Annotated in this window: 67 protein-coding genes and 3 pseudogenes (1 of these 70 only partly in view); 39 read left to right on the top strand and 31 right to left on the bottom strand. The window is 65.5% G+C overall.

Going from position 1 to position 52,146, the window contains the following annotated elements; all coding sequences use genetic code 11:
• The 4 genes in view from KUG39_RS16670 to KUG39_RS16655 are tightly spaced (at most 38 nt apart) and all read left to right on the top strand, a layout consistent with a single transcriptional unit that may run on beyond the window.
• Nucleotides 1-225 carry the end of a hypothetical protein gene (locus KUG39_RS16670; protein WP_094585170.1) on the top strand. Its footprint begins 915 nt before the window's first position, so only the last 225 of its 1,140 coding nucleotides appear in the window; its start codon lies off the left edge, out of view; the stop codon is at nt 223-225.
• Nucleotides 226-263: 38 nt separating this feature from the next.
• Nucleotides 264-914, top strand: coding sequence for an ABC transporter ATP-binding protein (locus tag KUG39_RS16665; protein WP_216914297.1), 651 nt, complete (start codon nt 264-266; stop codon nt 912-914).
• Nucleotides 911-1,729: an ABC transporter permease gene (locus KUG39_RS16660; RefSeq protein WP_216914299.1), complete on the top strand. Its 819-nt coding sequence runs from the start codon at nt 911-913 to the stop codon at nt 1,727-1,729. The genes KUG39_RS16665 and KUG39_RS16660 overlap by 4 nt, the downstream gene beginning before the upstream one ends.
• A 37-nt stretch (nt 1,730-1,766) precedes the next feature.
• Nucleotides 1,767-1,946, top strand: a complete 180-nt coding sequence (locus KUG39_RS16655) for a hypothetical protein (RefSeq protein ID WP_216914301.1) — start codon at nt 1,767-1,769, stop codon at nt 1,944-1,946.
• Between the two features lie 5 nt (nt 1,947-1,951).
• On the opposite strand, the gene KUG39_RS16650 is transcribed toward KUG39_RS16655, so the two are convergent.
• From KUG39_RS16650 to KUG39_RS16640, 3 genes and pseudogenes are all read right to left on the bottom strand, one after another.
• Complete coding sequence (locus KUG39_RS16650) at nt 1,952-3,301, bottom strand: cytochrome P450 (RefSeq protein WP_286193040.1); 1,350 nt, start codon at nt 3,299-3,301, stop codon at nt 1,952-1,954.
• 202 nt (nt 3,302-3,503) lie between these two features.
• Nucleotides 3,504-4,304: a hypothetical protein gene (locus KUG39_RS16645; protein WP_216914303.1), complete on the bottom strand. Its 801-nt coding sequence runs from the start codon at nt 4,302-4,304 to the stop codon at nt 3,504-3,506.
• A 439-nt stretch (nt 4,305-4,743) separates the two neighbouring features.
• Nucleotides 4,744-5,885: pseudogene (locus KUG39_RS16640) on the bottom strand (IS3 family transposase).
• 299 nt (nt 5,886-6,184) lie between these two features.
• Here KUG39_RS16640 and cynS point away from each other — a divergent pair.
• Together cynS and KUG39_RS16625 are read left to right on the top strand one after the other, a co-directional pair.
• Entirely contained in the window at nt 6,185-6,631 is a 447-nt protein-coding gene (cynS, locus tag KUG39_RS16630; protein WP_216914309.1) for a cyanase, read from the top strand.
• A 723-nt stretch (nt 6,632-7,354) separates the two neighbouring features.
• Nucleotides 7,355-8,182 (top strand): site-specific integrase, encoded by an 828-nt coding sequence (locus KUG39_RS16625; RefSeq protein WP_286194022.1) that lies wholly within the window; start codon nt 7,355-7,357, stop codon nt 8,180-8,182.
• A 79-nt stretch (nt 8,183-8,261) separates the two neighbouring features.
• On the opposite strand, the gene KUG39_RS16620 is transcribed toward KUG39_RS16625, so the two are convergent.
• The 3 genes from KUG39_RS16620 to KUG39_RS16610 all read right to left on the bottom strand — a co-directional run bounded on the left by KUG39_RS16620 (nt 8,262) and on the right by KUG39_RS16610 (nt 10,790).
• Nucleotides 8,262-8,972, bottom strand: coding sequence for a hypothetical protein (locus KUG39_RS16620; RefSeq protein WP_216914313.1), 711 nt, complete (start codon nt 8,970-8,972; stop codon nt 8,262-8,264).
• A gap of 329 nt (nt 8,973-9,301) precedes the next feature.
• The gene (locus tag KUG39_RS16615; RefSeq protein ID WP_216914315.1) at nt 9,302-9,847 is read right to left on the bottom strand and encodes a hypothetical protein; all 546 of its coding nucleotides are present in this window, start codon (nt 9,845-9,847) and stop codon (nt 9,302-9,304) included.
• Between the two features lie 397 nt (nt 9,848-10,244).
• A complete protein-coding gene (locus tag KUG39_RS16610; protein ID WP_216914317.1) occupies nt 10,245-10,790 on the bottom strand; it encodes an ankyrin repeat domain-containing protein in 546 nt (181 codons plus the stop codon).
• Nucleotides 10,791-11,177: 387 nt separating this feature from the next.
• On the opposite strand from KUG39_RS16610, the gene KUG39_RS16605 reads away from it, so the two are divergent.
• Nucleotides 11,178-11,477, top strand: coding sequence for a galactose oxidase (locus tag KUG39_RS16605; protein WP_353617357.1), 300 nt, complete (start codon nt 11,178-11,180; stop codon nt 11,475-11,477).
• Complete coding sequence (locus KUG39_RS16600; RefSeq protein WP_216914319.1) at nt 11,474-11,911, top strand: SLOG cluster 4 domain-containing protein; 438 nt, start codon at nt 11,474-11,476, stop codon at nt 11,909-11,911. The genes KUG39_RS16605 and KUG39_RS16600 overlap by 4 nt, the downstream gene beginning before the upstream one ends.
• On the opposite strand, the gene rppB is transcribed toward KUG39_RS16600, so the two are convergent.
• Together rppB and rppA are read right to left on the bottom strand one after the other, a co-directional pair.
• Entirely contained in the window at nt 11,844-13,214 is a 1,371-nt protein-coding gene (gene rppB / locus KUG39_RS16595) for a two-component system sensor histidine kinase RppB (protein WP_216918381.1), read from the bottom strand. The two genes, KUG39_RS16600 and rppB, sit on opposite strands and share 68 nt — an antisense overlap.
• Nucleotides 13,215-13,258: 44 nt before the next feature.
• Nucleotides 13,259-13,969 (bottom strand): two-component system response regulator RppA, encoded by a 711-nt coding sequence (gene rppA / locus KUG39_RS16590; protein WP_216914323.1) that lies wholly within the window; start codon nt 13,967-13,969, stop codon nt 13,259-13,261.
• Between the two features lie 123 nt (nt 13,970-14,092).
• Here rppA and KUG39_RS16585 point away from each other — a divergent pair, with 123 nt between their 5' ends.
• From KUG39_RS16585 to KUG39_RS16575, 3 genes are read left to right on the top strand one after another with little or no spacing between them, the layout of a single operon-like run.
• Nucleotides 14,093-14,686: an efflux RND transporter periplasmic adaptor subunit gene (locus tag KUG39_RS16585; RefSeq protein ID WP_216914325.1), complete on the top strand. Its 594-nt coding sequence runs from the start codon at nt 14,093-14,095 to the stop codon at nt 14,684-14,686.
• A gap of 42 nt (nt 14,687-14,728) precedes the next feature.
• Complete coding sequence (locus KUG39_RS16580) at nt 14,729-17,869, top strand: efflux RND transporter permease subunit (RefSeq protein ID WP_216914327.1); 3,141 nt, start codon at nt 14,729-14,731, stop codon at nt 17,867-17,869.
• On the top strand, nt 17,866-18,969 hold the full coding sequence (locus KUG39_RS16575) for a DMT family transporter (RefSeq protein ID WP_353617646.1): 1,104 nt from the start codon (nt 17,866-17,868) through the stop codon (nt 18,967-18,969). Before KUG39_RS16580 ends, KUG39_RS16575 begins: the two co-directional genes overlap by 4 nt.
• Before the next feature lie 363 nt (nt 18,970-19,332).
• Here the strand turns inward: KUG39_RS16575 and KUG39_RS16570 are convergent, their stop codons facing one another.
• Nucleotides 19,333-20,268, bottom strand: coding sequence for a cation diffusion facilitator family transporter (locus KUG39_RS16570; protein ID WP_353617358.1), 936 nt, complete (start codon nt 20,266-20,268; stop codon nt 19,333-19,335).
• A 251-nt stretch (nt 20,269-20,519) separates the two neighbouring features.
• Here KUG39_RS16570 and KUG39_RS16560 point away from each other — a divergent pair, with 251 nt between their 5' ends.
• On the top strand, nt 20,520-21,440 hold the full coding sequence (locus KUG39_RS16560) for an alpha/beta fold hydrolase (protein WP_216914331.1): 921 nt from the start codon (nt 20,520-20,522) through the stop codon (nt 21,438-21,440).
• A gap of 263 nt (nt 21,441-21,703) precedes the next feature.
• Here the strand turns inward: KUG39_RS16560 and KUG39_RS16555 are convergent, their stop codons facing one another.
• Together KUG39_RS16555 and KUG39_RS16550 are read right to left on the bottom strand one after the other, a co-directional pair.
• The gene (locus KUG39_RS16555; protein WP_216914333.1) at nt 21,704-23,014 is read right to left on the bottom strand and encodes an Nramp family divalent metal transporter; all 1,311 of its coding nucleotides are present in this window, start codon (nt 23,012-23,014) and stop codon (nt 21,704-21,706) included.
• An 89-nt stretch (nt 23,015-23,103) separates the two neighbouring features.
• Nucleotides 23,104-23,946: a vitamin K epoxide reductase family protein gene (locus KUG39_RS16550; RefSeq protein WP_502988658.1), complete on the bottom strand. Its 843-nt coding sequence runs from the start codon at nt 23,944-23,946 to the stop codon at nt 23,104-23,106.
• 202 nt (nt 23,947-24,148) lie between these two features.
• Here KUG39_RS16550 and cadR point away from each other — a divergent pair, with 202 nt between their 5' ends.
• On the top strand, nt 24,149-24,565 hold the full coding sequence (cadR, locus tag KUG39_RS16545; RefSeq protein WP_216914337.1) for a Cd(II)/Pb(II)-responsive transcriptional regulator: 417 nt from the start codon (nt 24,149-24,151) through the stop codon (nt 24,563-24,565).
• A 16-nt stretch (nt 24,566-24,581) separates the two neighbouring features.
• Here cadR and KUG39_RS16540 read toward each other — a convergent pair whose 3' ends face one another.
• The 4 genes from KUG39_RS16540 to KUG39_RS16530 form a co-directional block, all read right to left on the bottom strand.
• The gene (locus KUG39_RS16540) at nt 24,582-26,684 is read right to left on the bottom strand and encodes a heavy metal translocating P-type ATPase (RefSeq protein WP_216914339.1); all 2,103 of its coding nucleotides are present in this window, start codon (nt 26,682-26,684) and stop codon (nt 24,582-24,584) included.
• 198 nt (nt 26,685-26,882) lie between these two features.
• Entirely contained in the window at nt 26,883-27,362 is a 480-nt protein-coding gene (locus tag KUG39_RS16535; protein WP_216918379.1) for a hypothetical protein, read from the bottom strand.
• Nucleotides 27,363-27,407: 45 nt separating this feature from the next.
• Nucleotides 27,408-27,536 (bottom strand): hypothetical protein, encoded by a 129-nt coding sequence (locus KUG39_RS17430; protein ID WP_286193042.1) that lies wholly within the window; start codon nt 27,534-27,536, stop codon nt 27,408-27,410.
• A gap of 35 nt (nt 27,537-27,571) precedes the next feature.
• Complete coding sequence (locus tag KUG39_RS16530; protein ID WP_286193043.1) at nt 27,572-28,069, bottom strand: DUF411 domain-containing protein; 498 nt, start codon at nt 28,067-28,069, stop codon at nt 27,572-27,574.
• A 160-nt stretch (nt 28,070-28,229) separates the two neighbouring features.
• Here KUG39_RS16530 and KUG39_RS16525 point away from each other — a divergent pair, with 160 nt between their 5' ends.
• Nucleotides 28,230-28,967 (top strand): DUF305 domain-containing protein, encoded by a 738-nt coding sequence (locus KUG39_RS16525; RefSeq protein WP_216914344.1) that lies wholly within the window; start codon nt 28,230-28,232, stop codon nt 28,965-28,967.
• Here KUG39_RS16525 and KUG39_RS16520 read toward each other — a convergent pair.
• The 5 genes from KUG39_RS16520 to KUG39_RS16500 all read right to left on the bottom strand — a co-directional run bounded on the left by KUG39_RS16520 (nt 28,943) and on the right by KUG39_RS16500 (nt 32,415).
• Nucleotides 28,943-29,407, bottom strand: coding sequence for a cupredoxin domain-containing protein (locus KUG39_RS16520; protein ID WP_216914346.1), 465 nt, complete (start codon nt 29,405-29,407; stop codon nt 28,943-28,945). The genes KUG39_RS16525 and KUG39_RS16520 overlap by 25 nt on opposite strands.
• On the bottom strand, nt 29,407-31,443 hold the full coding sequence (locus tag KUG39_RS16515) for a copper-translocating P-type ATPase (RefSeq protein WP_286193044.1): 2,037 nt from the start codon (nt 31,441-31,443) through the stop codon (nt 29,407-29,409). The genes KUG39_RS16520 and KUG39_RS16515 overlap by 1 nt, the downstream gene beginning before the upstream one ends.
• A gap of 98 nt (nt 31,444-31,541) precedes the next feature.
• Nucleotides 31,542-31,868 (bottom strand): hypothetical protein, encoded by a 327-nt coding sequence (locus KUG39_RS16510; protein ID WP_216914350.1) that lies wholly within the window; start codon nt 31,866-31,868, stop codon nt 31,542-31,544.
• Between the two features lie 19 nt (nt 31,869-31,887).
• Nucleotides 31,888-32,094: a DUF3721 domain-containing protein gene (locus KUG39_RS16505; protein ID WP_286193045.1), complete on the bottom strand. Its 207-nt coding sequence runs from the start codon at nt 32,092-32,094 to the stop codon at nt 31,888-31,890.
• 105 nt (nt 32,095-32,199) lie between these two features.
• On the bottom strand, nt 32,200-32,415 hold the full coding sequence (locus tag KUG39_RS16500) for a DUF3721 domain-containing protein (RefSeq protein WP_216914354.1): 216 nt from the start codon (nt 32,413-32,415) through the stop codon (nt 32,200-32,202).
• Between the two features lie 64 nt (nt 32,416-32,479).
• Between KUG39_RS16500 and KUG39_RS16495 the strand changes: the two genes are divergently transcribed.
• The 4 genes from KUG39_RS16495 to KUG39_RS16480 all read left to right on the top strand — a co-directional run bounded on the left by KUG39_RS16495 (nt 32,480) and on the right by KUG39_RS16480 (nt 34,535).
• Entirely contained in the window at nt 32,480-32,896 is a 417-nt protein-coding gene (locus tag KUG39_RS16495) for a heavy metal-responsive transcriptional regulator (protein WP_216914356.1), read from the top strand.
• Nucleotides 32,897-33,004: 108 nt separating this feature from the next.
• Nucleotides 33,005-33,730: a DUF305 domain-containing protein gene (locus tag KUG39_RS16490; RefSeq protein ID WP_216914358.1), complete on the top strand. Its 726-nt coding sequence runs from the start codon at nt 33,005-33,007 to the stop codon at nt 33,728-33,730.
• An 8-nt stretch (nt 33,731-33,738) separates the two neighbouring features.
• Nucleotides 33,739-34,131 (top strand): DUF302 domain-containing protein, encoded by a 393-nt coding sequence (locus KUG39_RS16485; protein ID WP_216914360.1) that lies wholly within the window; start codon nt 33,739-33,741, stop codon nt 34,129-34,131.
• Nucleotides 34,132-34,283: 152 nt separating this feature from the next.
• Nucleotides 34,284-34,535: a hypothetical protein gene (locus tag KUG39_RS16480; protein WP_216914362.1), complete on the top strand. Its 252-nt coding sequence runs from the start codon at nt 34,284-34,286 to the stop codon at nt 34,533-34,535.
• 135 nt (nt 34,536-34,670) lie between these two features.
• On the opposite strand, the gene KUG39_RS16475 is transcribed toward KUG39_RS16480, so the two are convergent.
• Both KUG39_RS16475 and KUG39_RS16470 read right to left on the bottom strand, forming a co-directional pair.
• Nucleotides 34,671-34,940, bottom strand: coding sequence for a CDGSH iron-sulfur domain-containing protein (locus tag KUG39_RS16475; protein ID WP_216914364.1), 270 nt, complete (start codon nt 34,938-34,940; stop codon nt 34,671-34,673).
• A complete protein-coding gene (locus tag KUG39_RS16470; protein ID WP_216909476.1) occupies nt 34,933-35,115 on the bottom strand; it encodes a metallothionein in 183 nt (60 codons plus the stop codon). The genes KUG39_RS16475 and KUG39_RS16470 overlap by 8 nt, the downstream gene beginning before the upstream one ends.
• A gap of 326 nt (nt 35,116-35,441) precedes the next feature.
• Between KUG39_RS16470 and KUG39_RS16465 the strand changes: the two genes are divergently transcribed.
• From KUG39_RS16465 to KUG39_RS16450, 5 genes and pseudogenes are all read left to right on the top strand, one after another.
• Entirely contained in the window at nt 35,442-35,834 is a 393-nt protein-coding gene (locus KUG39_RS16465; RefSeq protein WP_216914366.1) for a hypothetical protein, read from the top strand.
• 89 nt (nt 35,835-35,923) lie between these two features.
• The gene (locus KUG39_RS16460; RefSeq protein ID WP_216918377.1) at nt 35,924-36,751 is read left to right on the top strand and encodes a class I SAM-dependent methyltransferase; all 828 of its coding nucleotides are present in this window, start codon (nt 35,924-35,926) and stop codon (nt 36,749-36,751) included.
• 23 nt (nt 36,752-36,774) lie between these two features.
• Nucleotides 36,775-37,101 (top strand): annotated as a pseudogene (locus KUG39_RS17655) (thermonuclease family protein); the annotation flags it as partial.
• 275 nt (nt 37,102-37,376) lie between these two features.
• Complete coding sequence (locus KUG39_RS17420; RefSeq protein ID WP_286193048.1) at nt 37,377-37,490, top strand: excalibur calcium-binding domain-containing protein; 114 nt, start codon at nt 37,377-37,379, stop codon at nt 37,488-37,490.
• 80 nt (nt 37,491-37,570) lie between these two features.
• Nucleotides 37,571-37,942 carry an AbrB family transcriptional regulator gene (locus tag KUG39_RS16450; RefSeq protein ID WP_216914370.1) on the top strand — a complete coding sequence of 124 codons (372 nt, stop codon included), beginning with the start codon at nt 37,571-37,573 and terminating at the stop codon, nt 37,940-37,942.
• 162 nt (nt 37,943-38,104) lie between these two features.
• Here KUG39_RS16450 and KUG39_RS17415 read toward each other — a convergent pair whose 3' ends face one another.
• The 7 genes from KUG39_RS17415 to KUG39_RS16420 form a co-directional block, all read right to left on the bottom strand.
• Complete coding sequence (locus KUG39_RS17415) at nt 38,105-38,230, bottom strand: PIN domain-containing protein (RefSeq protein WP_286193049.1); 126 nt, start codon at nt 38,228-38,230, stop codon at nt 38,105-38,107.
• Between the two features lie 45 nt (nt 38,231-38,275).
• Nucleotides 38,276-38,500 carry a PIN domain-containing protein gene (locus KUG39_RS17410; protein ID WP_286193050.1) on the bottom strand — a complete coding sequence of 75 codons (225 nt, stop codon included), beginning with the start codon at nt 38,498-38,500 and terminating at the stop codon, nt 38,276-38,278.
• The gene (locus KUG39_RS16440; RefSeq protein WP_216914372.1) at nt 38,497-38,706 is read right to left on the bottom strand and encodes a type II toxin-antitoxin system VapB family antitoxin; all 210 of its coding nucleotides are present in this window, start codon (nt 38,704-38,706) and stop codon (nt 38,497-38,499) included. Before KUG39_RS16440 ends, KUG39_RS17410 begins: the two co-directional genes overlap by 4 nt.
• Before the next feature lie 103 nt (nt 38,707-38,809).
• A complete protein-coding gene (locus tag KUG39_RS16435; protein WP_216914374.1) occupies nt 38,810-39,040 on the bottom strand; it encodes a helix-turn-helix domain-containing protein in 231 nt (76 codons plus the stop codon).
• A 4-nt stretch (nt 39,041-39,044) separates the two neighbouring features.
• Nucleotides 39,045-39,239: a hypothetical protein gene (locus KUG39_RS16430; RefSeq protein WP_216914376.1), complete on the bottom strand. Its 195-nt coding sequence runs from the start codon at nt 39,237-39,239 to the stop codon at nt 39,045-39,047.
• Nucleotides 39,236-39,679 carry a hypothetical protein gene (locus tag KUG39_RS16425; protein WP_216914378.1) on the bottom strand — a complete coding sequence of 148 codons (444 nt, stop codon included), beginning with the start codon at nt 39,677-39,679 and terminating at the stop codon, nt 39,236-39,238. Before KUG39_RS16425 ends, KUG39_RS16430 begins: the two co-directional genes overlap by 4 nt.
• Before the next feature lie 119 nt (nt 39,680-39,798).
• A complete protein-coding gene (locus tag KUG39_RS16420) occupies nt 39,799-40,566 on the bottom strand; it encodes a PD-(D/E)XK nuclease family protein (protein WP_216914380.1) in 768 nt (255 codons plus the stop codon).
• A gap of 69 nt (nt 40,567-40,635) precedes the next feature.
• Between KUG39_RS16420 and KUG39_RS16415 the strand changes: the two genes are divergently transcribed.
• The 16 genes and pseudogenes from KUG39_RS16415 (at nt 40,636) to KUG39_RS16345 (ending at nt 50,699) form a co-directional block, all read left to right on the top strand.
• The gene (locus KUG39_RS16415; RefSeq protein ID WP_216914382.1) at nt 40,636-40,848 is read left to right on the top strand and encodes a hypothetical protein; all 213 of its coding nucleotides are present in this window, start codon (nt 40,636-40,638) and stop codon (nt 40,846-40,848) included.
• A pseudogene (locus KUG39_RS17650) lies at nt 40,848-41,069 on the top strand (hypothetical protein); the annotation flags it as partial. The gene KUG39_RS16415 and the pseudogene KUG39_RS17650, both read left to right, overlap by 1 nt.
• A gap of 360 nt (nt 41,070-41,429) precedes the next feature.
• Nucleotides 41,430-41,819, top strand: a complete 390-nt coding sequence (locus tag KUG39_RS17405) for a hypothetical protein (RefSeq protein WP_286193051.1) — start codon at nt 41,430-41,432, stop codon at nt 41,817-41,819.
• A gap of 96 nt (nt 41,820-41,915) precedes the next feature.
• On the top strand, nt 41,916-42,524 hold the full coding sequence (locus KUG39_RS16405) for a hypothetical protein (RefSeq protein ID WP_216914386.1): 609 nt from the start codon (nt 41,916-41,918) through the stop codon (nt 42,522-42,524).
• 246 nt (nt 42,525-42,770) lie between these two features.
• A complete protein-coding gene (locus tag KUG39_RS16400; RefSeq protein ID WP_216914388.1) occupies nt 42,771-43,169 on the top strand; it encodes a hypothetical protein in 399 nt (132 codons plus the stop codon).
• Between the two features lie 34 nt (nt 43,170-43,203).
• Nucleotides 43,204-43,908 carry a DUF8644 domain-containing protein gene (locus KUG39_RS16395; protein ID WP_216914390.1) on the top strand — a complete coding sequence of 235 codons (705 nt, stop codon included), beginning with the start codon at nt 43,204-43,206 and terminating at the stop codon, nt 43,906-43,908.
• A 61-nt stretch (nt 43,909-43,969) separates the two neighbouring features.
• On the top strand, nt 43,970-45,091 hold the full coding sequence (locus KUG39_RS16390; RefSeq protein ID WP_216914392.1) for an ERF family protein: 1,122 nt from the start codon (nt 43,970-43,972) through the stop codon (nt 45,089-45,091).
• A gap of 23 nt (nt 45,092-45,114) precedes the next feature.
• Complete coding sequence (locus KUG39_RS16385; protein ID WP_216914394.1) at nt 45,115-45,504, top strand: YfdP family phage-associated protein; 390 nt, start codon at nt 45,115-45,117, stop codon at nt 45,502-45,504.
• A gap of 2 nt (nt 45,505-45,506) precedes the next feature.
• Nucleotides 45,507-45,845 carry a hypothetical protein gene (locus tag KUG39_RS16380; protein WP_216914396.1) on the top strand — a complete coding sequence of 113 codons (339 nt, stop codon included), beginning with the start codon at nt 45,507-45,509 and terminating at the stop codon, nt 45,843-45,845.
• Between the two features lie 8 nt (nt 45,846-45,853).
• Nucleotides 45,854-46,078, top strand: coding sequence for a hypothetical protein (locus tag KUG39_RS16375; RefSeq protein ID WP_216914398.1), 225 nt, complete (start codon nt 45,854-45,856; stop codon nt 46,076-46,078).
• Nucleotides 46,079-46,213: 135 nt separating this feature from the next.
• Nucleotides 46,214-46,387 (top strand): hypothetical protein, encoded by a 174-nt coding sequence (locus KUG39_RS16370; RefSeq protein WP_216914400.1) that lies wholly within the window; start codon nt 46,214-46,216, stop codon nt 46,385-46,387.
• A complete protein-coding gene (locus KUG39_RS16365) occupies nt 46,387-46,803 on the top strand; it encodes a hypothetical protein (protein WP_216914402.1) in 417 nt (138 codons plus the stop codon). Before KUG39_RS16370 ends, KUG39_RS16365 begins: the two co-directional genes overlap by 1 nt.
• Nucleotides 46,803-47,507, top strand: a complete 705-nt coding sequence (locus KUG39_RS16360) for a 3'-5' exonuclease (protein ID WP_216914404.1) — start codon at nt 46,803-46,805, stop codon at nt 47,505-47,507. Before KUG39_RS16365 ends, KUG39_RS16360 begins: the two co-directional genes overlap by 1 nt.
• Before the next feature lie 488 nt (nt 47,508-47,995).
• A complete protein-coding gene (locus KUG39_RS16355; protein ID WP_353617359.1) occupies nt 47,996-48,535 on the top strand; it encodes a hypothetical protein in 540 nt (179 codons plus the stop codon).
• Nucleotides 48,535-50,148, top strand: coding sequence for a phage terminase large subunit family protein (locus KUG39_RS16350; RefSeq protein WP_216914406.1), 1,614 nt, complete (start codon nt 48,535-48,537; stop codon nt 50,146-50,148). The genes KUG39_RS16355 and KUG39_RS16350 overlap by 1 nt, the downstream gene beginning before the upstream one ends.
• Complete coding sequence (locus KUG39_RS16345) at nt 50,148-50,699, top strand: sigma factor (RefSeq protein ID WP_216914408.1); 552 nt, start codon at nt 50,148-50,150, stop codon at nt 50,697-50,699. Before KUG39_RS16350 ends, KUG39_RS16345 begins: the two co-directional genes overlap by 1 nt.
• Nucleotides 50,700-50,836: 137 nt before the next feature.
• On the opposite strand, the gene KUG39_RS16340 is transcribed toward KUG39_RS16345, so the two are convergent.
• On the bottom strand, nt 50,837-51,574 hold the full coding sequence (locus KUG39_RS16340; RefSeq protein ID WP_216914410.1) for a DarT1-associated NADAR antitoxin family protein: 738 nt from the start codon (nt 51,572-51,574) through the stop codon (nt 50,837-50,839).
• Between the two features lie 3 nt (nt 51,575-51,577).
• On the bottom strand, nt 51,578-51,994 hold the full coding sequence (locus KUG39_RS17645) for a DarT ssDNA thymidine ADP-ribosyltransferase family protein (RefSeq protein ID WP_502988659.1): 417 nt from the start codon (nt 51,992-51,994) through the stop codon (nt 51,578-51,580).
• Between the last annotated feature and the right edge of the window lie 152 nt (nt 51,995-52,146).

Below are 52,146 nucleotides of genomic sequence, written 5' to 3'. Positions count from 1 at the left end.
GCTGACAACGACCTGGCCGAGAAGCTGATCGCCCAGATCAGCGCCCTCAAGACAACCTCGCCATCGGTCCGCGCCCTTCTTGCCGGAACCGGGAATACAAAGCCCGGCATCTCTCCCATCGACCTGAGCACATGGAGGTACGCACGCTCCGTCCCCCAGGGCACCGTGGAACTGTGGCTGGCCTCCAAAGGCACCCGCTGCCAATCGGCGCCGGCCGGTGCGTGACGGGGTCAAAGTGAGGGATGGCTGGTCATCGCTCAACCTTGGACCGCCCCCAGCTGCTGAGCGCCGCCGGCCTCGAGCGGCGACTGGGGGATCGGCTGCTCTGGAGCCAGCTGGATCTCGCGCTGGCCGGTGGTGATCGCCTGGGGCTGGTGGCGCCCTCGGGGGCAGGGAAAACCCTGCTGCTGCGCACCCTTGCCCTGCTCGATCCCCCCGAGGCGGGAACGTTCCGCCTGCTCGGGCGTTCGCCGGCGGCCTGGGGTCTGCCGCGCTGGCGGGCCATGGTGCTGTATCTGGCCCAGCGGCCCGTCGCCGGAGGGGGAACCGTGGCGGCGAACCTTCGCGCGCCCTGGCGGTTCCGGGAGCGGCGCGGGCAGGGCAGCTGGAGCCACGGGCGAATCACCGGCTGGCTGGCGGCCCTGGGGCGCGATCCCTCGTTCCTGGACTACGACGCCGAGCGGCTGTCCGGCGGTGAGCTGCAGTTGCTGGCCCTGCTGCGGGGCCTGCAGTTCGATCCCACCGTGCTGCTGCTGGATGAACCCACCGCCTCCCTCGACGGAGCCACCACCGCCGCCGTCGAGGCCCTGCTGAGCGACTGGCTGGCCACCGGTGCGCGCGCCTGCGTGCTCATCAGCCATGACGGCGAGCAGATCGATCGTTTCGCCACCCGCACCCTGGAGCTGCAGCGATGACCCCCTCGAGCGCCGGCGCCCTGACGATCAGTGATGGCCGCCTGGCCCTGTCAGGCCTGCTGATCCTGGTGAACGTGGGGCTGTCGGCGGCGCTGCGCCTGGGCCTGGGCCGCAGCCTGCTGGTGGCGTCGGTGCGGATGGTGGTGCAGCTGCTGCTGGTGGGATTTGTGCTCGAGTGGCTGTTCCACCAGGACCAGGCGCCCCTGATCGTGCTCGTGGGGGCGGCCATGGCGATGATCGCCGGCGTGTCCGCCGTCCAGCGCACCCGGCACCGCTTTGCCGGCATCTACTTCAACAGCCTGCTGTCGGTGATGGCCTCCTCGGCGCTGGTCACGGGCCTGGCGGTGTCGGGGCTGATCCGGCCCCAGCCCTGGTACAACCCCCAATATCTGATCCCCCTGCTGGGGATGGTGCTGGGCAACACGCTCAACGGCATCTCCCTGGGACTCGATCGCTTCATGGACGGCCTGCGCAGCGGCCGCGATCAGGTCGAAACAGATCTGGCCCTGGGGGCGACCCGCTGGGAGGCCTGCCAGACGGTGGTACGCGAGGCGATACGCGTGGCGATGATCCCGACGATCAATTCGATGATGGTGATGGGCCTGGTGAGCCTGCCCGGGATGATGACCGGCCAGATCCTCCAGGGGGCGGCACCGGCGGCGGCGGTTCGCTACCAGATCGTGATCCTGTTCATGATCGCGTCGGCGACGGCGCTGGGGGTGTTCGGCGTCGTGGGCCTGGCCTACGCACGGCTCACCAGTGCCGACCACCAGCTGCGGCTCGACCGCCTGGTGCGGCCTCGCGGCGGCCGATGACGAGGCTGCGTAGAGTCAAACCAACGATTGATCAGACTTGAAACAGCTCGTCGGGCCACTGCGCAGGGCATCCATCTATGGCGTCATCAGCTATCTGGGTCTTGTTCTGATCAATAACTCAGAGCTGAACCTTCCCAATATGTGGATCGCCTATCTTCCGATGTTCATCGGTGTCTATGTGGCGACTCAATGGCTGGATAGGACGTTTGGGGACTGAGAGACCTAAGAGCCGGATGCGTTGGTTCGGCGGCGTGGGCGCACCAGCAGGCCGTCCTTCGGGGAGGGGCTGGGAATGACCATGAGAGTCAGGTCCTGATCCGGCTCGAGGGCAAGGCTCAGCGGTTTGAGCAGCCCCACCGCCAATAGACGGATGTCCAGCTCCGCCAGCGCCTTCCCCAGGCAGACGCGCTCACCGCCTCCATAGGGCAGCAGGGTCACCATTTCGCCCTGCTCCAGATGCCGCTGGGGCCGGAAGGCGGCCAGATCCTCAGGGTCCATGCCATGGCGATGGCTGGCGGTGATGCTCACCTGCACCACCCGCTCGGCCGGAACCAGCACACCCGCCAGGGCGACGGGCTCCCGGGTGCGGCGAAAGAAGCCCCCCACCGGCGGTGTCAGCCGCATCACCTCCTTCACCACCGCATCCAGGCGCGGGGCTCGCTGGGCGTCGTAGGCGCTCACGGCGTCCCCCTCGGCAGGGGGCCAGCTCAGGCCGTCGAGCTCCTCCAGCAGCCAGGCCAGCTCGGCGGGATGCTGCAGCAGGGTGAGCAGCAGGCAACTGAGCGCGGAGGCGGTGGTTTCGTAGCCGGCGAACAGCAGCAGCAGCAACTGCTCCGCCACATCGTCGTCGGCCAGGGGGAGGCCGGCCTCATCCAGGCCGCCGGCCAGCAGGTCGAGGCCGCCAGCCGCAAGGGGAGCTCCGGAAGCCGAGGCGACCTGGGCCTTGTGAAGCACGGAGCCGAGGCGCCGCAACAGGCGCTGACGGGCCTGGCGGGCGCCGGCGAAGGGACTGCCGGGCAGGGCGAGCGGAAAGGAGAACAGGCCCCGGCACCAGATTTCGAAGTCCGTGAACAGGGCGTCACGATCGGCACCATCAAGCCCGAGCACCGTGGTGGCGATCACGGCGAAGGCGAAACGCCGCAACCGGGGCACCAGGGCCACGGGGGCTGGCGCAGCCAGCAGCTCCTGGTTGAGGCCCTCCACCAACGCCACGATCGCCGGGCTGTAGCGCCTCAGGGCGGCGGAGGCGAACAGCTGGCCCACCACCCGACGGCGCGCCTTGTGGTCGGCGCCGTTGCGGTTGGCCAGGGACAGCGGCCCGAGCAGCTGCCTCACACTGTCGGGCCACCAGCCCTCGACCGCGTCACCCTGGGCGAACAGGTCGGCAATGGCCTGCCCACCACGGATGAACACGGTGCGCTGCCCCAGCAGGCTGGTTTCGTAGACATCGCCGTAACGCTCGAAGCGTGAGCCGGCAAAATCCGGATCGCGGAAAAAGGCGAGGGTTTCGAGCACCCCGCTCACCGCTGCTGTGCTGGGAACGGGCCGAAGGGTGGCGGGGTCGGGGAGCAAGCAGCGTCATCCGGGGCAGTCTCCAGGCTGGCAGCCAGGTGATCGCGGTGCGACGCCGCTGGCGGCAAGCGCAGCGGCCTGCCGCATTGGTGGCGTGTTGAAAGGGGGCCAAGGATGGCGAGAAGGTTGAATCGATGACCCACAGGGATGTGGGACGGACAGGCTCTTTTCGCCAAGGAAAAGTGGGCCTAAGAAAGTGGGCCTAAGGAATCACCTTGGCGGGCTCGTGGCCAGGGCCGAAGTAGCTGCGGATGGCATCCTCCATCAACGTCTCGGACAGCAGGGGATTGTTGATGAGAAGACCGACCTTATCCTTTGGTTTGTAGACCACATAATAGGGGTCGTCCTGCTTGGGAAAGGTGAACCCAAGTTGGGCCGAAGGATCGCCTTGGTCGAGGTCGATCAGCACGAAGTTGACACGACCGGCATAGAGCTGTGACTCATAGGCAAAGCGCTGGAACTGCGTGGGCATATTCTGGGGACCCTTGTTCCGGTAAGCCATGATGAAGGTCGGCAGACCAGGCTTGAGAATCAGCCGGTCGACCTCATCAACAGTGACATGATAAACCGGTGGTCGGATCTTCAGAAAGCGGGTGATTTCAGCGCGCAGACGATCGGTTGAGATGGAATGAACGACAACTTCGGCACCATCCTTGAGATCCTTAACAGTGCCGATCATCTTCGGATTGTTGTTGACGAGCATGAAAATCGGGCCACGCCTCCAGGCTTCGTTGTGGCTGATATCACTCCATGTCTTCGGGTACTTGGCCTGGTCAAGCCGGTAGAACTTGATAGCCCCAACATAGTTATTGCTGTCGCGAGCGATCAAATCGAGCTGGGCCGTCTGTGTGGGACTGCTTTCCTTACTGGAATACACAACGACCATGGACTTATTGCCTAGCTCCAGCAGGAGGTGCGCCGCGTTGGCATCCGTGAGTTCTTCCAGCTTGAGGATGGCATCGACAGTTCTCTTGGCTGAGCCTGCACTGCTCGAGATCACCATCGTTGGGCTCGATGCTGAAGCAGGGCGGCCATAGCTACACACGCCGGAAGACGCCAGTACAACGACGCAAAGAGCAGCTGGGTTCCATCGAAACAATGGCTCTCCCCCAAACGGTCGATCAGGGAAACAGTAACTCAAGCTGCCAGTCTGTGATCTTTCTCGGTAGGTTTCTCCATGCGCCGTGGAGCATGCGGCGGCTTCCGGTGGAATCACTGAAGGCCAGATACGATCCAGACCCGGCAGGGCAGACCGGATGGTTGCGGCCTGGTGCGACGTCTGGAGATCCCGATCGAAAGAGTCTTAGCTTCCTTCAGCGCAACGCGGTCCCAAGGCGTCAGATGGATGAGTGGGGCGGGTGTCGATAGGGCCCAAGCAAGGGCCGGACGTCTGACGTGACCCCCTTTAGCGGTCCAGGCCTTATGAGAGTGGTTGGGTGTCGTCATGCGGCAGCTCCCTGTTGAGCTGCCTCCAGGGGCGTACGCCCCTGGAGGGCCGAATGGGGCCTGAGTGTGTTGTACTCCCAGCGCCAGCGATCGGCCAGGATCTGCGCCTCTGGGGCTGTGGTGAACAGCTCGGTGTTGAGGAACTCATCCCGGAACCGGCCATTGAACGACTCGGCAAAGCCGTTCTCCCATGGGGATCCCGGTGCGATGTAGGCCGTGCTGGTGGTGGTGCTGGCCTCACACCAATCCCGTAGAGCCTGCGCAATGAACTCCGGCCCGTTATCGGACCGGATGAACGCTGGCGCCGGGTAGAGGCTGGTGAGCTCCTCCAGCACCGCCACCACATCCTTGGCCTTGCAGCGTCTGCCCACACGGATCGCCAGGCAGAGGCGGCTGTGCTCGTCGATCACGTTCAGGAACTTGAGTCGGCGGCCATCGGCGGTGGTGTCGAACTGGAAGTCCATGGCCCACACCTGGTGGGGATGCTCGGCCCGGTGGCGGCGCACCGAGCCGTCGGCGGGTCGTGCCCGCTTGCGCTTCCTGGGAGTGGGCCGTTGCAGGCCTTCCTCCCGCGAGAGCCGTTGCACCCGCTTGTGGTTCACCGTCCAGCACTCGCGCCGCAGGAGGCGGTAGGCCATCCGGCGGCCCCAGCGGATGTGATCCGCTGCGATCTCCCGGAGACGCTGCCGGAGCTTGGCCTCCTCAATCGAGACAACCTTGCCGGGATGACGCTGGGTGCTGCGGTGCTGGCCCACCACCCGGCAGACGAGGCGTTCAGAAGCCCGGTAACGCTCCTGCAGGACCGTGACAGCCCTGCGGCGACGTTCCGGGCTGAGAAGTTTCTCGTCGCACCGCAAGGTGGGCCTCACGGCGCAACGAGGTCCTTGAGCATGGCCTTCTCCAGCTCCGTTTCCGCCAGCAGCTTCTTGAGACGGGCGTTCTCCTTCTCCAGCTGGGTCAGCCGCCGGGCCTCCTCGGCCTGCATGCCCCCGTACTGCTGGCGCCAGCGGTGGTACGTGGGCTGCGTCACCTCGATGACGCGGCAGACGTCGGCGACGGTCTTGCCCTGGGCGCTCAGCTGGTCGGCGGTCTTGAGCTTGCGGATGATCTGCTCCGCTGTGTGCCTGGTGCGTTTCATAGTGGAGTCCCCGGCCCAGTCAGGCCGGCTGAGAACTCTCATTCACCCTGGAGCGGTTTCCGGGGTCCACGTCAAGAGTGCCCAGAAATCGAATCAGCCTTGATGCAATGGGTGGAAGAAATGATGCTCATGATGTCGTCATGACGATGCGGCACCTGGGACTGAGCGCGCTGCGGAACCTCAACCCCCAGCAGCGGCGCTTACAGGTGCAGGCATGAACGACCTGGTGGGAAAGCACGGCTAACCTCTGTCGGGCCTCCGCCACCTGGTCGCCCCATTCCGCCCATCAGCATCGTGCCATGAGCCCACTGACCCCTCTCAGTCAAACTCTGCTGAGCGCCAAGCGCCGTAAGGGCGTGAGCTTCGCCGAGCTGGAAACACTTCTCCAGCGCGATGAAGTCTGGATCGCCAGCTTGCTGTACGGACAGGCCTCGGCCTCTCCAGAGGAGGCGGAGAAGCTTCTGGCGGCCCTGGATCTGGATCCAGACCTGGCTAACGAGCTGACAGCCCCGCCCGTGAAGGGCTGCCTGGATCCGGAGGTTCCGACCGATCCATTGATTTATCGCTTCTATGAAATCATGCAGGTGTACGGCCTGCCACTCAAAGATGTGATCCAGGAAAAATTTGGTGATGGCATCATGAGCGCCATCGACTTCACCATGGAGGTGGACAAAGTGGAGGATCCAACCGGCAACAGGGTCAAAGTCACCATGTGCGGAAAGTTTCTGCCCTACAAGAAGTGGTGATCAAAACCTCGTCCAGGCTGGTCTGACGCCGTGGCAAGGGGCCTCTCTCATGGGAGGGCCTCCGACCGTTGGCCAAGCCTTCCTGGAACGATGAGCGTGGATTGAAACTTTCACCCCTTTGCGCAGATAGGGCTCAGTTCCCGATGGGTGGATCGGGGAAAGTCAATCGGGGCGACAGGATTCGAACCTGCGACCTAGTGCTCCCAAAGCAGGTATCGAGACCAGTCAGAAAGCGTGATGGCGCGTCAGAACTGCTCTCCTGACTGAGCGTGAACGGCACTGATCGGGCAGAAGCGGTAGGTTTTGCGCGGATTTTGCGCGGCTACCATGCCACGTGTGCGGCTTGGCGAGAGCTGGGAGCTGGCCCTGCGGGTCGGTGTCCGAAGTTCCACGGCCCGGGGCTGGACACTGCGGGAGCAGGACCACTTCGCCCGATTGGAGGTGCGGATCGCGGGGAGTCCACGACAAACAGTGGCACTGCCATTCCGATGGAGTCAGCAGGAGGTAGGCCCGATCCTGGCCCGGGTTCGAAACATCTACCTGCTTACCCTCAAAGGCCACGGCCTGCGGGACGCAGCTGCCATTGCTGAGGGCCGTGGACCGCGGAGGACTGACAGCTGGAGCGATGCACTGCAAGGCTTCCGAAGCCAGAAGCTGGAGCATGGGGGGGCGATCAAGCCTTCCACCTGGGAGCAGCACTACGCCCCAGTGCTGGAGCTGGCGTTGCAGCAGCTGGAAGGCCAGAAGCGACCCACGGATGCGATTTCGCTGCTGGATGCCTGCCTGCGGGGCTGGGCGCCAGGTAGCCGTGCCCGGCAGATCAGGGCCCAGTCCCTGGCCCAGTTCCTGCGGCACTGCGTGGAGCGCGAGAAGTTCCCTGAGAGCTGGCGACCACCGGCCGATCTGAGGCCGCACATTGGGGTCGCCGCTGCTGAAACCGCTGCAGGGCACCGCAAGGGAGACCCCTTCACCGACCTGGAGGTGTTGCAGCTGATCGACGCCCTGCCCACGGATGAGCCAGGCCGACGCTGGGCCGATGCCTTGCGACTGCTGGCGGAGCTGGGCCTCCGGCCGATCGAGCTGCAGCACCTGGGGGTGCGCAGCGATCCGGGCAGCGGCAAACCGTTGTGGTGGTGCAGCTACCGCAAGCGCAGCGGCGGTGGAATGACAACCCCGCGATGGGTGCATCCACTGCCGCTCACCGACTGGGACGGGCGGAGACAGGATTGGCAGCTGCTGGAGCGCTGGCGCGCCGGCGCGATTGAGCTCCCGCCCCTGGGCGCCGGGCCGGGAGCCGCTGATGCGATCGGCACCTACCTCAAGCGGCAGCGGGGCTGGAGGGAACTGCGGGAACGCATGGCGACACGAGGGGAACGTGCTGTGCCGTACTCATTTCGGCATGGCTACAGCCTGCGGGGCCATCAACTCGGGATCGACCCGGGAAGTGTGGCGCTGAGCATGGGGCACTCCCTGGAGGTGCATCTCCGCAGCTATCCATGGGCGTCAGGTCAAGGAGCGGCAGCGGCGTTTGCCAAGGCCTTGGCGACTTAGCAAGACAAGGGCAGGAACTAAGCACATCCGGCAGCAGCAAGGGCATCTCTTGAGCTGACACTTGATCCCCCCTACCTGATCAACCGATGCGGTTCTGCAGGAACAAACGGCTGCCCGTCGTGTCGGCCATCCGCCAGGGGACGTCAATGAACGCTTCTGCCGCAAATCCAACGCGCCGCTCACTGCTGGACGTTGGATTGACTCCAGGGAGGGCACGCACTCCCGCTGGGGAGCTGGGGGTGATGGCGCGCGCGACGGTCCACAGCACCTGCCGGCCCTGGTGGTGCCGCTCGAAGCGATAGCCATAGGCCTCATGTCCGCTCCGCCAGGACATCACCCCCTGACCCAGCAGGGCAGCCAGATCGGTAGTGGTGAGGACCAGGGCGTTATCGGCAGCCTCGGCAAGCCCACGAGCCCGCAGCAGGGGATCCGCCGTTGGGGCAGCCGCCGCCTCCCGCATGGCCGCCACCAGCAGCGCAAGGTCGTTGCCTGGAGACCTCACGATCGCCGTGGCGTCTGCTGCTGTCACTGCCGTCGCACTGCCATCAGCCGCCACCGGCTTCAGGCCAGGGAAGGTCCCCATGGGCTGCCCTGACTGGAGGTGTTCGTGGAGCCTCTCCCCGAGTTCGATGAAGGCGCCCGGCCAGGTGGTGAGGGTGGAGGAGACGCGGATCAGCTCGACCCCGAGAGCGCGGGCGCGGGCCTTGAGGCCGTTGCGGCTGATCCCCCATCGTTTCTCCAGATCCCGGATGGAGAGATCGGCGGGCGCCACGTCAGAGAGTGCTGTCATGGTGTCGCGGTGCTGGCTCGATAGCAGGATGACGTGGATTTGGGATGCTGTCGAGCTGTCGCGCTGCCATCACGACAGCAGGTGAGGGTGCGGGTGCGGGTGCGGGTGGCCGGAGTGTTCTCCAGGGGCGGGGCAGCACTGCATCGGGAGAGAGTGCTGTCCGAATCGCCAATCCCCCAGCGGCCCCGAGCAGAGATCAACCATCTGATTGAAGCAGGGGGCGAGGAGGTCCACACCTGCCGCAGTTCCGCCCCTGTCGACCCACCAGCACTCAGAGGAACCGCAATGCAATTTCAACGCCACCTATGAGCACCGCCGTGACTGGACTGTCATCGAAGACTGTGCAATAAACTGTTGTATTCGGCAGTGACGTCGTCAAAGCCTAGCGTCCAGAAGTAATAGCCAAATGCTCCACCTTTGCATTGCCGCTCCATCTCTCTAGCGAAGATCACATCGACCACCAGAAAATGTGGCCAATAGAGTGGCTCAAAGAGCTTGACACCTGCCGGTACTGAGGAGAAATCCATGCACACACTGCCCACCCCATGTCCAGGGTAGGAAAAGTAGGTCGAGGATCCCTTATTGGCAAAGTAAGGGGCAACATCCTCCGCCAACGCAGTCTCCATCGCTCGTTCACGGAAGCAGGGTGGGGGATCAGTGATCCATGATGGTTGCGTACGGAACGACTTATCGGGCAAGAGGCAGTCAACCCTGGTTGCCACCTTCATGGCCCAATACTGTTCATGCTCGACGTCTTGAGAATGCTTGGTCCGAATCGTCCTTGCCTCAAAGCTGCAGCCTGCGTGACGATCGAGAAACGCCTTGAAGGAGTTCGATACTACAAAGAAGTCTCCCAAGTGATAGAAGTTCTGCATTCTGACACTGCTACGAGGAGGCTGTCCAAAGTGAAAGACAAGACCATCCAAGAAGGGCGGAAGAGTCGAACGGCGACATCGTTCATTCTGGCCGAGTAGTCCAACGTCAGGAGTGCCCCCAATGGCGCCTTCGAGTCTGTTAGGCGCGGGGTGACCGCATGGGGACATGAGGCTGAATGTGGTCATCTTCGAAAAGAGATAGTCGTAGAATTACACTCTAATCCTTGAAACAGTGTCTGCTTCCAAAAAGGACGCTCCTGCAGCGATCAGCCAGCCATCGCCAACTAGCATCGCTTGGCGACAATCATCAGAGTCTCGGCGAATACAGCAGAATTGGAGTTGACAGCTAACTACTTGTGCGAAACTACTCATTATTAAGCATGCTAACCGACTTTACTCAGACCATTGATCCGCATCCCATGTCACCAGGCGGGTCATAGGTTCCGTGCCAACCAATCAGCGCGCGTTCAAACGAATCCACATAGTAGCGGGAGCCAGCAGGAATCTTGATGACGCTGCCGCCATAGGCAACCAGCATTGTGTTTATTGCCTTTCGCTCTTGGGCTTCATCCCAAAAGTTGCTACTTGGGAACAGCTTGGGATCTCTTGGCGGACACCAGCAGTCATCCTGATCCAGGCAAGCCCGCTGCAGGACGCTTGCCAACTCATGGTGTTGATGCCTTCTTGCAATATCAGCTGCACTCTCATTCTCATAAGTGAGTGTCCCGATTGCCGTGCCAAGGCGAATCAGCTCGCGACAGGCTGCCTCATGACCGAAGCGGGCGGCCTGATGCAAAAAGGACCATCCGGAAAATGGATTCACGTATCTACTGCAGCCACTTGCGAACCGTGGTTCTGACTGCCAGAGGGTCAGAACATGCGCCCAGTTTCCCTTTTTTGCCTCGGCGTAGGCACTCTCAACGGATTGTTGCTTCTTCTCCACGCCCCGGCTAGTTCAACATGGCCACGAGGATTCTATGTGGTGCGTTGTCAGTCTTTCTCGGTTGGTCCATGCCCCACTGCTTCAGGGCTGAATGAGGGCGCGTAGTGACATCTACTGGCGCTGACGCTGGTTGATGGTCGATGGCCCTCCGCAGCCCCGTGGCCCGCGGCATCACATGGCCCAGCGCAGAGGCATTTCCTGCTGCGGATCGGCATCGCCTTCTTCATCGAGCCACTCCACACCCCAGTGGGAGCCGATGAAGCGGCCCACCACCGACGGTTCGTTGCCACCTGGGGCTCTACCTGGGGGTCCGCCTGGGGTCGCGCCCGAGCTGGCCAGAACCAAACGACTTCTGCTAGTACAGGTGTTCTCTGTGCTGGTGTTGTCGTGGCTGCTTCCCCACCCCGCTCCCGAGGCACACGGCTGGCCCCCAGCCCAGCGGCGGACGATGGCGGCTACGAGCAGTGGCCCTACCTCGATGAGGAGGTGCTGCTGGCCAGCCGCAGCCGCAAGGTCTGCATGACCTGCCACTGGTTTCGCCACCACGCCGGGGTGAACGGCATCCCGGTGCTCACCTGCCAGCTGCATCAGGGCTTGCTGGCCAATGGGGAGCACTTCACCCGCCGCTACCAGGGTTGGACCGAAGACATGACGCGCCAGCGGGGCTGGTGCCCGGAGGTGGCATGAGCAGCCGGCGGGCGGTGGTGGGTGTGATGGGCGATGGAGAGGGCGCCTCCGCTGAGGCTGTGGCCATCGCCGAGGAAATGGGGGAGTGCATTAGCCGCAAGGGTTGGGTGCTGCTCACCGGTGGCCGCCCGGCGGGGGTGATGGCGGCGGCCAGCCGCGGCGCATCACGGGTGGAGGGGCACCTAGTGGTGGGGGTGTTGCCCGATGTAGGCAACGACGACGACAGGCAGAGCACGGCGGAACTGGATCTGGCCGTGTTCACCGGCATGGGGATGGCCCGCAATGTGATCAACGTGCTCAGCTCCGATGTGGTGGTGATCTGTGGGGGCGGAGGCCCCGGCACAGCATCAGAAGCCGAACATGCGGTCAATGGGGGCAGGCCGTTGATCCTGATGGCGGTGCCGGTGTTGTGGCCATGGGCAGTTTCACGGTGAAGACACTCCCGGAACCCGGCTTGGAAGCCACGATGATTTCGCCGCGATGGCGACGGATGATCGCCGCCACGATCGAGAGGCCAAGGCCGGTGCCGCCCTGACGGCGGGAACGACCGGGATCACTGCGGAAGAAGCGATCGAAGATGCGTTGTTGATCGGCTGGAGTGATGCCCATACCGCTGTCCTGCACCTGCAACAGCCCAAGGTTTCCCTCGCGCCTCAGGCTCAGCAGCACCTCCCCGCCTGACGGTGTGTACTGAATCGCGTTCAAGAGCAGGTTGGACACGAGCCGATAGAGCTCCGATTCCACTCCCAACACGTTGAGATCGTCATCACCACTCTGCAGGCGGAGCTGCACCTCGGCAATCGACGCCGCCTCGCTGGTCTCCTCCAATAAATCGCATGCGATCTGCGTCAAGGAGCAGGACTGCATGGCGGCTCCGGCCTCGGGACCATCGAGCCGGGCCAGCAGCAGCAGGTCGCTGATCAGGCGGCTCAGCCGTTGCCCCTGCCCCTGGACCGCGGCCAGCATCTGGTCCCTGGCGACGGCGTCAGCCGGAGGCTTCGTCCTGTGGGCTTCCACCACGGCCAGCAGGTTGGCCAGAGGTGCGCGCAGTTCGTGGGCTGCATCGCCGGTGAACTGCTCCTGCTGCCGGTACGCCGCCAGCAACGGCCGCATCGCCAGACCCGACAGCCACCAGCTGGCCAGGCCTGCCACCACCAGGGCCAACACAACAATCGTCTGAGTTGCCCACCACAGTCGTTGCCGCTCTGCGTCGAGCCCGCTCAAACTGCGCCCGATTTGCAGATACCCCCAATCCATCTCCAGCGCATTCGCGCCAGGGTCCGCTGGCGTGTGGGAACGGTGCAGGTGGATCGAATACTGCAGGAAGCGTTCGCCTCCAGGCCCTGCCACCACCGTCCAGGCGGGGCCAGGGCGTTCTGCCTTGGCCCTTGGCGATCCCGGGGAGTGGGCGATCAGTCCACCGCTGGGATCCAGCAGGCGCAGGTAGAACCGCTCCGGGTCCGTGATGCTGACGGCGTGGCGCGGGATCAGCGAGGGGGCCGGCTGACATGGGGATCCCACCAGACAAAGCCCAGGCAGCACCGCGGCCAGCTGGGGAGAAGGCTTGGCTTCCGCCGGCAGCAACGGCTTAAGGCTGTCATGCAAGGTGCCGGCCAGGGTTTCCACCTCGCGCTCGAGGGCCGACCAGTTGGAGCGCATCAACAGGCCCAACATCCCAAGGCCTGCGCCATAGAGGATCACCCCGATCACCAGCAGGTAGACAGCCGCCAGCCGCATCCGGCTACGGGACATGGGACCAGGCCTGGCCATAGCGAGCCGTTCTATGGCTCTTCCTCAGGCTCCGGATCAAAGCGGTAACCCTTCGAGGGGACCGTGACAATCGGACAGGGCAGCCCGTGACTGGCGATCTTGCGCCGCAGCAGACGCACCTGGGCCGCCACCACATTGCTGATCGGATCCTCATCCAGCGACCAGAGCTGGGACCGCAGTCGCGCTCCGGGAATGATCTCCTGCGGATGCTCCATGAAAAAGGCCATGAGCTGGAGTTCCTTCGCGGACAGGTTGATCCTGGTGGTTTCCTCTCCCCGCTGAACGGTGAGGCAGCCCTGGGCCGGATCCAGCACATAGGGCCCGGAACTGAGCAGTGGCTCGCGGTAGTTGGGCTGGCGGCGTTGCAGCGCGCGGATCCTCGCCAGCAGTTCCTCCATCGCGAACGGCTTGCTCAGGTAGTCGTCGGCGCCGGCATCAAGGCCTTGCACCCGGTGGCTGGTGTCGGCCAGGGCAGTGAGCATCAGCACCGGCAGGGTCAGACCGGCCCCGCGCACCCGACGGCAGAGTTCAGGGCCTGAAAGACCCGGCAGCATCCAATCGACGATCAGCAGGTTGTAGGTGGCCAGCTCGCTGAGCAGCAGGCTCCAGGCCCCCAGACCCTCCGTCACGTGATCGACGACATGCTGCTCGGCCCTGAGCACCGTCTGGATCGCCCCGGCCAGCTCCGCTTCGTCCTCCACCAACAGGATGCGCAGGGGCATGGGCCTGGGCCAGAAGTCAGACATTGCGGCTGATCCTAGGTAGCGCAAGCGGTTTCACCTGTTTTTCATCCCCACTGCGGCATCCTCTGCGGGTCCTTGTCCTGCCCTCGCGGCAGCAGCAGCATGCGCGCCCTTCTTCTGGCCACCAGCCTCAGCCTCGGAACCATGACCCTCGGCAGCCTGGCCCTCGGCAGTCTCCAACCAGCCATGGCCCACGTGGGCCATGGCGATGAGTTTCAGCAGCAGGGGAATGTGCGCCAGGTGAAGGCCAGCGCCGAGATCGATTCCCTGCTGGGCATCACCACCGCCCCTGCCACCGAAGTCGGCGGTGTGATTTCGATTCCGGTCGCTGCGGTGGTGGATGCGGATGGCAAGCCCCTGGCGTTCGTGAAAAGCGGCACCACCTACGACCCGGTGTTCCTCCAGACCGGCGCCAGCAAGGGCGATCAGATCGAAATCACCGACGGCAGCATCTCGCCGGGAGACGACGTGGTGACCCAGGGGGCCCTCTCGCTCTACGCCGAATCCAAGAAGAGCCAAAGCGCCGTGGCCGCCAGTGAGGAAACCCCCGCCGCTGCTTCTGATGCCCCAGCCACCCCAGCCGTGGCCGCGCCCTCGGCCGCCGCAGGCCTCAACCCCCTGGTGATCGGGGCCGGTGCTGCGGTGGTGGTGGTGGGCGGTGTGGTCGTGGCCTCCCGCCTGGGGAAGAAGAACTGACACCCGAAGCCTGCGCTTTCTACCGCCACTCAACCCATTCCCATGTTTGAAAGCCTGCTCAACCAGACGCTGCGCACCTCGATCGCCAAACGCTGGCTGGTGGTTGTGGTCGCCATCCTGATCACGCTCTGGGGCCTTTCGATCCTCAGCCGCATGCCCCTGGATGTCTTTCCCCAGTTCGCCCCACCCCAGGTGGATGTGCAGACCACCGCCGATGGTCTGGCACCAGAAGAGGTGGAACAACGCATCACCGTGCCGATCGAATCGGCCGTCAACGGACTGCCGGGAGTGGAAACCGTGCGCTCCTCCTCGAAGGTGGGGCTTTCGATGGTGCAGGTGATCTTCGATCAGAACGCCGACATCAACCGGGCACGCCAATCGGTGGCGGAACGCCTGCAGCAGATCGAGGCGGAGCTGCCCGCCAATGCCAGCGCGCCGGCCATCTCCCCGCTCGTGTCGCCACTGGGCACGATCCTGCAGTACGCCTTCACCTTGAAGGGCGGCGGCCCGACCACGCCGATGGAGCTGCGCCGGATCGTTGCCACCACCTTCAACAACCAGATTCTGGCGGTGCCCGGTGTTTCCCAGGTGACCCTCTATGGCGGTGAAGAAGCCCAGCAGCAGATCCAGATCAATCCCCAGCAACTGCAGGCCCGCAATGTGTCGCTGCAGGCCGTGGCTGAGGCGGCTGCAGCGGCAAGCTCCAATGCACCCGGCGGTTTTTTGATCGCGGGCGGGCAGGAGAAACTGATCCGCGCCAGCGGCCAGGCAAGCAGCCCTGAGGAACTCGCCGATTCCGTTGTGACAGGCAGCAAAGGCCAATCGCTCAGGCTCGGGGATGTCGCCACCGTGCGGCTGGCCAGCGCCCTCAAGCGCGGCGACGGCAGCTTCAACGGCAAGCCGGCGGTGGTGCTGATGATCAACAAGCAGCCCGACATCGACACCCCCAGAGTCACACGTGAGGTGGAGGAGCGGATCGCCGCCCTCAGCAAGACCTTGCCGGGCGACATTCAAGTGAAGCGCACCTTCCGGCAGGCCAGTTTCATTGACACGGCGATCAAGAACGTCAGCAGCTCACTGCTAGAAGGCATCGCCATCGTCTCGGTGGTGATGCTGCTGTTCCTGATGAACTGGCGCACCGCCGTCATCACCCTCAGTGCCATCCCCCTGTCGTTGCTGATCGGCCTGATGCTGATGCGCGCCTTTGGGCTGGAGATCAACACCATGACCCTCGGCGGGCTGGTGGTAGCAATCGGCTCGGTGGTCGACGATTCCATTGTCGACATGGAGAACTGCTACAGCGGCCTGCGCCAGAACCAGGTGGCCGCCCAGCCCAAGAATCCCCTGCAGGTGGTGTACGAAACCTCGGTGGAGGTGCGCCAACCAGTGATTCTCTCCACCGTCATCATTGTGGTGGTGTTCGCGCCGATCTTCAGCCTCACAGGAGTGGAAGGGCGGATCTTCGCGCCGATGGGCCTGGCCTATCTGCTGTCGATCGCCGCCTCCACCCTGGTGGCACTCACCCTCTCGCCAGCGCTCTGCGGGATTCTGCTGGCGAACACACGGCTCCCCGCTGAGAGCACCTGGATCGCCACCTGGGCCGAGAGGGCTTACAGGCCAATGCTGGAGATGGCGCTGAACTCACCCAAGCGGGTGCTGGCCGTGGCCCTGGCCGTGGTGGTGCTGGCCTGCGCCATCCTGCCCAGCCTCGGGCGGGTGTTCCTGCCGGAGTTCCGCGAGAAGTCCCTGGTGAATTCGATGGTGCTTTATCCAGGCGTGTCGCTGGAGATGACCAACCGCGCCGGGCTGGCGTTGTCCAACACCCTCAAGGCCAATCCACTGTTTGAGTGGGTGCAGGTTCGTACCGGCCGGGCCCCGGGAGATGCCGATGGGGCAGGCGTCAACCTGGCCCATGTGGATGTGGAGTTGAGCGATGCGGCGATGAAGGATCGCCCTGCCGCCATCGCCGCACTCCGCCAAGCCTTTCTTCGCCTTCCAGGCGTGGCACCCAACATCGGTGGCTTCATCTCCCACCGCATGGATGAGGTTCTCTCGGGGGTGCGCAGCGCCATCGCGATCAAGATCTACGGGCCCGACCTGGCCGAACTGCGCAGGATCGGCGAGCAGGTGCGTGACGCCATCGAACCGATCCAGGGGGTGGTGGATCTGCAGCTCGAACCCCAGTTGCCCATCCAGCAGGTGCAGATCGCTTTCGATCGCAAGGCCGCCACCGCCAACGGACTGACGATGCAGCAACTCGCTGATGCGGTGGAGATCGCCCTCAACGGCAAGACGGTGGGCCAGGTGGTGAGCAACGGCACCGATCGCACCGATGTGGTGGTGATGCTGCCCGAGCAATCCCGTAACAGCCTCGATGCCCTGCGCGCCATTCCGATCTCAACCCCCGCCGGCACCATGCTGCCGCTGGGATCCCTGGCCCGGATTGACAACGGACTGGGCGCCAATGTGGTCAACCGGGAGGATGTGTCTCGCTTGATCGTGGTGTCCGCCAACGTCAGTGGCCGGCCACTGGGAACGGTCGTCGGCGACATCCAAAAGACGATCGACACCAAGATCAAGGTGCCCAGCGGCTACTTGATCCGCTACGGCGGGCAGTTCGAATCAGAGGAGCGGGCCACCGCCAACCTGGTGCTCTACAGCTTGCTGGCCACGATGGTGATTGCCGTGTTGATGTTCGTGTCCGTCAAATCTCTGCCGGCCACGATTGCCATCCTGATCAATCTGCCCCTGGCCCTTGTCGGTGGCCTGGTAGCGATCCTGCTCACCGGCGGTGTGCTTTCGGTGGCCTCCCTGATTGGATTCATCACCCTGTTCGGGGTGGCGGTCCGCAATGGCCTGCTGTTGGTGGACAACTACAGTCGCCGCCACGCCGAAGGGCTGGAGCTCAAGGAGGTGATCCGCGCCGGCAGCCTGCAGCGCCTCAACGCGATCCTGATGACCGCCCTCACCTCGGCCCTGGGCATGCTGCCGCTGGCCCTGGCCTTCGGGGCCGGCAACGAGATCCTCCAACCCCTGGCGATTGTGGTGCTCGGTGGTTTGCTCACCTCCACCAGCCTCACCCTGCTGGTGCTCCCCGCCCTCTATGCCAGTTTCGGACGCTGGTTGCTTCCCCGGCTCCGCAAGCCTGCGCGAGGCTTGAAGCCATTGGCGGCGATCCTGTGACGAGAGTGAGGGGTAACCCACAGCGGCAGGGGCTGATCGCTGGCCTGCTGGCCGCGGTGTTCTTCGGCCTCAGCGCTCCCTTGATCAGCGTCGTCAGCCAAGAAGGCTCGCCGCTGATGATCGCGGCGCTGCTCTACGCCGGAGCTGGCATCGCGCTGCTGATGGTGCGGGGGTTCCGTGGTCAGCAGCAGCAGGAGTCACCGGTGCAGCGCCGTGACCTTCCACCGCTGCTGGGGCTCACCGTTCTAGGGGGGATGGTTGGTCCGATCTGCCTGGTCCAGGGTCTCACCCTGCTTTCGGCGGGCTCCGCCTCGCTGCTGCTGAACCTGGAAGCGGTGTTCACGCTGCTGATCGCGGTGCTGATCGGCCGTGAGCACCTCGGCCGCAGGGGGCTGATCGCGGCCGTGTTGATCCTCTCCGGTGCCGTGCTGCTCACGGAGGGCTCTCTTCACGGAGCAACTCTGCAGGGCACCCTGCTGATCGCCGGCGCCTGCCTGGCCTGGGGGATCGACAACAACCTGAGCCAGCGCCTGAGCCTGCGCGACCCCCTCCAGATCGCGATGCTGAAGGCGATCGGGGCCTCAACTCCCATGCTGCTGCTGGCCCTGGCGGCCGGCCAATCCCTGCCGGCCTGGCCCGTTCTTCTCGGACTGCTGGTGATCGGCGCGATGGGCTACGGCCTCTCGATCTGGCTTGATCTGCTGGCCCTACGCCATCTGGGTGCGGCGCGCGAATCCGTGGTGTTTTCAACGGCTCCGTTCGTAGGCGTCCTGTTCTCCGTAATGGTGCTGCGCGAGGCATTCACTAGCGGCATGGGGACGGCCTCAGCCCTGATGCTGCTCGGCGTTGCCGTTCTGCTCAAGGAAGACCATGCCCATTGGCATCGCCATGACGCCTTCAGCCATGCGCATCGTCACAGGCACGACCCGACCTGCGGAGACCCCCACCACAGCCACGACCACCCTCGGAATGACCAGCTCTCAAGCGATCCACAGCAGGCCTATTGGCATGCCCATGAGCATCAGCACGCACCGATTGAGCACGAGCATGCTCACGTCAGTGATGTTCATCACCGCCATGGTCATCGCCAGGGAGGCTGAGACGCATCGCTACTGCTGATACTGAGATTGATTGAACCATCTCAAGTGAGATTTTTACACGGCTTTATCATGGATCTTCAGGCCAAGTGTTGACATGAACCTGTGGGCGGCTTCTGTCCTTGTGGCGAAGTTAAGAATCAGCGCCAGAAGTTAAGCAGGAACCTTCTGAGTGCTGCTGAGGAGGGCCGCCCCCTCCCCCGCTGGTGTCTCGCCCAGAGCCCTCGGCGAAAAAGGGAGCCGTGAGGCCCATGGGGCTGGTCCTTTTGGGACTCAGATCACCGAGACGGTGCAGCCCCGGGTGCCCTGCAGCTTGCGGGCGATCGCGAAGGTGGCATGGACCCGAAGGGTGCATCTTCCACTGGTTCAGCAGTCGCCGGCTGTCTCCAGTTGCAGGGTGCTCTTCCGGATGCCCATCTCTGCCAGACGGCGGCGCGCCTGCTCAAGGAACTCGCCGGCGTCTGTGAACGTTGCCGCTCGACACAGAATGTGAGCGGTCAGCGCGGTCCGTGAGGTGCTCACCCCCCACACGTGTAACTCCTCCACCTCAACCACACCCGGGAGGTCAAGCAGGGCCTGGCGGATCCGATCAACATCGATGTGCCGTGGAGCGGCATCCAGATTGACGGCGATGGCCTCGGCCAGCAGGCCCTTGGCGCTCCAGATCACGGCCGCCCCCACACCAATGGCGGTGACTGCATCGAGCCAGAGCCAGCCGGTAACACCCACCAGCACGGCACTGACCAGCACCGCCACCGACACGGCGGCATCGGTGAGCAGATGCAGCACAGCGGCCCGCTGGTTGAGGTCGTGGTGGTGGTCCTGCCCGAACAGGCGAGCTGAGATGAGGTTGACCGCGATGCCGGCGGCGGCAGCCCAGGCGACCGGGCCAGCTACGAGGGGCACAGGATGCACCAGCCGTTGAATGGCTTCCACCACCACCACAACACCGGCAGAGAAAAGAAGAAGTCCATTCACCAGGGAAGCCATATGGGAACTGCGCCCATAGCCATAGGTGAAGCGGCCGGAGGCGGGCCTTTGGCTGAGACGCTCAGCCCCCCAGCCAAGGAACAGGCCCACCACGTCCCCCAGGTTGTGGAGGGCATCGCCGATCAGCGCCACTGAGCCAAAGCCAAAGCCGATCACCAACTGCAGGGCTGTGAGGCCGCTGTTGAGCACGATGCTCCAGCGAAATGCCCCGGGGGCACTGCTGCGGTGACCATGATCGTCGTGGTGATCGTGATCGTGATCGTGAATGTGCACATGGTCGTGCCCGCTTTGGTTGCGGTGTCGATTACTCACGTTTATTCCTCTTGCTGGGCCGCCAGGTAGGCGGCGATCATGTCCTCCATCCCTTGCTGGGTGCGGCCATGGGGCCTCAGGCCCTTGGCGGCCCAGACCCGGTCCAGTTCCATCCGCAGAGCTTCTGGAATCCAGCAGGAGAGCATCACCTTCCCTGTCCGGCTGGAGGAGCAGCGACCTCGCTCTGGGGTCATCGCCTTAGTGTGTGAATGTGCACAATAGCCTTGATGAAGACAGCTTCCTCCTTGCCCATGGCCCAGGCTCCCCTTGGTCCCACCAAGGCTTCGGCGGAGGCCTCTCACGATTGGGATCTGACCTACGTCTGGTCCCATGAAGGCCAGACCATCCGCGTCGCCTACGGGATCTCTGGCGGCGATGGCCCTGCTTGGTTGCTACTACCCGCGCTGAGCACCATCTCCAGCCGCCAGGAGTGGCAGCCGTTCATCGAGGCGATCTGTGGCCGCTCTGGCGATGCCGACTCGTTACCCCGCCTGATCAGCGTGGACTGGCCGGGCTTCGGGGGGAGCGAGCGGCGGCGCCTTGCCTACGACGCTGATTTGCTGGCTGCCTTCCTTGTGGACTTCCGCCGCGACTGTTGCCCGGTGGATTGTGGTCTGCTGGCCGCTGGCCATGGAGCCGGCATCGCCCTACTGGCTGCCACACGCGGTCTGCAGACAAGGGAATGGGTCGTAGTTGCCCCCACCTGGCGCGGGCCGTTCCCCACCATGGCGGGGCGGCGGAGTCGGGCCTTCAACGCCATCCGTTTCCTGGTGGAAATACCCCTGATTGGTTCGCTGCTCTACCGCCTAAACACTTCTGCAGGAGTGCTGGGCTGGATGAGCCGGCGTCATGTGGATGTGGCCGGTCCGGGCCTGACGCAAGCTGGGTTGGAGGCACGGCAACGGATTGCCCGCCAGCCCGGTGCGCGCTTTGCCAGCACCGCCTTTGTGACCGGGGGGCTGGATCCGTTTGATCGCCCCGATGGCTGGCTGGCAGCGGTCTCCACCCTGCAGCAACCCCTCACCGTGGTGATCGCTGATCAATCGCCACCGAAATCCCTGGCGGCGATGACAGCCCTGTCAGCGGTAGCCAGCCGGGTCCTCCATCTCCCCGGCCGGTTGGGATCCCATGAGGAATTTGGCCCAGACCTCGCCAAACTGCTCGAGTATTGAGCCATCGGACTTGGCTTGGATCTTCTGTCCCCTTTCAGGACTGATCAAGCGATGGAGCAGCTGATCGCTCAGCAACGCAAAGGCCAGCTGGCAGCCATCACTACCGCCGTCCTCTTCGGCTGCAGCGCCCCCCTAATCAGCACCCTCGCCGTGGAGGGTTCAGCCCTGAGCATCGCGGCGCTCCTGTACGCGGAAGCCACCCTCGGGCTTCTTGCTGTCCGCCATCTGCGGCATGGGCCCTCGCAGAGGCTGCAGTCAACAGTTCAGACGCCCCGCAGCACCGTGGTGAGCAACGAAAGGTTGATCATCACAATCACACTGGCGCACAGCCAGCCTGCTGCCTGAAGCCAGAGCGGCGCTCTGAGCTCGCCCATCAGACCGCGCCGCCCGCAGAACCACACCAGCGGGATCACCGCGAAGGGCAACTGCAGCGACAGCACCACCTGGCTCAGCACCAGCAGATTCGTGGTGGCCCGTTCCCCGAACAGGATCACCGTGGCCATCGCCGGGATCAGGGCGATGCCGCGGGTGAGCAGCCGCCGTTTCCAGTCCGGCAGCCGGATCTGCATGAACCCCTCCATCACGATCTGGCCGGCCATGGTGGCGGTGAGGGTGGAGCTCTGGCCCGCCGCCAGCAGGGCCACGCCGAACAGCACGCTGGCGAGCGAGGTGCCCAGCATCGGCGTCAGCAGCCGGTAGGCCTCGCTCAGGTCCGTCACCGGCTGCGGCAGTCGTCCGTAGAAGCTGCCGGCGGCCAGCACCAGGATCGAGACATTGATCAGAAAGGCCAGGCTGAGGGCGATCAGGGTGTCCCAGGTGCTGAAGGCCAGCGCCCTGCGCTGCGTCCCGCGGCCGCCGGCCCAGAGGCGGGTCTGCACCAGTGAGGAATGCAGATAGAGGTTGTGGGGCATCACCGTGGCCCCGAGAATGCCGGCGGCCAGAAACAACTGCTGGCCGTCCCTGAGGCTGGCGGCCTGCGGAAGAAAGCCCAGGCCCACCTGGCTCCAATTGGGCTGCAGCAAGAACATCTCTACCGCGAAACAACCGCCCACAAGGGCCACAAGGGCAATCACCAGGGCCTCCAGTCGGCGGATCCCGAAGCGCTGCAGGGCCAGCAGCAACAGGGTGTCGGCGGCCGTGAGGCCCACCCCCCAGGGCAAAGGAAGACCGAAAAGCAGTTGCAGGGCAATGGCGCTGCCCACCAGCTCGGCCAGGTCACAGGCAATGATCGCCACCTCGGCCAGCAGCCAGAGGGGAATCCGGCAGAACCGCGGCAGGAGCTGGCTGCAGGCCTGGGCCAGATCCAACCGCGTCGCGATGCCCAGCCGGCAGCAGAGCGACTGGAGCACCATCGCCATCAGGCTGGAGAGCCCGATCACCCACAGCAGGCGATAGCCGAACTGGGACCCGGCCGCCAGATCGGTGGCCCAGTTGCCCGGATCCATGTAGCCGACGGCCACCAGGTACCCGGGTCCGAGCACCCGTAGGAACGTGCGCAGCGTGCCCAGGCCGGCAGGCACCTCCACGGCCTGCGTGTCGATGCGGGCGGCGGTGCCGAGCGGTGCATCAGGCATGAAGCGATGCCAGCGGAGCTGGAGGTTAGGGCGAGGGTGGCGTTGGTCCCTTATCGGGGAATGGCTGGCCTGGCAGGGTGATTGCCTGCTCAGAAGTCGCGAGGACCCGTGTAGCCACTGAGATCGGCGAGGGTGTTCAGCGGCTTGACGCCCGAATCCATAACGCCCTTGATCTGCCAGCTGGGATAGCCCTGAACCCCCTGCTGCTTGCACAGCTGCGCCTGGGTGTTGGCACCGTCTTCGGCACATTCGATCACCTGGAGCTTGGCGGCAGCCTCCTTGCCGAAGGCCTCCTTCTGGTCATGGCAGTGGGGGCACCAGTACGCCGTGAACACCCGGGCACCGACGCTGCTCAGATGCTCCGCCAGGGCAATCTTGGCCGGCGAACTGGCGCTGACCACAGCTGGGGCCGCGCGCCCGCTTGCAGCGACAGGCTGGTCCGCCGAGGCCGCCCAGCCCAGCCCCATCAGACCGACAAGGAGGGCTGTCATCACTCCGCGAAAGATCAGCTGGCCAAGGTCGATCCAGCGACCTCCAACAAGGCTCAACAGGAACAGCGCGAGGCTGAGGGCGGCTGACACCACACAGAAGGTGCAGAAGGCCTTGATCTCGAAGACCAGGAGCCCCATCAGCACCAGGCTGAAGACGGCCATGCCGCAGCTGACGAGGAACAGAGCCCACCAGTTCACCTCCGAGGCAGGGGCCCGCCGACCCCCTCGCAGCAACGGCATCAGGGCCAGTAGGAGCACCGTGCCGTAGGCCAGGAATCCAAACAGAGATAGTGGCTGGCCCAGCAGCGTGCCCCAGGCGCTGCCGAGCACCTTGTCGCAGCCATCGCTACCGCCCGGACAGGACAGGCTGCCGATCCAACCCCAACGCTTGGCGGTGATCGAGCCGGTATCGATCATGCCGATCGTGGCGAGCGCGGCCATGGTGAGGCGCACCCAGGGCCGGCCTGGCTCCTGGGCGGCCCGACGACTGGACAGGAGCTTGGATGGTGTAGCGCTGCTCACAGACTGAGAGAAGGGTGGAGATGCTGCCATTGAAAAGCCTGAAGTGGCTTCAGGGTCAAGGGCCTAGCGTTGCGCCAGGGAGGCTTGTCCGCCCGAGTTGCCAACCCAGGGGGATGAGTCCATGCAGATCGGCGAGCTGGCACGGACCACCGGGGTCAAGATCGAAACCATCCGCTATTACGAACGCGAGCAGTTGTTGCCGGTGCCGCAGCGCACGGATGGCAACTATCGCCTCTATTCGCCGCGGCATGTGGAGCAGTTGCGTTTCATCCGCTACTGCCGCAGCCTTGACATGAGCCTGGAGGAGGTGCGCCTCCTGATCGGGGTGCTCGACACACCGTCCGGAAGCTGTCAGACGGTGAATGCCCTGCTGGACGAGAAGATCGTCGAGGTCGATGCCCGCGTGAATGAGTTGCATAAACTCCAGGATCAGCTACGGCAGCTCAGAGGGCATTGTCAGCAACCGGATGAGGTGAAGACCTGTGGCATCCTCATGGAGTTGAACCGTTCGGCTGGAATCGATAAGGCTCAGATCTGATCGTTTCCGACCAGGCTCAGTCCTTGATCTTGCCAAGCGTGGGAGTGCGAAGCAGCCGCAGACCATTGGCGATCACGATCAGGCTGGTGCCCATGTCCGCGAAGACCGCCATCCACATCGTGGCATTTCCGGCCACGGTGAGCACAAGGAAAAGGGCCTTGATTCCCAGTGCCAGCGCGATGTTCTGGCGCAGGATTCGGAAGGTGCGGCGGGAGAGGGCGATCGTTTCCGGTACGCGCATCAGATCGTCGTTCATGATCACCACATCGGCCGCTTCGATGGCGATGTGGGTGCCCGCGGCCCCCATCGCGAAACCGATGTCCGCCTGGGCCAGGGCCGGGGCATCGTTGATGCCATCGCCGGCCATGGCCGCGAATCCATAGCGGGCCTGCAGATCGGCCACCGCCTCGAGCTTGTCCTGCGGCAGCAGGTTGCTTTTCACCTGCTCGATGCCGGCCACGGCCGCGATCGCACTGGCTGTGGCTGCGTTGTCACCCGTGAGCATCACCGGGGTGACGCCGAGGGCCCGCAGGGCGGCCATGGCCGCCGCCGAGCTGGGCCGAACGGTGTCGGCGACGGCGATCAGGGCGAGCACGCCGCTGTCATCCGCCAGCAGGCTGAGGGAGCGGCCTTGGCGCTCGTGGACCTGCATCGATGCTTCCAGTGCGCTGGAGCAGAGTCCCAGCTCCTCGATCCAGCGGTGGTTGGCCAGCATCAGCGGCCGCCCCGCGATCACGCCGCGCACCCCCCTTCCGGGGAGGGCCTCGAAGGCCTCCACGGCCAGCCGCTCGCCATCAAGGCCTGACGCCATGGCCCGCGACACCGGATGGTCGGAGCGCTCCGCCAGGCTGCTGGCCCACTGTTTGAGAACGCCAGCGGCTGCTCCTTCTTGCCGTAGAGAGAAGGCCACCAGCTTGGGTTGGCCCAGGGTGATCGTGCCGGTCTTGTCGAGCGCCAGCACCTTGATCTTGCGGGCCTCCTCGATGTAAAGCCCGCCCTTGATGATGATGCCGCGGCGGGCGGCGGTGGCCAGGCCGCTCACCACCGTGACCGGGGTGGCGATCACCAGCGCACAAGGACAGGCGATCACCAGCAGCACCAGGGCCTTATAGATCGCCTGGAGTGGGGTGAACCCCAGCAAGGGCGGCGCCAGCAGGGCAACGGCCAGGGCCACCACGAACACTGCCGGGGTGTAGCGGGCCGCGAAGCGATCGACGAAGCGCTGGATCGGAGCACGGGAGGCCTGGGCTTCCTCCACGGCCTGGATGATGCGCGCCAGGGTGCTGAGCGAGGCAGGCGCCGTCACCTGGATTTCCAGGGCGCCGCCCTGGTTGATCGTGCCCGCAAACACCTCATCACCTGGGCCTTTGTCGACCGGCAGGCTTTCGCCGGTGATCGGGGCCTGGTTGATCGCACTCTCGCCGGAAAGCACCGTGCCATCAAGCGGCAGGCGCTCGCCCGGGCGGACACGCACCACATCTCCGATGGCCACAGCGCTGGCGGCCACGCGTTGCCAGCGGCCATCGCTCTGGCGGATCTCCGCCTCGTCGGGGGCCAGGGCCATCAGGCTGGTGATCGCCTGGCGGGCCCGCTCCACCGCCCGCGCTTCAATCGCCTCTGCCACGGCATAGAGCGCCATCACCATGGCGGCCTCCGGGAAGCGGCCGATCAGGAAGGCGCCCGTGACCGCCACGCTCATCAGCGCATTGATGTTGAGCCGGCCCTGGCGCAGGGCGGCCAGGCCCTTGCGAAACACGGAGAAGCCCGCCAGAGCGATCGCGGTGATGGCGATCCCGATCTCCACCAGCTCATGGCCCGGGTAGGCGGGAACGACCAGATGCAGCAGCTCTGCCGTGAGCGCCAGTGCCAGGGAGCCCGCCAGGCGGAGCCGTTCAAGGCGCCGTTCGGCGCGGGTCTGGGCGGCAGAAGGCCGGTGATCGGAGCTGATCGGCTCCGGGTTGAATCCCAGCCGGCGGATTGCGGCAAGGGCGGAGTTGAGCCCTGCGGCTTCGGCATCGATCGCCAGAACGCGCTCGGCCAGCAGGAACCTCAGGCCGCGGATGCCGTCGACACCTGCGAGGGCATGGCGGATCTCGGTTTCTTCGGTGGCGCAATCCATGGCGCTGATCCGAAACAACGCTTCTCTGGCGCTTGCCGGCTCCGGCTGCGGCTCCGTGGTGGCTCCGGCCTTCTGTTCACTGGTTCCGCTGCTGCAGCAATGTTCAGCCATGGTCTCGTCATCCAGACACCAGCAAACAGCCTGTAGTCACTTCAGGGTCAAGGGTCTGGGCGGCACCGTGTGGCCGCTGGCTGTTGATCAACGCAGATAGGGACACTCCCGATCCCGCAACTCCTGAGCAAGCCCATCGGCTTGCCGGGCCAGCTTGGCTCCAGCCGCCGTGTAGAACCTGAACTGCTGGCGGTTGACGTAGAGAACCCGCCGGCTGCGCAGCAGCTGTGCTTCCGCCTTGTGGCGGCACTCGATCAGGGCCCGGTAGTCGATGGTCGGCTCGTTGCGGTCGTTGGCATTGGCCCCATCGGCCTGCTGGCTGAGGACCGGGCAGATCCGTTCACGGATGGTGCGGACCAGGGCGATTTCGGCCTTCATGGCCTGCTCGGCCAGGGCATTGCGTTGCTCCAGCAGGTTCCGGCACGCCTCCATATCCGCCGCCGTCGCCGGAGCCGCCAGCCACCAAAAGGCCAGCGACAGGGTCAGGACGTGGCGCATGAACGGATCAACGTGATCGAGCTTGTGGCAGTGAGAGAGAGTGCGACTTGCGAAATCGAGAAAGCTCACCCGAAGGCGCACCTTCTCCCCCGAGCGCACCAGCACTGTGTCTTTTCAGCGGCGCTGGGATTGGTCGCGGCCATCACGGGCATCCATCCGATCGGGATCGAAGGGCTGGAAATTGATCACGCCCCCCAGCCCCAAGCCCATCACGATGGCATGGGGCTGGGAGAAGCTGGGCATGTCCTCCGGTTGCGGCAGAAGGTTTTTGGGAGACCTCAGGGGAAATGACGCGAGAAAACACTGGTGCGCCCGGTGGAGGAGAAGGCCAGAACGCTGTAAGACTCTGTTGCCTTGGCCGATTCCATACCAGGAGAACCCAACACCATTCCCGGTACGGCAAGGCCCAACACCGGCGGGCGACTCCGAAGCAACCTCTTGACATCGGCGGCCGGAACGTGGCCCTCGAGGACATATCCAGCGACCTGGGCGGAATGGCAGGACGCCAGCTGACTGGGGACTCCCAGTCGACGTTTGACACTGTCGGAATCGGCGATGACGACATCTCGCACCTGGAAGCCGTTGTCGCGCATGTGCTGGATCCATCCCTTGCAGCACCCACAACTGGCTGAGCGATACGAGGTGATGGGCACCGGAGCGGTGGCCGCCGCCACTGGCAGGGGTGAGCCGACTCCTGTGGTGACAGCTGTGAGCGCGCTGATGCCGGCGAGCAAGCCAAGGAGAGGCGAAGACCGAAACAAGTGATCGGTGTTCATGGAATGACGATGAGGCTTGCCATTACCTTAAGGTCTCCAGTCAGGAGGAGAGTCAAGCCCTGGAGGGCTGGCATCGGCCGGCGCAGATTTGCTGTGGCCCTGGTCCTTGACTCTCCCGCCAAGGGGAGACCATACGGTGAGCTGCTGTGACCCTGCCGCCATGCGCCCGTCCCACTTCACCGCCACCTTGATCGGGCTCGCCTCTGCCCTCAGCGTGGCGGCTCCTGCCCTGGCCCAGATGCCCGGTGGCATGAATCATGAAGGGCACCAGGGCATGCCGGGGATGATGGACATGCCTGGGGTGTCTGCCCCTGCCGGATCCTCGCCGGCCCATGCCGGCCACGCCCATGACGTGGGTCCCGCCGGTGCCACCTACGACCTGCGCTTCATCGATGGGATGGTGCAGCACCACACCGGCGCGCTGCGGATGAGTGAATTCGTCTTCGGCATCGGTGCACCTGGCGTGGGAGCCCTCGGCAAGACGATCTGGCGCGATCAGGCGGGCGAGATCCGGGCCATGGGGCTCTGGCGCAAGGCCTGGTATCCCCAGGCGCCCGTGTATCCCGTGGCCCTAGCCAGCGGCGGCGATCCCGACAGCCTCGCCGGCCTCACCCGCATGAGCCAGGCCCAGATCGATGGCATGCGGATGATGGGTGAGATACCCACCAAGGACAACCGGGTGGTCTGGTTCCTGGAGGGGATGCTCGAGCACCACGGCGGGGCGCTGATCATGGCCCACGACGCCCTGGCCAAGAGCACCAACAGCACGATTCGGCGCTTTGCTCGCGGCGTGATCGTGGCCCAGCGGGCCGAGATCATCGAATTGCGCAGGATGCTGGCGGTGGAAGGATTACGCAAGAGCGAATATCACAACTACGACGCCCTGTTTGCGCTCTGATTGTTGGCGCTCTCCTCCACCACCTCCAGCACGCCGCGCACCATGTTCATGCCGCAGTGGAAGGGATAAACACCGGCTTCGGTGGGCGGCAACTCCAGGCTGGTGGTGGCCTCAAGGGGTAGATCGAGGGTTTTGTGGAAATCGGGGAAGATCACCTGGGCCACGCAGCCGCTCGGATCGATGCGGTGAAACGACAGCCTCAGTGGCCTCCCTGCCTTCACCTGGATTCTCGAGGGCGCATAGCCCCCATCGACAGTGATGGTGATCTCCTGCACGCCCGCCTCGCTCTCGCCGGCCGCCACGCCACCGCCATGGCGGCCGAGGAACCACCACAGTCCCCAGGCGATGAGAAGCAAGCCAACCATGGCCACCAGCCCTTTGAGGGCCATGGGTTGATCGATGGTGCGCCAGAGGGGCGCTGCGGCAGCAAGGATCTGCATCAGGTGCTTGGAAGTGGTAGGCGCGCGGGGCGGAAGTTCCGCAGCCTCAGGGCATTGCTCACCACCGACACGGAGCTGAAGGCCATGGCGGCGCCGGCGATCATCGGGCTCAGCAGCCAGCCGGTGAGCGGAAACAGCAAGCCCGCCGCGAGTGGGATGCCGGCCACGTTGTAAGCGAAGGCGAAGAACAGGTTCTGGCGGATGTTGGCCATGGCGGCCCGGCTGAGTTCGATCGCCGCCGGCACGCCGGCCAGGTTGCCGGAGATCAGGGTGATGTCGCTGGCGGCGATCGCCACATCGGTGCCGGTGCCCATGGCGATGCCCACATCCGCCTGGGCCAGGGCGGGGGCGTCGTTGATGCCGTCGCCCACCATCGCCACCGGGCCCTCGCCCTGTTCCTTCAGCTTGCGAATCACCGAGGACTTGTCGGCGGGACGCACCTCAGCAATCACCCGCTCGATCCCCACCTGGGCGGCCACCACCTCGGCGGTGCGTCGGGCGTCGCCGCTGAGCATCACCACCTGCAGACCCAGATGCCGCAGGGCGGCCACGGCGGCTTCTGAACTGGTTTTGAGGGGATCAGCCACACCGAAGCAGGCCTCGATCCGCCCGTCCACCAACACGGCCGCCACACTGCAGGCGGCGGCCTCGAGACGCTCCACCAGGGGCTTGAGGGCGGCCGTGTCGATGCCGAGCTCCTCGAACCAGCGGGGGGTACCGACCCGCACCTGCCGGCCGGCGACCACCCCCTGCACGCCGCGGCCGGCCACGGCCTCGAAGTCCACCACCGCCGGGAGTTCACGGTCCTTCAACTGGCTGCGGGCGTAGGTCGTGATCGCTTCGGCCAGGGGATGCTCCGAGCGGGATTCCAGCGCGGCTGTGAGGGCCAGCAGGGTATCGGCCGGCAATGCTCCACCTTTCAGCCGTTCGAAATCGGTCACCTCCGGCTGGCCGCGGGTGAGGGTGCCGGTCTTGTCGAGCACGATGGTGCGCAGCTTGCCGGCCGTCTCCAGGGCCTCGGCGCTGCGGAAGATCAGCCCATTCTCGGCCCCCTTGCCGGAGGCCACCATGATTGAGGTAGGGGTGGCGAGGCCCAACGCGCAGGGGCAGGCGATCACCAGCACGCTCACCAGAAACAGCATCGCCAGCACGGGATTGCCGCTGACGAGGAACCAGACCACGAAGGCCGTAATCGCCAGGGCAATCACCACCGGCACGAACCAGCCCACCACCTGATCGGCCAGGCGCTGCACCTGGGTGCGGGAGCTCTGGGCCTGGCGCACCAGCTCCACGATCTGGGCGAGCACGGTGTTGCCCCCCACCCGGCTGACGCGGAACGTGAAGCTGCCGCTGCGGTTCATCGAGGCGCCGATCACGGCATCACCGGCGGCTTTGGCGACAGGCGTGGGTTCACCGGTGAGCATCGATTCCTCCACCCAGGAGCTGCCTTCGCTCACCTCCCCATCCACCGGGATCTTTTCGCCGGGACGCACCTGCACCAGGTCCCCCACCACCACCGTCGACACCGGAACTTCAACCGGTTGTCCCTCCCGCAGCACCCGGGCGGTAGGGGGCTGCAGCTGCAGCAGCCGCCGGATCGCTTCTGAGGTCTGCCCGCGGGCCCGGGCCTCCAGCAGGCGGCCCAGCAGCACCAGGGTGAGGATCACCGCGGCGGTTTCGAAGTAGACGTCGGTCGGCAGGCCTTCAGCGATCAGCACCTGCGGGAACAGGGTGGTGAACAGCGAGGTGAGGTAGGCGATGCCTGTGCCTGCCGCCACCAGGGTGTTCATGTCGGCGGAGTGCTGGCGGAAGGCCGAGACGGCCCCGGTGAAAAAATCACGCCCGCACCAGAACAGCACCGGAGTGGTGAGGATCAGCTGGGTCCAGGGGCTCGTGAACCAGAGCGGCAGGAAGGAATGATGCCCAGTGCCGAGCATGTGGGGCAGGCTGGAAACCACCACCAGGACGGTGAGCACGGCCGCCACGCTGACCTTGCGGCGCAACAGGGTGCGCTCCCGGGCCAACTCCCGCTCCATGCCGTCCGCCGATGCGGCTGGGCCCTCGGCATGACAACAAGACGAGCTCGGGGAAGGGGTCATCCCTTCAAGCTAGTGGTGTCCAGTTAGGTGGAGACTCAAGTCCCGTGATTTTCGTAGCCTGGTCCCTGATTGTTCGCCTTTGAGCTCAATGATGCTGGTCGCTCGCGGGGGCCGCCGAGCAGCAGGCCCACGCCTGAGATGGCAATGATCAACGTAAGAATGCCGATGATCGCCGAGTAATAGGGCTGCAGGTTGAGCATCCCGAAGTTGCCCGTGTGGACCTTGAGCAGCCAGAAGGCATCGATGTTGTTCGCCAGCATCAGCCCATAGATCGAACCCGACAGCGCGGTGATGATCAGGGGGACCGCTGCGATCGGCACCAGGGCTCGATGGATGCGGCGGCGCAGATGGCGGCGGCTCATGGGGATCGCCGGCTTGGGGTCAGTTGTTCTGCAGGGCCTTGTGGAGCGCCTGCTCATTGGCACAGGGCATCCACAGCGAGCCCATGGCAAAGGCGCCCTTGCACTTGAGCTCGACGGCGCGTTGCTCCGCCTCCTGCTTGGTCTTGAACATGCCCTTCATGTGCGCCGCAGCGGGTGCAGTGGTGAGGAGCGGGGCGAAGGCCACCGCCGACAGGGCGACCAGCAAGGCCCACCGGTAGGGCTGTTGGAGGGGGCTGGTGTGGTGCGGGATCATCGGGTTGTCGCGGGGATGGTCAGGGCAAGAATCAGAGGCGGGAAGGGCACGGTGGGGTCACTTCTCCTTGGAGACGGCCTTCTCATAGACATCGAAGTTCTTGCAGGGCATCCACTCCTTGCCCATCGCGAAGGCGCCGCTGCACTTGAGCTCCTTGGCGCGCTGTTCCGCAGCGGCCTTGCTGGGGAACATGTCGTTGGCCTGGGCCCGAACGACGCCGGGGTTCAGCAAGGCGCCAGCCGACAGCAGGAGAGCCAGAGCGATGCGGTTCACGGGGTGGTGGGGGAGCAGGCCTGAGGTCACCTTAGAGTCTCCCCACGGCAGGAGAGTCAAGCCCATGGGAGCTGTTGGCATGAAGACCGGCATGAAGATCGGGGCGCTGGCCGGCCGCAGTGGCCTACCGGTGAAAACCCTCCGCTACTACGAAGATTTCGGCCTGCTGCCGGCGGTGGGCCGCAGCGAAGGCGGTTACCGCCTGTTCGGTGAGGAGAGCCTGCGGCGCCTGGAATTCATCCGGCGGCTCAAGAGCCTCGGCCTGACTCTTGATGACATTCAGGAGTGTCTGGCGGTGCACGATGCCGGTGAGCTCCCCTGCGTCGACATCCAGCGGCAGCTCCAACGGCAGATCGATCTGGTGGACGAACGGCTGCGGGAGCTGCGTCTGTTCAGGAGGGAACTGCAAAGCCTGCTGCAGAACTGGCAAAGCGATCCAGCGCCGAACACGGCCGTGATCTGCCCGAATCTCAACGTCTGAGCAGCCCCCGGCCGGGGGAGGTCGCATGAACATTTGGCTGGATTGTCAATCCACTCGCGAGCCCGTGGACACCTTGGAGATGGACAGTTCGCGAGCGGCGTCGAAAGGATGGCCAACAACGATCCACGACGAAGATTCTTCGGACGGCCAGCCCTGCTGCTGGCCACGGGAGGCATCATCACGGTCTCCCTTTGGGCTGGCACCCGGTGCCTGTCCCAGGGTATGGGCGATGCCGGCATGCCCGGCTACGGGGGCGGTGCCGGCATGCCCGGGTATCGAGGAGGCGTGGGTGGCCCGGGCCAGATGGGGATGGGCCACTCGGATCAGCAGTTCATCGTGATGATGATCCCCCACCACGATGGGGCGATCGCGATGGCCGATCTCGCCCTCACCCGCGCCAAGCGGCCCGAGATCAAGGAACTGGCGAAGAGCATCAAGGCCAGTCAGACCAGCGAGAACGCCCAGATGCGCGCCTGGTACCGGCAGTGGTTTGGCAAAGATGTGCCCAGTTGGGGTCCGGGCACTGGCTGGGGTTGGCAGAACGGCATGGGCATGGGTGGAGGAATGGGCATGGGCGGGGGCATGGGCATGGGCATGGGACAGATGGGTGGTGGCACGAACCTCTCTGCCCTGAGCGCAGCCCCTGACTTCGACCGTGCCTTCATTGAGCAGATGATTCCCCACCACCAGATGGGCGTGATGATGGCCTCGATGGCCCAGACCAATTCGCAGCACCCGGAGCTTCGTCAGTTGCAGCAGGCCATGGTGCGGGTGCAGAGCGATGAAATCCAGCAGATGTCCCAGTGGTATCGCAGTTGGTACGGCACACCCTGAGGCCACCGATGGATCCGTTCTTCATCCTCGATACGCCGAAATCCTTCGAGGCCGCCAGCGCCGCCCTGCAGAAGGCGGTGGCGGAGCATGGCTTCGGCGTGCTGGCCGTGCATGATCTGGGCAACACCCTGCGCAGCAAAGGTCAGCCGTTCCTGGAGCAGTGCCGCATCTTCGAGGTGTGCAACCCCCAGCAGGCCGCCACTGTGCTCAGCACCACGATGGCGCTCAACATGGCTTTGCCCTGCCGGATCTCCGTCTACACCGAAGCCGGCCAGACCCGCCTCGGGATGATCCGCCCCGAGGCGATGCTTGCGGGCCTCTCGGCCGATCCCTCCCTGCGGGAGGTGGCCCGGGCGGTGGAGACCTCCACCACGGCGATCATCGAGGCCGCTGCGGCCTAGCCTGGTAGACCTTTAAAGGTGAGCCCACAGGCCACGTCCGCCCTGGCACCCCCGTACTCACTGATCCTGCCCAGGCGTCGCCGCAGCCCACCGAGGCCCTGGCCGGATCGTTCCAGCGCGTCACCTTCCACAATCCCGACAACGGCTTCTGCGTGCTGCCCATCAAGGCCCGCAGCAACCGGCACCTGGTGACGGTGGTGGGCCATGCCGCCGAGATCAGTTCCGGTGGATGGGTGACTGTCAGCAGCACCTGGGTGAACAGCTGCGAGCACAGCCAGCCGTTCCAGGCCTCCTTCCTCAGGGCTTCCGCTCCAACCACCGCGCAGGGGGTCGAGAAGTGCCTGGATTCGGGGATGATCAGCGGGATCGGCCCGACCTACGACGGTGACACCCTTGCGGCTTAGCCTGCGATCTTCCTATCCACTCCGCTCTGAGATGAGCGCCGCAGGGAGGTAGCCAGAACCATCCCCTGGGAGGAGCAACGCCTCGGCCTTGAGCTCACCCCCAGACAGATGGCGCCGACCGGACGATCGAGCCACTCAGGCCCACCACCTGCACCAGCGTCTGCGGCCCGCTGATCTGGCGTGGCGGCCATCGCAGAGCGGGTAGCGGTGGGAAAGGCCGCAGCCGCAGACCATCACCGTGCTGGCTTGATCAAGCCGCAGCTCCCGTGACACCCAGCCAGTGCCGAGGTGGGCGCCATCGCAGATCCAGCCATGGCGGCTGCGGCCGCAGCGGCAGAGCTGGTGCACTCCCGCTGGCAGCTCCAGGGGAATCGGACCCGCAGAAGGCGGAGCCGATTCAGCCATGGCACTCACAGCCACAGCCGGCGTGGCAGGGCTCACCGTTGGGGTGCCCTTTGGCGCAGACCTCGCTGCAGAACAGCAGGGCGCCGTTGCGGAACGGGCTGTCCGCCTGCACCGTGCAGTGGCAGCCTGGGCAGGCGCACTGCAGCGTGGTTGGTTTCTCCAGGGTCGTGGTCATGGCCTCTCCTTGCTCTGTGCCGATGGGCCCAGTCTGGTGCCGTCAGCACCGGGCAGGAACGGCTTGCCGTACTGACAAGCCGGGCTGCTGGACCTATTAATGAATCAGAGGCCACGACCAGGGCAGCGCGAGCCCAGACCCTGCAACCGGCCCAAGGGCGCTCGATACGGGGCGCCCTTCTCATTGGGGGCGTAGCCAGCCTTTCTGCAGCTGTCCTCAGATGCAGAACATTGGCTCTTCGCGGTAAACGTGTCCGGCTTCCCCGGCAGCGCCACGGTTGCTCAGGTAGCCAGGCCTAGCGTTAAGGCCACACCGCCGGGTGGGCCATGGCCGTGGTGAACCGCTGCGCGGTGGGGATCTACCCCAGCGAGAAACTGCTTGCGTGGGCGCGGCAGCACGACCTGGATGTCGATGCGGCTGGAGCCAGGGAGCCCTGCCTGTATCTGATTCCCGACTACGAGACAGAAGAGGAGGCTGAGGAGATCCTCAAGGAGGTCTTCGAGGCGATCTTCGAAGCCGAGCTCGACTACTGGCATCGCGACACCGGCACCTGGCCGGCGGAGCGCACCTACGCGGTGTTCCGCAAGTGGTTCGACGTCCGTCTCTACCCCCTGATCCAGGACCTGGTGGGCGAGGAACTCACCGCCACCGAGGTGGATGAGGAGTTCCTCGGAAAGCTGCGTACGGAGCTGGAGGGATTGCACTCATCCCCCCCTTGAGTCATCTGATTTCGGCATCTCGCCACGACGAGGGACTCCCGCGAGAGGCTGGGGTTGTCTGGCGTCACCCCTGAGGCTCTATGGATCCTGTGGCTGAGATCAAAGAAGCGATCGCCACCTATGCGGCCAGGAGCGTGGAGCAGCGCAGTCGCTGGTACTCGCCGGCAGCTGAGGCCTATGCGGCCACCAGGCCCAGCTACCCGCAGCAACTGGTGAATGCGGTGGTGGCTCGATCGGGCTTGACGGCAGCATCCACGATGTTGGAGGTGGGCTGTGGACCGGGTACGGCCACGGTGTCGTTCGCGGAGCTGGGCTGCCGGATCGTGGCCATCGAGCCCAACCCGCAGTTCTGTCTGCTGGCTGAGGAGATCTGTCAGCGGTACCCGAACGTCGAAGTGGTGAAGACATCTCTTGAGGAGTGGGAACCTCAGCAGGAGCGGTTCGATGCCGTGCTGGCGGCCACCTCCTTTCACTGGATCCCGCCGGAGATCGCCTATCCGAAAGCAGCCGGTTCCTTGCGGGAGAACGGCTGGTTGATCCTGCTGTGGAACAAGGAGCTGCAGCCACCTCTGGCGACCCATGAGGCCCTGCGAGAGATCTATCGCCGCCATGCCCCTGAGCTGGAGCGCCCCTACGAGGATGCCGCCACCGTGGCCGGGATTCTCACGGCCTTGGGGCAACTCGTGATGGAGTCGCAGCTGTTTCATGGTGCCCAGCAGGGTCAATGGCTGGTGGAAAGCCTCCTGAACATTGACGACTACCTGACCCTGCTGACCACCTACTCCCCTTTTCTGGCCCTCGATCCGGATGTTCAGGCAGCCCTGACATCTGACTTGAGGCGAGCCCTGCAGCAGATCCACGGAGACACTGTGCCGCTGACTTACACCACGGCGTATCAGATGGCCCAAAGGGTCTGAGCACGAGCATCTGACGAGCGGCTATGACGTTCCCCCCCTTGCCGATATGCCTCCGCCTGGGCCAGACTCTTGGACTCGCCACTGGGTTGGCGGCAGTCCTCCTCCTGGGCTGCTCGCTTCTGAGGCCTGGCCAGTCTGCGGATGGGCGCGCCACGGTGCTCTCGATCGGTGACGGTGACACCATCCGCGTCCTGCAGGGCCAGCAGCGGATCACGGTGCGGCTGGCCTGCATTGATGCCCCCGAGATGGCCCAGGCTCCCTATGGCGCCCAATCCCGCGCCTACCTGCAAACGCGGCTGCGGATCGGTTCCCCGGTGACGCTGCTGCCGCAGACCGTGGACCGCTATGGCCGCACTGTGGCGGAGGTGATCGGGGAGGTGAACCTCAACCTGGCGATGGTGGAGGACGGCCAGGTGCATCCGCTCCGCGGCCCTGCGGCTATGCCTACCGCAAGTACCTGGGCCAGTGCGACGCCAGGGAGTATGTGGAGGCCGAGTTCCGGGCGTCCCGCAGCCGCTACGGGGTGTGGAGGGTGCCGGGTGGGATCACCCGCCCCTGGGACTTTCACCGTGGCAGAACAGCGGGGCGATCAGCCAGCAGCACCGGGGGGATTCCTGGTGGCCGGATGGTTCGCTGCGGTGAGATCGGCTCCTTTGCCCGCGCCCAGGAGTTGTTGCGCCAAGGACACACCTATCTGGATGGGAATGGTGATGGTGTGGCCTGCGAAAGCCTCCGCTGAAGGGTCGGGCAACCGCACCTTGCTGCTCTGGCCGACATCGGCAGGTTCGTTATGGTCGAGCTAATCGATGCTGCACCAACATGGCCCTCACTGGATCTGAACTGCTGACCAAAGTCAAGGAGCAGGGCGATGCCTCCAAGTCCGACCTGGTGCGGGCTGCCGGCTACGTCAGCACCAAAAAAGATGGCAGCGAACGGCTGAACTTCACCGCCTTCTACGAGGCCCTGCTGGAGGCCAAAGGCGTCAGCCTTGGGGAAGGCAACGGCAACGGCAAAGGCAAGGCCGGCCGCAGCCTCAGTTATGTGGCCACGGTGCAGGGCAATGGCAACCTCTTGGTGGGCAAGGCCTACACCGCCATGCTGGATCTCAGGCCCGGCGATGAGTTCGAGATCAAGCTCGGTCGCAAGCAGATCCGCCTGGTGCCGGCCGGCGGAGCCGACGAGGAGGAGTGAGCGCTGCTGCCTTGCAGGGTATGCCCTGCACGCGCTGCCGACCCCATCCCTGATCCTTAGGTGGAGCGGTTCAGCTTTTGCTGCGAGAGGCTGTGACATGGGCCACGGCAGCGGTCCGGAGCGAACATTCCCTCCTGGAACGACTCTGCTCTGAGCATGCGCTCAGCCCAGCACCGGTTGCAGTCCCAGATGCTCCACGTAAGGCTGGAAGTCGCGGTCACTGAACAGCAACGGCAGGTTGGCCTCAATGCAGGCGGTGGCGATGATCCCGTCGATCGTCTTACGCACCGTGATCCCCTTGCTGCGCAGCTGCCGGTCGTTATCGGCTGCCGTCTAGGCGTTGCTTCCTTCCAGCATCGGCTGCAGGTTCAGCGAACGGAATAGCTGCCGGGCCTTCGCCACATCACGCCCATGGCGGCATCCCTGCAGAACCTCCACCAGGATCAGATCGCCGATCACCAGCGGCGTCTCCCCGAGCAGCCCATCGAGGCGTTCCACCTCGGGCGTGCTGACTCCATTGAAGAAGTCAATCCAGACCGAGGAATCAACGACGATCACGCCGGCTCATCGGGCCCATCGAGCCGCTGGGCCTCCAGGTCACCGTCCCAGGGAAGCTGCCCGCGGAACGCCCGCATCTCACCCTGCTGCTGCAGCCGCACCAGGGTGCGCAGGCCCAGTTCCACGGCCTCCCGCTTGCTGCGGGCCCCACTGACCTGCATGGCCTGCTGCATCAGGGCGTCGTCAATGACGATGTTGGTGCGCATGGCCCAGCCATCTCAGCCCATGGGCAAACCGTAGGCCGTTCTTACACATTCGGGGCGGGTAGAGCAGGCCCGGCAAGATCCACCCGAGCCGGTTGGCCGGCCCTCAACCCAGCACTGGCTCCAGCTCGTCGGCGCTGCGGGCGGTGAGGGCGGCGATGCGCCGCTGCACTCGATCGCCGTGATACAGCACCGGACTCTTGCCGCTCGGCCACTTGCGCATCCAGTCCTCACCGGGCACCAGCAGCCCCTGGGTGCGCCAGCGGTAGAGGGTGGAGATCGAGACACTCAGTGCTGCGGCGGCCTGGGGCGCCGTCAGCCAGGGGGAGGGGTTCATGGCCTCAGGAGCGGAGGTGTTTGGGATGGCGGGCGACCAGCTCTGCGGAGACGGCCTCGATCAGGGCCTCGGGGCCGGAGGCCGTGACCAGATCGACCAGGGCCTCCAGGGCGGTGCTGGGCAATTCGCGCAGGTGGATCGCCACCGCCTGGACGGCGCCAGGGCGGCCAGTGCCGCCGGTGCAGGGATCGGGGCTCATTGTCCGAGTGCCTCGGCGGGCTTGATCGTCCAGAAGGGATCGCCGCGCTTCTGGACCGCTTCCCCCAGTTGCTCAGCCAGCTGCTTGCGCTTCTTGAGCTGGCCCTCGAGCTCCTTGATCGACGCGGGGTACGACCACGACACCCGGCCCTCCTGGCGGTAGAGGCAGAAGCCCCCCACCGTGGGCAGGTTCTTCTCCGGCAGGGCCCCCAGCTCCACCAGGGCATCAAGCCTGGCGGTGGCCTCGGCCAGGCGCTGCTTCATCGCCTCCAGGGAGGCCTTGGCCTCGACGGCGGCCCAGAGGGCTTCAGCGGCCTGCTGCGTGAGCGAAAAGGACGACGGCCATTCCAAAGCCGAGGAGGAAGCCAGAGGATCCAGCCCAACAGAGGGCGAGCTGGTGCTGGTGTCGCCGCGCGGCGCGGCGACGTTCGAGGAGGACATGGCTGCGGGGTGGATGGGGACGAATGAGGAACCCAGGCAGGTGCGGGCCGTTCAAAGTGCGTCAGCAGCAGTTACCTAGGCTAAACACTCTATGCCCTAGCGCTCGCTAGTGCAAGTAGTCAAAAGGGTCGCCAGTCCCGCACGTAGCTGTTGAACACCCGCACCCAGCGGCGGCGGCATTCCTCGGCGGTGTGGGTCCTGATCTCGCAACGGCCTGGCGCGACCCAGATCGTCAGCGCCCGGCCCATCGGCAGCCCGTAGTGCTGCTCGGCCATCGTCAAACCGGCCCCCAGCTGGGCGCGGGTGTCGTACTTCTTACCCCGCTCCGACAGGCTCTTGAGGTCGGCGATGCCGTAGCTGCCATCCGGGAACCGCAGCAGCAGATCGAGGGTGCCGGCCACATTGCGCTCCAGGTCGTAGAGCATCAGCTCACTGGCCACCACCTGCACATGCCCCCAGAGGGGCTCGGCCAGTAGCGGCGCGATCCAGTCGCCGTAGGCGCCGTACCTCTGCCCCCAGGGATCGACCGGGAGGCCGGCCTCAAGCCCCGCCGGCCAGAGGTGGCGGGGAGCCTGCCAGCGATGCAGGGCGAAGTGCTGCAGCGCGGCATGGCAAGTGTTGCCGCGCGGCTCCCACACCTCCCGCCAGGCCTCGATCCAGGCCAGGGCGTCCTCGTTCTTGCAGACCCGGCCGATGACGCCGGTAATGGAGATCGGGAACCAGTGCGCTGAGTCGGTGAGCCGGTAGGTCCAGGTGCTGTCGTCGCGAGTGATCGCCAGGGGCTCCAACCAGCCCGCTGCGGCGCCGTTGGTGGCCGCCGGGGTGGCCGCGAACGTCGCAGCTTCGAGAGCGGTAGTAGCGGACGCTATTGGATCAGCGCATGCCATGTATGAACCCTACTCCACCTCACTAGCGTCACGCCATTCGAGCGTCCAGCCATGGTTATGTCCCTTCCCTTGACCCCGCAATCCCGCACCTCCGTCGTTCTGCTGCTCAGCCCCGAGCAGGCCGCCTGGCTGCGCTCCCACGCCGGCCGCCGCGGTGTCTCCTCCTTCATGCGCCGACTGCTGGCCCAGCTCATGGAGGACGAGCGACGGGAGATCGAGCGGGCCCGGCGGCGTTTCCAGCGCTCCCGGCACAAGGCCGAGACTCCGAGCGGGGCCCGCTGATGGCCGCCTCCCCCGCAGCTGGCGGTTGGGCGCAGGCCCCGTACCAGCTCCTCGATGCCGCCAGTGCGCCCGGCGGCAAGGGACGTCTGCTGATTTACCTCCTGGTCCATCGCCACGGCCACGGCAGCCCGAACGGTTGCTGGGCCTCGGCCGCGACCCTGGCGCGGGAGGCCGCCATGAAACGGGACGACGTCTTCTCAGCGTTGCGCTGGCTGGTCGCCCACGGCTGGCTGATCCGTGAGCAACGACCCGGCCAGCCCTCCCTGTACCGCTGCCGTCGCTCACCCGTCCCCCCTTTGGGGGACACCCCCGACATGGGGGGCGGCACCCACCCCCCGGATGGGGGACACCCCAAACAGGGGGCACCCCCCAAAAAGGGGACACCACCCATCCCCCAAACGGTGACCCCACCCACCCCCCCTTTGGGGGACACAAACAAGAACCCAGGAACAAGAACCCCAGAACAAGAACCCGGACCTGCTTCCAGATCTCTTTCCACCTGTTGTCTTTCTGCGCCGGAGGCCCTGGGGCCACACACAGCAGGCAAAGCATCGGCGGAGCCACCGAGGGAGGCGCCCGGGGTGGCTCAGCCGCCCGCCGCCATCGAGGAACCTTGGCCAGAGCCCTGCTGGGGACCGCCGCCGCCACCACCACTGCCGCCGCCTGCGGTGGCCCCCCATCTGCCGGTGCCGGTCGAGGCGCTGCCGCTGCCTCTGCAGTGCATCGCCGATCGGATTGAGGCCTACTGGTTGGGCAAGGGCGGCAACCGCAGCCAGCAGGCGTTCGCCGTGATGCTCGAGGAGCTGAGCGCCGTGGCGCAGCGGGCCGGGCACCAGGGCGCGGCGCGGTTCCTGCGGCAGGCGACCCAGGCGGGCTGGCCGACGCTCAACGCCGACATCTGGCTTGCCCAACACCGCCAGGAGCTGGCCCTGCAGCGGCACCCGGCCTATCAGGTCTTCCGCGCCGCCTGAGGGCCATGGCGCCACCAGACGAGTTCTCGCCCAGCGTTTATGGCTAAGGATCGCTAGGTACCACTAGGATCGCCCTAGACCACGGCAAGAGCCAGCATGTTCAGCGCACCGGTGGGCCACAAGCGCCACGCGCTCAACCGCGACCTCGGTTTCCGCCGACCGCGCCGCGCCTGCTTTGCCTGCTACGACTCCGGCGTGATCGCCAACGGTGACGGCCTCGTCAACAGGATCCTGGGCGACTACGACCGCACCTGCAACGGCCAGCGGATCCCCGGCTGTGATCTGCCGCTGATCTGCCACTGCGCCGCCGCTCACAACCCCGCCTCGCGGGGGCTGCGGGGACCCGATGGGCCGATCGCCCAGGGCCTGGCCTCGGAGCTGACCCGCGACCAGGTCGCCAGCCTCCACGAGCAGCGCCTGGCCTCCTGGCAGGAGACGGAGCGGTTGATGCGCGATGCCCTGATGGCCCGTGCCGCCGGGGATCCACAGGCGACGCCCTGGTTCATCGCCGAGGTGCGCCACAGCGTGCGTGCCCAGGCCGACCGTCAGGCCGCTGCGGAGCAGACGGATCCAACGGAAGACGGCCCGCGGCGCCTGCAGCCCCTGGGCGGCATCCTGGCCGAAACTCTCTCCAGCCCCGAGGGTCCGCTGCAACAGATCGAACCCCAGGTCGATCCTCCGGCAGCACCACAGCCGGCGGCCTGAGCCGGAAACCCAGGACTCCTTCCCCAGCTGGCTGCAGCCTGAGCCGCCGCACTGCGAGGGCCCGGGATCCACGCGGCCAAAATGGAGGGGCGGCAAGGCCAGAGGCGAACGGGCCATCAGCCCCGTATCGCAGCAACGGACGGGGTCAGTATCGAGCCACAACCACCGGGCACCAGGAGAAGCGGAAACTTAGCCCTGTAGCATCCTCCTTAGCGCCAGCTAGGCTTGCTCCATCGCTGCGGAACGATGCCCAATGCCGCCAAGGGGCGCGGCGACCGCGCCGAACGGGAAGCTGCCGAACTTCTCTCCCTGCTGCTGGGAACGACCATCCGCCGCAAGCTCGGAGCCGGTCGCCTCGACGACCAGGGCGACCTCGACGGCCTGAATGATTTCGTCCTCCAGGTCGCCGACTGGAAGGACGTGGCTCGCGCGGCCCGCGAAAAGCCCGCAAGCGCCGAACAGCAGCGCCACCACGCCAAGGCCGCCCACGCCGCCACCTTCGTGCGCTTCCGCGGCGGCACCTGGCGCGTGGTGCTTACCCCCGAGCAGTGGGCCCGGCTGGTGCTGGAGCTGCGGGAGCCGGCCGATCCGGACGCCCTGCTGCCGCTTCCCCCTGACGCCGCCCTGCCGCCTTTGGCGGCCTGACCGTTCTCCCTCCCTGCTCCCCTCCGCCCGCACCATGGCCACTGCCGACCCCGACAGCCTTCTGTCCCAGGACATCCGGGAGCGCTTCGGGAAGACGATCACCGCCTGGATTGAGCGGGCCGGCTGGAGCCACGACACCCCCCTGCGCTGGGGCAAGGCGGCCGGCTTCAGCTCCTTGGCCGACTCGACCTTCAACCGTCTGCAGCGCGGCAAGATCGCCCAGCCCTACCCGATGACGTTCCTGCAGTTCGGGTTGATCAACGACCGTCTGGCCCGCAAGGACTACGGGCTGGAGCCCGACGATCCGCTGCTGCCGCGGGTCGCCCGCCAGCGCCCGATCGAACATGAGGACGGCCGGCTCTGGACCGCCACGGATTTCTTCTCCCACTTCATCGGCGAGCTGGAGGCGCCGGCCTGGGCCAGGGAGCAGCCCCTGCCCAGCCTCGAGCAGGCGGTGACGGCCAGTGCCGAGGCGGTGACGCTGTTCAAGGCCGCCGCCGAGGCGGCCGGCCTGACGCTGCCCCAGGCCTGGGAGTCCCTGGCGGCGGTGGCGGCCACGGAGCCGGCGGATGTGATGCCGCCGCTGGGAACCGAGGAACTCGATGTGCTGCGCATGGTGCTCAGCGGCTGGCACACCTGGACGCCGGAGCAGCTGGGCCAGCTGATGGACCTGGATGGCGGCCTCCGGCCACTGATCCTGCTGCGCTACTGGAAAGACACCAAAGACGTTGCCCATTAGGGCTCCCTACTACTAGACTGGCCAGAGCTTCAGGACTACTGGCTTGGCCTCTTCTTCTCCTGTGGTTACTGAACCACAGTCCTCGTATCCGGAATCGCTGGAGCTCTCGCTCCTCGCCTTCCACCGCAACGTCGGCCCCATCCGCAAGCAGTCGGAAGCCAAGTACGGCGCCTTCGCGGATCTGCGAACCGTCCTTGAGGCCATCACTCCGCACTTGCTTGATCAGGGCCTGCTGCTGACGCAGAACATGGCGGAAGGCCCCGACGGTTCCTGCCTGCTGCGCACGGTGCTCACCCACGCGCCCAGCGGCGACGCGATCTCTTCGTCCTGCCCCATCCCCACCCTCCAGGGGCTGCTGGATCGGGTGCATCAGCTGCGGCAAGAGGCGTTGCAGCGCTTCCCCATCGACATGCCCCTGGCGGCCCTCGGCGCCCTGCCGCCCGTACTGCCGCCGCGCCCGGCCGATGGCGACACGGCCTTGCCGCCCCTGCCACCGCGCCAGCCGGGGTTGCGGCTGGACGACCAACTCAAGGGCCTCTACACGCTGCTGGGGCAGCTGGGCACCACCACCAACCCCCTGCATTCCCTCGGCGGCACAGTCACCTACCTGCGCCGCTACCAGATCCTCTCGTTGCTCTGCCTGGCGGCGGAGGACAGCGATGGTGAGGCGGAGCGTCAGCCGCCGCTGAGCACCAGCCAGCCCTCTCCCCAGGGATCGCCTCTGGCAGCTCCGCCTGCGCCAGCCGCCGCACCCACCCGCCGCCGCCGTGCCGTTCCACCGGCCCCGGCCCAGAGCCAGGGCCAGAGCCAGCCATCAGGCCCGCGGCCTGCACCAACTCCCGCGCCGCCGGCTGCCGCCCCGGCGCTGCCCCAGCAGGCACCCGGCCCGAGTGGACCGGAGGCGGTTTCTCAGGCGCCTTCTCCAGCGGCGGAGCCTGCGCCGGCCCAGGTGGAGGCCTCCCAGCCCCAAGGGGTGATCCATGCCCTCACCCCCTCCGAGGTGCAGCAGCTGATCGGAGAGATCCGCTCGCTACCCGTAGAGACCATCCCGCACCTGGTCAGCGCCTTCCGCCAGCAGTTCCGCCTGCCGGACCGGGCCCTGGTCTCCGACTACATCAGCACCGCCGACCACGCCGCCTTCATCAGGCAGCAGGTGATCCAGCTCGCCCCGGCCATCGCCTGATCTTTCCCCGCGATCGTTCACTCATGAGCCCCACCTCTCCAGAGCTGGACAGCCGAGCGCCAGCACCTGCCGCACGCGACATCGACAGTGATCTGCTGCAGCAGGTGCTCCGCCATCCCACCGGTGCCGCCGGCTGGTTGCTGCAGCACCGCCAGGGCCAGCTGCATCAGCAGTTCAGCGAGGCCCTCGCCCGGGTCTTGCTGGCCTGCCACGACACCGCCAAGCCCGGTGAGCTGACGCTCAAGATCCGCATCAGGCCCAACCCGGACGCTCCCCTCCAGGTGCTGATCAGTGATCAGGTGATCGCCAGACCACCGCAGCAGGCCACCACCAGGGCCTACCTGTTCCACCCCGATGACCTGCGGCTGAGGGGTGAGGAGCCCGGCCAACTCTCGATTCCCCTCGCTGGCTGACCATGGCCCTTCCCAAGCTCACGGTGAAGCTGTTTCCCCCCAAACCCGGCAAGTCCTATGCCGCTTCCGGGAATCTCACCATCGCAATCTCTGATGTTCATGCCTTCGCGGAATGGCTGCTGGGCCAGCAGGGCGAATACGACGACTACCTGCAGCAGAACGTGGTGCGAATCCTGGCCTTTGAGTATCACAACACTTCCCGCGGTGGCTCCACCTATCGAACGGTGCAGCTGCGCGATCCTGCCGACCTGGCCGCACCCTCTCCCTCGCCTGGATCCCCGGATGGGCCGCACCTGGGAATACTTCCTAGTAACTCCTACGCCGACGAAGTTCCATTCTGAGATGCACCATGGCAACCCATTCCCATCCCCCGGATCAGCAGCTCGTCCGCCGCGTCCTCGATGCTTTCGAGCGCGAATTCTGGGCCGGTCACCATGACCGCGGCCGGCTGCTGGCGGCACCCCTGCGTGTGATCCACCAGGCGATCGACCCCGCCGAGGCCGCCGCCGGCCACATCGAGGAGCTGCTGGCCGCCCTGGAGGGGAATGAGCCACGACCCGCCCCGCAGGGCTAGCCAGGCCGCCCTCCCCTTCGCCGTGCCCGCCATGCCGTTGCGACCCGACAACCAGACCCTCCAGGAAGAAATCCGGCGGGCCGCAACCCGGCAGGCGGCAGCGCCGGCGTTGCCGCTGGTGCGCGGTGCCGGCCCATGAGCACGCCTGCGACCCCAACACCGGCCCCATCCGCCTGGGAGTGCCGCGAGTGCCTCTGGCTTCTCAACCCCAGCCAGCGGGAGGTGCTGCGGCTCCAGGACGCCCGCTGCCCTGGCTGCGGCCGCGCGCTCGGCGCCTTCCGCCCCATCCACCCCACCCCCTTCCGCTGATGCTCCGCCTGCTGATCCGCTCCCATCCACCCCAGGAGCTGCTGCCCCGCCACTACGGGCTGGTGGTCACCGACTGCTACCGCCACCGCCTGCTGGTGGCACCGATCCCGCTCAACCTCGCCTTTCGCTGGCTGCTGGAGCTCTGGCTGCGGTTGCGCAATCCGGTGCCCCCTGACCAGCTGGACCGGCTGGCGAGCCGCTTTCTCTACGCCCAGGCCTACCGCGAGGGCTTCCGCTCCGGCAACGCCGCCCGCTACCCGCCCGGCACCGCCTTGGTCTTCACCCGAGCGACCAAGGACACCGTCGTGGCGGCCTGGGGCGTTCACGTCGATGCCGAGGAGCTGGCCCAGCGGGTGCTCACCGCCGCCATCCGCAGCGGGCCGGATCGGCGCAACGCCCACGCAACTGTTCTGTGATGGCGCTCCCCCTCTCGACACTTCTGCTGCTGGACTGCGAAACCACCGGCCTGGAAGTGGAGACCGATGAGCTCTGCGAAATCGGCGCCGTGCTCTTCTCGGTGCCCCACCGGGCGGTGCTGCAGCAGCTCTCCTTCCTTTTCCCTGTCGCCGCCAACGGCGCCGAGGCGATCAACGGCATCGACGCCGCCCTGACCCAGGCGCCCCAGCCCCGCCCTGAGGCCGCCGCCCTGTTCCGGGCCATGCTCAACGCCGCCGATGCGGTCGTCTGCCACAACGCCGCCTTCGATCAGCCCTGGGTCGAGCGCTGGCTGGCCGCCGCCGGCCTCGCCACAACCGAGGACCAGGGCAAGCCCTGGATCTGCACCTGCGAGGGCATCAGCTGGGCTGGCCTGCGGCCCAGCCCGTCGCTGGCCGCCCTGGCCCTGGCCCACGGCATTCCGGTCTGGGCGGCGCACCGGGCGCTGACCGACTGCATCTACCTGGCCCAGATCCTGGAGCGCGATCCGCAGCTCGAGGAGCACCTGGCGGAAGGACTCCAGCCGCGCCAGCTGGTGGCGGCCGATCTGCCCTTCTCCCGCAAGGACGAGGCCAAAGAGGCCGGGTTCCGCTGGCTGCCTGAGGCCAAGCAGTGGCAGCGCCGCTGCACCGCGGCCCAGATCGAGGCCCTGCCGTTTCCGGTCATCCCCTTGGAGCCCAGCTGATTCCCCGCGGCAAGGAAAGCCCCTCGCCCGACCATCACCAGGGCCCGCAGGCCATCGGGAAGCTCCGCCGAACAGGGCCAGCAGCCCAGCTCCCGCTCGCTCGATGGCCCCATCAACGCCAGGATCCACGGCCATGACTGACATATAGGGAGCGCTAACCCAGTAGCGGGACCGCCAGGGGCTGGGCCTGGCCACAGCCGCCCTGCGGGCGCCGGGCCACCGCAGCCGCGGGCGAGACGCCCTGCCGCCGTGACCCAACCGCCCCAGCCCGGCGGTGGCGATGCGCTCTTTCATCGCCAGCGCCAGGGTCGGTGACCGCGCAGCGGCCTCACCGACTCGCATCGCCCTGGCGCGGCGTGACACGCTGACGCACCGCTGCCTGGCGGCTGCACTGCTGTTCGCTACTGGCTAAATCCAGTAACCTGTGGCTAGCTAATCACTATCTAGCTACGGCTACCGAACCTGCTACTGCTGAACCCCGCCAGCAGGTGCGTGCCGCCCTGCAGCTGGCCCTTGGCGAGATCGAGGCTTCCTACCGCGATGCCGCCATCGAGGCCCTGCGCGATTCGGCGCCCCAGGAAGACGACGACGGCAACCCCGCCTGGCCAGCGCCGCAGAAGCCCAGGCGCAAGCGCGGTGTTCCCGATGGTGTCGGCAACAAGTTCCCCCACCAGACCCAATCTCCGCGGCCCACACGGGCGGAGATCGAGCAACGCCTGGCGCAACTCCAGCTCTGGCTGGCCCAACGGCAGCCCACCCTGTTCATCCGCGACCAGGCGGCCCTGCTCTGGGGCATGTCCTCCTACTGCACCCTCAAGAAGTACCTCCGCGTGGCGCGCTCGCGGATGGTCGAGGAGCTGGTGGACGACCGCCTCATGCACCAGGCGGAGCAGATCTACGCCCTGATGGACGTGGCCCGGCGCGCTGCCGATGCCGAGCAGTTCAGCGCCGCCGTGGGTGCCCACCGCGTGATCTGCGAGATCGCCGGGATGCTGCGCGCGCCGATCAAGCCGCCCACTGCCGCCTGATGCCCGCCCCTCTCGCCACGGTTTCCGTCCCCACGGTCCCGACAGTTCTGCGCCCGGGGGCGATCTCCGCTGGCGGCCTGCTCGTTTCCCCCGCCCACGGCGATCCCTGGCGGGATTGCGGGCTGCTGGGCCTCCGCGATCCCGCCATAGCCCAGCAGGGCCTGGCGCCCCTCAGCCTGGAGGGCTTCATCGCCGAAGCCTTCCCCGCCTACGGCTTCCACCGCTGGGCGCGGGTGCTCATCGCCCTGCTGCAGCAGATCGCCGATGGCGAGCTCTCGCGCCTGATCGTCACCTGCCCGCCGCGCCTGGGCAAATCGCTGCTGATCTCCAAGCTCTTCCTCGCCTACTTCGTCTACCGCCACCCGCACATGTTCGCCGCCATCGCCTCGTACTCGGGCGAACTGGCCTACGCCCATTCGCGCGAGGCGCGGCACTTCTACAGGGCCACCGGCAACCCGCTCTCCAGGGATTCGGCAGCCGTGGGCAACTGGCTGACACCCCAGCGCGGCGGCTGCATCGCCGCCGGTGTGGACGGCCCCTTCAACGGCAAGGGCTACTCGCTGGGAATCATCGATGACCCCTACAAGGGCCCCCACGACGCCGGCTCCCCCCGGGTGCGTGCGCGCATCGTGGAGTGGCTGCGCTCGGTCTGGTTCCTGCGGGCCGAACCATCCTTCATCGACGCCGGCAGCGGCGCCCTGCAGCGCAACCTCTCGGCCCAGGTGATCGTCCTCACCCGCTGGGATCACGAGGACATGGTCGGCTGGTTGCTGGCCGAGGAGCTGGGCGACGCGCCCCAGGGCTGGCATGTGCTGGATCTGCCGGCGATCGCCGAGCACCCCAGTGATCGGCCTGCCTACCCGCCCTCGGTGACCGTTGAGCCCGACTGGCGCCGGCCGGGGGAGGCCCTGTGCCCGGAGCGCTTCCCCCTGCAGGAGCTGCTCAAGATTCGCCACCGCACCGGCGCCTTCTGGTGGTCCGCCCTTTACCAGCAGCGGCCCAGCCCCACCAAGGGGGGCATCTTCCAGCGGGCCTGGATCCAGCCGCCCTTCCAGCGGCAGCAGCGCCGCCGCTTTGCGCCGCTCGTCCTCTCCTGCGACCTGACCTTCAAGGACGAAGACGACAGCTGCTACTGCGGCTTCGTGCTCATGGGCCTGCTGGCTCCGGATCCCGGCGGGCCCCAGAAGCTGGAGATCGAGGTGCTCTGGGCAGTGCGCAAGCGGCTCGGGCTGCCCGGCACCATCCATTTCCTGCTCGCCGCCAGCGCCGCCCTGCACAAGCAGGGCCTGCGGCCCCATGCGGTGTTGGTGGAGGACGCCGCCAACGGCCCGGCCGTCGTTCAGGTGCTGCGGCGCAAGATTCGCGGCCTGCTGCCCATCCCGCCCCGCGGCAGCAAGGAGCTGCGTGCCCATGCCGTCGCGCCGCTGCTGGAATCGGGCCAGGTGGCCTTCCATCACCGCGCCGAACCGCTCAGTGAGGAACTGCCCCGTTTCCCCAAGGGCAGCAAGGACCTCACGGATGCCTTCTGCCACGGCGCCCTCTGGCTGGAGGAGCGCTACTGGAAAGGCCTTGGCGTCCAGGACGCGCCGGTGCCGCTGCTGCTCTCGCGCTGATGGTCCGGCAGCTCTCCCTCTTCGATCCGTCCCCTGCGGCGGAACACCCTCAGGGGGAGCACACAGGAGGTGCACACCCCGGCGGTGAGCACCCGCCAGCGCCGCAGCGACCGCAACCACCGCGCCGCCGCCGAGCTCTGCACCCCCGTGCGGCTTCCCACGCACTGGCACTGCAGCACCTGGATCTGGCCGACACGATCGCCGGCAACTTCGCCCGCCGCACCGTCCACCCGTTCGAGGATCTGCGCCAGTTGGCGATCATCGGGCTGCTCAAGGCCGCCGAGCGCTTCAATCCCGCCGGTGGCCGCCCCTTTCGCCCCTACGGCCGCACCTACGCCAACGGCGAGATCATGCACTTCCTGCGTGATTCGGGCTTCGCGATCAAGGTGCCGCCCACCTGGCGGGATCTGCATGCCAGCGGGCAGAAGCTGCTGCGCCAGGGCACCGTACCCGCGCAGGTGCCCCAAAAGCTCGGCATCAGTGCCGAGCGCTGGCAGGAGATTCAGGAGGCCTGCTCGATCACCGTTGTGGCTTTGCCGCCCGAGACCTAAAACGGCTGGCGATCGCTGGAACGACCCAGCTCAGCAGCGGGCAGTGGATCTCGAACCAAGGAGGCAACTCTTGCTCCCACCTTCTGCATCTAGATGTTAGGCGATGACAAAGAAGGTCAAGAACTCAGCGATATGAGTTATAGCTCAAAGCTAAGCTGCATAACTGGTTCACTATTGGCAATAGCGACTTGTCCTTCCGAGCCACCACCCATGTCAGGAGAACGTGCCTTGGAGGCCGCGACGTTCTTCAGATATGGCAATAGACTGCCTTGGGATAGATACTCGGATCTGGCAAGTGCGGCTGATCGAGCTTGGCAAGCCAATGACTTTTTGGGGTTAAACTCGATATCGGTGAAGCAATCATAGTTAACAAGTTGCCGAAGAAGTTCAAGTTGCTGGTAGAGCGCGCCTAGATACAACCAATCATAGAACTCTGTGCCGGAATCTAAGTTGAAGTAGTAGTTGCCAATTGCCCATCCAGAAAGATCGTGACATGCTTCATGCTCTCGGGCTCGCTGACGCGCCTCTCGTGGTTGCAGAAAGTATCTATCGTTGTCAGGTCGATTCTGGCCAGCATATATCTTGCTGCCCTGATAAACGGTCTCCACCGAAGCATTCAATGGTGGATCACAGAGGAAGCGAAGCTGCAGATTGAATGCAGATAATGCAACGCCAAGTGGCGTTTCTGATTTGGAGGAGATCTCAAGAGGATTGCGAAGATCCGTAGTGCTAATGATACTTGAGTGGAGAGAGGCAATCGATCTCTGTTTTTGAGCTACAGAGAATCCTGGGTACCATTCAAACTCTATCTGAATTTCTTTAGTTGCCGGACAAGAGCCACGGTGATTATCAAAAAAAACTGGACGGGTTGCCATATTCTAAGCCCTCTTCCATTGTTCCCAGTCGAGCCTTGGGGAAAAAAGCTCGCGAGATACAACCGATGTGATTCCCCTTGAATCAAGGAGTGGTTGATACTTCTGCTTTGTCTCTACGCTCGAGAACGCGATACGGACAATGTCTGATGATGTAATCATTGTTGGAACAAGTACTTCAGCTTGGGGAGATGTCGGACAAGACGCTGGAAGGCCTGAATGGCGGCCCTTCCCTTGAATGGTGCTTGAAAACATACCCTGAAAGGCGGCAAGTCCTTGAAACTCAGAACTTGGTCGCCTTGACAGATCGGATGTAGCGGCATTATATGGATAGAATAGACAGTTCTGTCGCCAAAGAATACTCACGTCAATCAGAAGAACGCACCAATCAACTGTAATACCCTGGGTATATCTGTAAAACATTTGGTAATTAGGAAATGACACTGATACGCATACATGATCAGGCTTCCCATCGTATCGATACTCATCTAGGAGGCTGCTGAAAAACCAGCCCAGCCGCGGGAGAATGGCCCAACGGCACTGAGCGAATGCGCGGCCAGCAGGAACGCACCGGC

Source organism: Synechococcus sp. CCAP 1479/10, assembly GCF_019038515.1.
Lineage (GTDB): Bacteria > Cyanobacteriota > Cyanobacteriia > PCC-6307 > Cyanobiaceae > Cyanobium.
The sequence above is the reverse complement of the archived record's forward strand: the minus strand, read 5'-3'. Positions and strand labels throughout refer to the sequence as shown.

Excerpts from the sequence above, each read along its gene's own strand:
- KUG39_RS16660 (WP_216914299.1), top strand. The coding sequence starts at position 911 with ATGACCCCCTCGAGCGCCGGCGCCCTGACGATCAGTGATGGCCGCCTG.
- KUG39_RS16645 (WP_216914303.1), bottom strand. The coding sequence starts at position 4,304 with ATGGTGATCTCGAGCAGTGCAGGCTCAGCCAAGAGAACTGTCGATGCC.
- cynS (WP_216914309.1), top strand. The coding sequence starts at position 6,185 with ATGAGCCCACTGACCCCTCTCAGTCAAACTCTGCTGAGCGCCAAGCGC.
- KUG39_RS16620 (WP_216914313.1), bottom strand. The coding sequence starts at position 8,972 with ATGACAGCACTCTCTGACGTGGCGCCCGCCGATCTCTCCATCCGGGAT.
- KUG39_RS16615 (WP_216914315.1), bottom strand. The coding sequence starts at position 9,847 with ATGCAGAACTTCTATCACTTGGGAGACTTCTTTGTAGTATCGAACTCC.
- KUG39_RS16600 (WP_216914319.1), top strand. The coding sequence starts at position 11,474 with ATGAGCAGCCGGCGGGCGGTGGTGGGTGTGATGGGCGATGGAGAGGGC.
- rppB (WP_216918381.1), bottom strand. The coding sequence starts at position 13,214 with ATGCGGCTGGCGGCTGTCTACCTGCTGGTGATCGGGGTGATCCTCTAT.
- rppA (WP_216914323.1), bottom strand. The coding sequence starts at position 13,969 with ATGCCCCTGCGCATCCTGTTGGTGGAGGACGAAGCGGAGCTGGCCGGG.
- KUG39_RS16585 (WP_216914325.1), top strand. The coding sequence starts at position 14,093 with ATGCGCGCCCTTCTTCTGGCCACCAGCCTCAGCCTCGGAACCATGACC.
- KUG39_RS16580 (WP_216914327.1), top strand. The coding sequence starts at position 14,729 with ATGTTTGAAAGCCTGCTCAACCAGACGCTGCGCACCTCGATCGCCAAA.
- KUG39_RS16560 (WP_216914331.1), top strand. The coding sequence starts at position 20,520 with ATGGCCCAGGCTCCCCTTGGTCCCACCAAGGCTTCGGCGGAGGCCTCT.
- KUG39_RS16555 (WP_216914333.1), bottom strand. The coding sequence starts at position 23,014 with ATGCCTGATGCACCGCTCGGCACCGCCGCCCGCATCGACACGCAGGCC.
- KUG39_RS16550 (WP_502988658.1), bottom strand. The coding sequence starts at position 23,946 with ATGGCCGCGCTCGCCACGATCGGCATGATCGATACCGGCTCGATCACC.
- cadR (WP_216914337.1), top strand. The coding sequence starts at position 24,149 with ATGCAGATCGGCGAGCTGGCACGGACCACCGGGGTCAAGATCGAAACC.
- KUG39_RS16540 (WP_216914339.1), bottom strand. The coding sequence starts at position 26,684 with ATGGATTGCGCCACCGAAGAAACCGAGATCCGCCATGCCCTCGCAGGT.
- KUG39_RS17430 (WP_286193042.1), bottom strand. The coding sequence starts at position 27,536 with ATGCCCAGCTTCTCCCAGCCCCATGCCATCGTGATGGGCTTGGGGCTG.
- KUG39_RS16530 (WP_286193043.1), bottom strand. The coding sequence starts at position 28,069 with ATGAACACCGATCACTTGTTTCGGTCTTCGCCTCTCCTTGGCTTGCTC.
- KUG39_RS16525 (WP_216914344.1), top strand. The coding sequence starts at position 28,230 with ATGCGCCCGTCCCACTTCACCGCCACCTTGATCGGGCTCGCCTCTGCC.
- KUG39_RS16520 (WP_216914346.1), bottom strand. The coding sequence starts at position 29,407 with ATGCAGATCCTTGCTGCCGCAGCGCCCCTCTGGCGCACCATCGATCAA.
- KUG39_RS16515 (WP_286193044.1), bottom strand. The coding sequence starts at position 31,443 with ATGGAGCGGGAGTTGGCCCGGGAGCGCACCCTGTTGCGCCGCAAGGTC.
- KUG39_RS16510 (WP_216914350.1), bottom strand. The coding sequence starts at position 31,868 with ATGAGCCGCCGCCATCTGCGCCGCCGCATCCATCGAGCCCTGGTGCCG.
- KUG39_RS16495 (WP_216914356.1), top strand. The coding sequence starts at position 32,480 with ATGGGAGCTGTTGGCATGAAGACCGGCATGAAGATCGGGGCGCTGGCC.
- KUG39_RS16490 (WP_216914358.1), top strand. The coding sequence starts at position 33,005 with ATGGCCAACAACGATCCACGACGAAGATTCTTCGGACGGCCAGCCCTG.
- KUG39_RS16485 (WP_216914360.1), top strand. The coding sequence starts at position 33,739 with ATGGATCCGTTCTTCATCCTCGATACGCCGAAATCCTTCGAGGCCGCC.
- KUG39_RS16475 (WP_216914364.1), bottom strand. The coding sequence starts at position 34,940 with ATGGCTGAATCGGCTCCGCCTTCTGCGGGTCCGATTCCCCTGGAGCTG.
- KUG39_RS16470 (WP_216909476.1), bottom strand. The coding sequence starts at position 35,115 with ATGACCACGACCCTGGAGAAACCAACCACGCTGCAGTGCGCCTGCCCA.
- KUG39_RS16465 (WP_216914366.1), top strand. The coding sequence starts at position 35,442 with ATGGCCGTGGTGAACCGCTGCGCGGTGGGGATCTACCCCAGCGAGAAA.
- KUG39_RS17420 (WP_286193048.1), top strand. The coding sequence starts at position 37,377 with ATGGTTCGCTGCGGTGAGATCGGCTCCTTTGCCCGCGCCCAGGAGTTG.
- KUG39_RS16450 (WP_216914370.1), top strand. The coding sequence starts at position 37,571 with ATGGCCCTCACTGGATCTGAACTGCTGACCAAAGTCAAGGAGCAGGGC.
- KUG39_RS16440 (WP_216914372.1), bottom strand. The coding sequence starts at position 38,706 with ATGCGCACCAACATCGTCATTGACGACGCCCTGATGCAGCAGGCCATG.
- KUG39_RS16435 (WP_216914374.1), bottom strand. The coding sequence starts at position 39,040 with ATGAACCCCTCCCCCTGGCTGACGGCGCCCCAGGCCGCCGCAGCACTG.
- KUG39_RS16430 (WP_216914376.1), bottom strand. The coding sequence starts at position 39,239 with ATGAGCCCCGATCCCTGCACCGGCGGCACTGGCCGCCCTGGCGCCGTC.
- KUG39_RS16425 (WP_216914378.1), bottom strand. The coding sequence starts at position 39,679 with ATGTCCTCCTCGAACGTCGCCGCGCCGCGCGGCGACACCAGCACCAGC.
- KUG39_RS16420 (WP_216914380.1), bottom strand. The coding sequence starts at position 40,566 with ATGGCATGCGCTGATCCAATAGCGTCCGCTACTACCGCTCTCGAAGCT.
- KUG39_RS16405 (WP_216914386.1), top strand. The coding sequence starts at position 41,916 with ATGTTCAGCGCACCGGTGGGCCACAAGCGCCACGCGCTCAACCGCGAC.
- KUG39_RS16400 (WP_216914388.1), top strand. The coding sequence starts at position 42,771 with ATGCCCAATGCCGCCAAGGGGCGCGGCGACCGCGCCGAACGGGAAGCT.
- KUG39_RS16395 (WP_216914390.1), top strand. The coding sequence starts at position 43,204 with ATGGCCACTGCCGACCCCGACAGCCTTCTGTCCCAGGACATCCGGGAG.
- KUG39_RS16385 (WP_216914394.1), top strand. The coding sequence starts at position 45,115 with ATGAGCCCCACCTCTCCAGAGCTGGACAGCCGAGCGCCAGCACCTGCC.
- KUG39_RS16380 (WP_216914396.1), top strand. The coding sequence starts at position 45,507 with ATGGCCCTTCCCAAGCTCACGGTGAAGCTGTTTCCCCCCAAACCCGGC.
- KUG39_RS16375 (WP_216914398.1), top strand. The coding sequence starts at position 45,854 with ATGGCAACCCATTCCCATCCCCCGGATCAGCAGCTCGTCCGCCGCGTC.
- KUG39_RS16370 (WP_216914400.1), top strand. The coding sequence starts at position 46,214 with ATGAGCACGCCTGCGACCCCAACACCGGCCCCATCCGCCTGGGAGTGC.
- KUG39_RS16365 (WP_216914402.1), top strand. The coding sequence starts at position 46,387 with ATGCTCCGCCTGCTGATCCGCTCCCATCCACCCCAGGAGCTGCTGCCC.
- KUG39_RS16360 (WP_216914404.1), top strand. The coding sequence starts at position 46,803 with ATGGCGCTCCCCCTCTCGACACTTCTGCTGCTGGACTGCGAAACCACC.
- KUG39_RS16350 (WP_216914406.1), top strand. The coding sequence starts at position 48,535 with ATGCCCGCCCCTCTCGCCACGGTTTCCGTCCCCACGGTCCCGACAGTT.
- KUG39_RS16345 (WP_216914408.1), top strand. The coding sequence starts at position 50,148 with ATGGTCCGGCAGCTCTCCCTCTTCGATCCGTCCCCTGCGGCGGAACAC.
- KUG39_RS16340 (WP_216914410.1), bottom strand. The coding sequence starts at position 51,574 with ATGGCAACCCGTCCAGTTTTTTTTGATAATCACCGTGGCTCTTGTCCG.
- KUG39_RS17645 (WP_502988659.1), bottom strand. The coding sequence starts at position 51,994 with ATGTTTTACAGATATACCCAGGGTATTACAGTTGATTGGTGCGTTCTT.